The sequence below is a fragment of the Kitasatospora sp. NPDC004614 genome (assembly GCF_042873675.1).
In the GTDB taxonomy this organism is placed as follows: Bacteria; Actinomycetota; Actinomycetes; order Streptomycetales; family Streptomycetaceae; genus Kitasatospora.
Genome location: NZ_JBIALR010000003.1, coordinates 1 through 57,671 on the forward strand (window position 1 = coordinate 1; position 57,671 = coordinate 57,671).

General features: G+C 72.3%; 52 protein-coding genes and 1 riboswitch (1 of these 53 running past the window's edge). Of the genes, 17 read left to right on the plus strand and 35 right to left on the minus strand.

The annotated features are described in order from the left end of the window. Positions 1-185: 185 nt before the first annotated feature. Together ACFYST_RS09445 and ACFYST_RS09450 are read right to left on the minus strand one after the other, a co-directional pair. Positions 186-1,130, minus strand: a complete 945-nt coding sequence (locus tag ACFYST_RS09445) for a hypothetical protein (RefSeq protein ID WP_387861122.1) — start codon at positions 1,128-1,130, stop codon at positions 186-188. Beyond that, a complete protein-coding gene (locus ACFYST_RS09450; RefSeq protein ID WP_387645929.1) occupies positions 1,127-1,474 on the minus strand; it encodes a PadR family transcriptional regulator in 348 nt (115 codons plus the stop codon). The genes ACFYST_RS09445 and ACFYST_RS09450 overlap by 4 nt, the downstream gene beginning before the upstream one ends. A 317-nt stretch (positions 1,475-1,791) precedes the next feature. Between ACFYST_RS09450 and ACFYST_RS09455 the strand changes: the two genes are divergently transcribed. Next, complete coding sequence (locus ACFYST_RS09455) at positions 1,792-2,766, plus strand: serine protein kinase RIO (RefSeq protein WP_387645932.1); 975 nt, start codon at positions 1,792-1,794, stop codon at positions 2,764-2,766. Positions 2,767-2,770: 4 nt separating this feature from the next. Here the strand turns inward: ACFYST_RS09455 and ACFYST_RS09460 are convergent, their stop codons facing one another. Continuing rightward, entirely contained in the window at positions 2,771-3,643 is an 873-nt protein-coding gene (locus ACFYST_RS09460) for an MBL fold metallo-hydrolase (RefSeq protein ID WP_387861123.1), read from the minus strand. A 199-nt stretch (positions 3,644-3,842) separates the two neighbouring features. Here ACFYST_RS09460 and ACFYST_RS09465 point away from each other — a divergent pair, with 199 nt between their 5' ends. Genes ACFYST_RS09465 through ACFYST_RS09475 form a run of 3 tightly spaced genes read left to right on the plus strand, consistent with a single transcriptional unit; the run spans position 3,843 to position 6,698 of the window. After that, positions 3,843-5,675, plus strand: a complete 1,833-nt coding sequence (locus tag ACFYST_RS09465) for a protein kinase (protein ID WP_387861125.1) — start codon at positions 3,843-3,845, stop codon at positions 5,673-5,675. A 58-nt stretch (positions 5,676-5,733) separates the two neighbouring features. Beyond that, positions 5,734-6,288, plus strand: coding sequence for a hypothetical protein (locus ACFYST_RS09470; RefSeq protein WP_387861126.1), 555 nt, complete (start codon positions 5,734-5,736; stop codon positions 6,286-6,288). 32 nt (positions 6,289-6,320) lie between these two features. Next, entirely contained in the window at positions 6,321-6,698 is a 378-nt protein-coding gene (locus ACFYST_RS09475) for a DUF6924 domain-containing protein (protein ID WP_387861560.1), read from the plus strand. Between the two features lie 7 nt (positions 6,699-6,705). Here ACFYST_RS09475 and ACFYST_RS09480 read toward each other — a convergent pair whose 3' ends face one another. The 6 genes from ACFYST_RS09480 to ACFYST_RS09505 all read right to left on the minus strand — a co-directional run bounded on the left by ACFYST_RS09480 (position 6,706) and on the right by ACFYST_RS09505 (position 13,562). After that, positions 6,706-7,560, minus strand: coding sequence for an ABC transporter permease (locus tag ACFYST_RS09480; RefSeq protein ID WP_387645939.1), 855 nt, complete (start codon positions 7,558-7,560; stop codon positions 6,706-6,708). Further along, positions 7,557-10,286: an alpha/beta fold hydrolase gene (locus tag ACFYST_RS09485; RefSeq protein ID WP_387861128.1), complete on the minus strand. Its 2,730-nt coding sequence runs from the start codon at positions 10,284-10,286 to the stop codon at positions 7,557-7,559. Before ACFYST_RS09485 ends, ACFYST_RS09480 begins: the two co-directional genes overlap by 4 nt. 485 nt (positions 10,287-10,771) lie before the next feature. After that, positions 10,772-11,233: a GNAT family N-acetyltransferase gene (locus tag ACFYST_RS09490; RefSeq protein WP_387861129.1), complete on the minus strand. Its 462-nt coding sequence runs from the start codon at positions 11,231-11,233 to the stop codon at positions 10,772-10,774. A 1-nt stretch (position 11,234) separates the two neighbouring features. Beyond that, positions 11,235-12,173 (minus strand): RluA family pseudouridine synthase, encoded by a 939-nt coding sequence (locus ACFYST_RS09495; protein ID WP_387861130.1) that lies wholly within the window; start codon positions 12,171-12,173, stop codon positions 11,235-11,237. A 73-nt stretch (positions 12,174-12,246) separates the two neighbouring features. Beyond that, positions 12,247-12,936: a signal peptidase II gene (gene lspA / locus ACFYST_RS09500; RefSeq protein WP_387861561.1), complete on the minus strand. Its 690-nt coding sequence runs from the start codon at positions 12,934-12,936 to the stop codon at positions 12,247-12,249. Between the two features lie 125 nt (positions 12,937-13,061). After that, on the minus strand, positions 13,062-13,562 hold the full coding sequence (locus ACFYST_RS09505) for a TraR/DksA family transcriptional regulator (protein ID WP_387643818.1): 501 nt from the start codon (positions 13,560-13,562) through the stop codon (positions 13,062-13,064). Between the two features lie 586 nt (positions 13,563-14,148). Between ACFYST_RS09505 and ileS the strand changes: the two genes are divergently transcribed. Continuing rightward, positions 14,149-17,280, plus strand: coding sequence for an isoleucine--tRNA ligase (gene ileS, locus ACFYST_RS09510; RefSeq protein WP_387861132.1), 3,132 nt, complete (start codon positions 14,149-14,151; stop codon positions 17,278-17,280). Between the two features lie 339 nt (positions 17,281-17,619). On the opposite strand, the gene ACFYST_RS09515 is transcribed toward ileS, so the two are convergent. From ACFYST_RS09515 to rsmH, 16 genes are all read right to left on the minus strand, one after another. After that, entirely contained in the window at positions 17,620-18,957 is a 1,338-nt protein-coding gene (locus tag ACFYST_RS09515) for a DivIVA domain-containing protein (protein WP_387643813.1), read from the minus strand. Positions 18,958-19,003: 46 nt separating this feature from the next. Next, complete coding sequence (locus ACFYST_RS09520; RefSeq protein WP_033216891.1) at positions 19,004-19,294, minus strand: YggT family protein; 291 nt, start codon at positions 19,292-19,294, stop codon at positions 19,004-19,006. A 77-nt stretch (positions 19,295-19,371) separates the two neighbouring features. Next, entirely contained in the window at positions 19,372-19,989 is a 618-nt protein-coding gene (locus ACFYST_RS09525) for a cell division protein SepF (protein ID WP_387643811.1), read from the minus strand. A gap of 192 nt (positions 19,990-20,181) precedes the next feature. Continuing rightward, entirely contained in the window at positions 20,182-20,970 is a 789-nt protein-coding gene (locus tag ACFYST_RS09530) for a YggS family pyridoxal phosphate-dependent enzyme (RefSeq protein ID WP_387861133.1), read from the minus strand. Further along, entirely contained in the window at positions 20,967-21,701 is a 735-nt protein-coding gene (gene pgeF, locus ACFYST_RS09535; RefSeq protein WP_387643805.1) for a peptidoglycan editing factor PgeF, read from the minus strand. The genes ACFYST_RS09530 and pgeF overlap by 4 nt, the downstream gene beginning before the upstream one ends. After that, positions 21,698-22,915 (minus strand): cell division protein FtsZ, encoded by a 1,218-nt coding sequence (ftsZ, locus tag ACFYST_RS09540; protein ID WP_387643802.1) that lies wholly within the window; start codon positions 22,913-22,915, stop codon positions 21,698-21,700. Before ftsZ ends, pgeF begins: the two co-directional genes overlap by 4 nt. 333 nt (positions 22,916-23,248) lie before the next feature. Continuing rightward, complete coding sequence (locus ACFYST_RS09545; protein WP_387861134.1) at positions 23,249-24,022, minus strand: cell division protein FtsQ/DivIB; 774 nt, start codon at positions 24,020-24,022, stop codon at positions 23,249-23,251. Further along, the gene (murG, locus tag ACFYST_RS09550) at positions 24,015-25,121 is read right to left on the minus strand and encodes an undecaprenyldiphospho-muramoylpentapeptide beta-N-acetylglucosaminyltransferase (protein ID WP_387643796.1); all 1,107 of its coding nucleotides are present in this window, start codon (positions 25,119-25,121) and stop codon (positions 24,015-24,017) included. The genes ACFYST_RS09545 and murG overlap by 8 nt, the downstream gene beginning before the upstream one ends. 6 nt (positions 25,122-25,127) lie before the next feature. Continuing rightward, complete coding sequence (ftsW, locus tag ACFYST_RS09555) at positions 25,128-26,504, minus strand: putative lipid II flippase FtsW (protein ID WP_387643793.1); 1,377 nt, start codon at positions 26,502-26,504, stop codon at positions 25,128-25,130. Between the two features lie 74 nt (positions 26,505-26,578). Continuing rightward, a complete protein-coding gene (murD, locus tag ACFYST_RS09560) occupies positions 26,579-28,015 on the minus strand; it encodes a UDP-N-acetylmuramoyl-L-alanine--D-glutamate ligase (RefSeq protein WP_387861136.1) in 1,437 nt (478 codons plus the stop codon). Further along, positions 28,000-29,061: a phospho-N-acetylmuramoyl-pentapeptide-transferase gene (gene mraY / locus ACFYST_RS09565; RefSeq protein ID WP_387643787.1), complete on the minus strand. Its 1,062-nt coding sequence runs from the start codon at positions 29,059-29,061 to the stop codon at positions 28,000-28,002. Before mraY ends, murD begins: the two co-directional genes overlap by 16 nt. Next, positions 29,058-30,461 (minus strand): UDP-N-acetylmuramoyl-tripeptide--D-alanyl-D-alanine ligase, encoded by a 1,404-nt coding sequence (gene murF, locus ACFYST_RS09570; protein ID WP_387861138.1) that lies wholly within the window; start codon positions 30,459-30,461, stop codon positions 29,058-29,060. The genes mraY and murF overlap by 4 nt, the downstream gene beginning before the upstream one ends. Next, positions 30,458-32,110, minus strand: coding sequence for a UDP-N-acetylmuramoyl-L-alanyl-D-glutamate--2,6-diaminopimelate ligase (locus ACFYST_RS09575; protein ID WP_387861140.1), 1,653 nt, complete (start codon positions 32,108-32,110; stop codon positions 30,458-30,460). Before ACFYST_RS09575 ends, murF begins: the two co-directional genes overlap by 4 nt. A 1-nt stretch (position 32,111) precedes the next feature. Then, positions 32,112-34,247, minus strand: coding sequence for a peptidoglycan D,D-transpeptidase FtsI family protein (locus ACFYST_RS09580; RefSeq protein WP_387643780.1), 2,136 nt, complete (start codon positions 34,245-34,247; stop codon positions 32,112-32,114). Next, positions 34,244-34,696, minus strand: a complete 453-nt coding sequence (locus ACFYST_RS09585) for a septum formation initiator family protein (protein ID WP_387861142.1) — start codon at positions 34,694-34,696, stop codon at positions 34,244-34,246. Before ACFYST_RS09585 ends, ACFYST_RS09580 begins: the two co-directional genes overlap by 4 nt. Before the next feature lie 126 nt (positions 34,697-34,822). After that, complete coding sequence (gene rsmH, locus ACFYST_RS09590) at positions 34,823-35,791, minus strand: 16S rRNA (cytosine(1402)-N(4))-methyltransferase RsmH (RefSeq protein ID WP_387643775.1); 969 nt, start codon at positions 35,789-35,791, stop codon at positions 34,823-34,825. 482 nt (positions 35,792-36,273) lie between these two features. On the opposite strand from rsmH, the gene ACFYST_RS09595 reads away from it, so the two are divergent. The 4 genes from ACFYST_RS09595 to ACFYST_RS09610 all read left to right on the plus strand — a co-directional run bounded on the left by ACFYST_RS09595 (position 36,274) and on the right by ACFYST_RS09610 (position 41,713). Further along, positions 36,274-36,789, plus strand: a complete 516-nt coding sequence (locus ACFYST_RS09595; RefSeq protein ID WP_387643772.1) for a beta-class carbonic anhydrase — start codon at positions 36,274-36,276, stop codon at positions 36,787-36,789. A gap of 169 nt (positions 36,790-36,958) precedes the next feature. Then, positions 36,959-37,969, plus strand: a complete 1,011-nt coding sequence (locus ACFYST_RS09600; protein ID WP_387861563.1) for an AAA family ATPase — start codon at positions 36,959-36,961, stop codon at positions 37,967-37,969. A gap of 1 nt (position 37,970) precedes the next feature. Continuing rightward, positions 37,971-39,290 (plus strand): DUF58 domain-containing protein, encoded by a 1,320-nt coding sequence (locus tag ACFYST_RS09605; protein WP_387643766.1) that lies wholly within the window; start codon positions 37,971-37,973, stop codon positions 39,288-39,290. Further along, complete coding sequence (locus ACFYST_RS09610) at positions 39,287-41,713, plus strand: transglutaminaseTgpA domain-containing protein (RefSeq protein WP_387861144.1); 2,427 nt, start codon at positions 39,287-39,289, stop codon at positions 41,711-41,713. Before ACFYST_RS09605 ends, ACFYST_RS09610 begins: the two co-directional genes overlap by 4 nt. Before the next feature lie 82 nt (positions 41,714-41,795). On the opposite strand, the gene ACFYST_RS09615 is transcribed toward ACFYST_RS09610, so the two are convergent. The 3 genes from ACFYST_RS09615 to ACFYST_RS09625 form a co-directional block, all read right to left on the minus strand. Next, a complete protein-coding gene (locus ACFYST_RS09615; RefSeq protein WP_387643760.1) occupies positions 41,796-42,173 on the minus strand; it encodes a DUF3040 domain-containing protein in 378 nt (125 codons plus the stop codon). A gap of 240 nt (positions 42,174-42,413) precedes the next feature. After that, on the minus strand, positions 42,414-43,166 hold the full coding sequence (locus ACFYST_RS09620; protein ID WP_387643758.1) for a methyltransferase domain-containing protein: 753 nt from the start codon (positions 43,164-43,166) through the stop codon (positions 42,414-42,416). A 94-nt stretch (positions 43,167-43,260) separates the two neighbouring features. Next, positions 43,261-43,761: an SAV_6107 family HEPN domain-containing protein gene (locus tag ACFYST_RS09625; protein ID WP_387861146.1), complete on the minus strand. Its 501-nt coding sequence runs from the start codon at positions 43,759-43,761 to the stop codon at positions 43,261-43,263. 444 nt (positions 43,762-44,205) lie between these two features. Between ACFYST_RS09625 and ACFYST_RS09630 the strand changes: the two genes are divergently transcribed. Beyond that, the gene (locus tag ACFYST_RS09630; protein WP_387861148.1) at positions 44,206-44,916 is read left to right on the plus strand and encodes a DUF4126 domain-containing protein; all 711 of its coding nucleotides are present in this window, start codon (positions 44,206-44,208) and stop codon (positions 44,914-44,916) included. 75 nt (positions 44,917-44,991) lie between these two features. Beyond that, the gene (locus ACFYST_RS09635; RefSeq protein ID WP_387861150.1) at positions 44,992-46,383 is read left to right on the plus strand and encodes a phytoene desaturase family protein; all 1,392 of its coding nucleotides are present in this window, start codon (positions 44,992-44,994) and stop codon (positions 46,381-46,383) included. A gap of 7 nt (positions 46,384-46,390) precedes the next feature. On the opposite strand, the gene ACFYST_RS09640 is transcribed toward ACFYST_RS09635, so the two are convergent. Further along, positions 46,391-47,110, minus strand: a complete 720-nt coding sequence (locus ACFYST_RS09640; protein WP_387643747.1) for a hypothetical protein — start codon at positions 47,108-47,110, stop codon at positions 46,391-46,393. Between the two features lie 96 nt (positions 47,111-47,206). After that, positions 47,207-48,121, minus strand: coding sequence for a methylenetetrahydrofolate reductase [NAD(P)H] (gene metF / locus ACFYST_RS09645; protein ID WP_387643745.1), 915 nt, complete (start codon positions 48,119-48,121; stop codon positions 47,207-47,209). A 172-nt stretch (positions 48,122-48,293) separates the two neighbouring features. On the opposite strand from metF, the gene ACFYST_RS09650 reads away from it, so the two are divergent. Then, the gene (locus tag ACFYST_RS09650; protein ID WP_387643743.1) at positions 48,294-49,400 is read left to right on the plus strand and encodes a polyprenyl synthetase family protein; all 1,107 of its coding nucleotides are present in this window, start codon (positions 48,294-48,296) and stop codon (positions 49,398-49,400) included. Here the strand turns inward: ACFYST_RS09650 and ACFYST_RS09655 are convergent, their stop codons facing one another. The 4 genes from ACFYST_RS09655 to ACFYST_RS09670 form a co-directional block, all read right to left on the minus strand. Beyond that, positions 49,401-49,865 (minus strand): VanZ family protein, encoded by a 465-nt coding sequence (locus tag ACFYST_RS09655; protein ID WP_387861152.1) that lies wholly within the window; start codon positions 49,863-49,865, stop codon positions 49,401-49,403. Positions 49,866-50,171: 306 nt separating this feature from the next. Next, positions 50,172-50,807, minus strand: coding sequence for a thiamine phosphate synthase (thiE, locus tag ACFYST_RS09660; protein WP_387861154.1), 636 nt, complete (start codon positions 50,805-50,807; stop codon positions 50,172-50,174). Then, positions 50,804-51,169: an Rv2175c family DNA-binding protein gene (locus tag ACFYST_RS09665; RefSeq protein WP_387643735.1), complete on the minus strand. Its 366-nt coding sequence runs from the start codon at positions 51,167-51,169 to the stop codon at positions 50,804-50,806. Before ACFYST_RS09665 ends, thiE begins: the two co-directional genes overlap by 4 nt. A gap of 21 nt (positions 51,170-51,190) precedes the next feature. Beyond that, complete coding sequence (locus ACFYST_RS09670) at positions 51,191-52,396, minus strand: NAD(P)/FAD-dependent oxidoreductase (RefSeq protein WP_387861155.1); 1,206 nt, start codon at positions 52,394-52,396, stop codon at positions 51,191-51,193. A 48-nt stretch (positions 52,397-52,444) separates the two neighbouring features. Then, positions 52,445-52,557: riboswitch (TPP riboswitch) on the plus strand. Between ACFYST_RS09670 and thiO the strand changes: the two genes are divergently transcribed. The 4 genes from thiO (at position 52,552) to pknB (ending at position 56,559) form a co-directional block, all read left to right on the plus strand. Continuing rightward, a complete protein-coding gene (gene thiO / locus ACFYST_RS09675; RefSeq protein ID WP_387861156.1) occupies positions 52,552-53,697 on the plus strand; it encodes a glycine oxidase ThiO in 1,146 nt (381 codons plus the stop codon). (Overlaps the previous riboswitch by 6 nt.) After that, positions 53,694-53,903 (plus strand): sulfur carrier protein ThiS, encoded by a 210-nt coding sequence (thiS, locus tag ACFYST_RS09680; protein ID WP_387643727.1) that lies wholly within the window; start codon positions 53,694-53,696, stop codon positions 53,901-53,903. Before thiO ends, thiS begins: the two co-directional genes overlap by 4 nt. Before the next feature lies 1 nt (position 53,904). Next, on the plus strand, positions 53,905-54,696 hold the full coding sequence (locus ACFYST_RS09685; RefSeq protein WP_387643724.1) for a thiazole synthase: 792 nt from the start codon (positions 53,905-53,907) through the stop codon (positions 54,694-54,696). A gap of 132 nt (positions 54,697-54,828) precedes the next feature. Next, entirely contained in the window at positions 54,829-56,559 is a 1,731-nt protein-coding gene (gene pknB / locus ACFYST_RS09690; protein ID WP_387861565.1) for a Stk1 family PASTA domain-containing Ser/Thr kinase, read from the plus strand. An 18-nt stretch (positions 56,560-56,577) separates the two neighbouring features. Here pknB and ACFYST_RS09695 read toward each other — a convergent pair whose 3' ends face one another. Next, positions 56,578-57,207 (minus strand): sulfite oxidase-like oxidoreductase, encoded by a 630-nt coding sequence (locus ACFYST_RS09695; RefSeq protein ID WP_387861158.1) that lies wholly within the window; start codon positions 57,205-57,207, stop codon positions 56,578-56,580. Between the two features lie 313 nt (positions 57,208-57,520). On the opposite strand from ACFYST_RS09695, the gene bfr reads away from it, so the two are divergent. Then, positions 57,521-57,671: the beginning of a bacterioferritin gene (gene bfr / locus ACFYST_RS09700; RefSeq protein ID WP_387643719.1), read on the plus strand. It continues 329 nt past the right edge of the window; only the first 151 of its 480 coding nucleotides appear in the window; the start codon lies at positions 57,521-57,523; its stop codon lies off the right edge, out of view.

Below are 57,671 nucleotides of genomic sequence, written 5' to 3' on the forward strand. Positions count from 1 at the left end.
GGAGCGGCGTCCGGTGCGTGCTATCGGCGTGCCGGACGGAAGCCCTCGTACTGGATGTACTTGGGTTTTCGACCGGTGCGGCGAGAGTGCGTGCCGGGCGTCGCGACGGGGCGAAGGTTGCCCGACGCGGCACTAGGCCCCGCCGCCCTGGTCTCCAGGGACGGACGGGGCCTCTCAACTGCCGCTCAGGCCAAGGGATCCGGCGCCCCCGCCACGCCGGCCAGGCGGTTGCGGCGCCGGAGGCCGACGACAGTGGCGGCGGCCAGGAACACGAGGACCACGACAGTGTCGCGGAGCAGGTCGCGCGGCTCGGCGGGGGCGTTGCGGTAGAGCGGCGGGGGCACCATCGCCCCCCAGGGCAGGGCGGCCAGCGCCACGCCGGCAGCCCGCAGCCGGTCGGTGGCGGGGTCGGCGAGGTACAGCAGGTATGCGACGGCCAGGGCGACCGCCGGCCAGGCGGTGGACGTGTCGATCGGGGTCTGCATGATCGGCGGGAACAGGACGCTGGAGGAGTCCTTGCCCCAGGAGCCGAGCCACAGGACGGCAATGCCACTCATCGGCAGGGCGACGGCCGTCGCGGCGGCCACGACCCGATGACGGCCGCGCCGCGAAAGGTCCACCGCGTCCGGCGGGGCGAGAAGCACCAACGCGCCCACGACGGCCCAGACCCCGAGCAGGCTGGTGGCCCCGATGGACTCCGCGTCCTCACCGAACTGCGCTGCGACGACGGCGAGCAGGACGAGGACCCGGGCGGGGGCCCAACGGCCGAGCGCGGCACACAGCAGGGCGAGGACCCAGGGTGCGGCGTGAGCGACGTCCAGCGCGACCGGTGGCTGGTACGGCCCGCGCTCGAACAGCAGGGTCAGGAGCTGGACCGCACCCAGCGCCGCCCCACCGGCCACCAGGAACGGCGCCGCACCGGCGAGCACCCTGCCCGCCGGGTCGCGCGAGCTGAGCCGGGTGCGCAGCCGCAACGCGTGCGCGGCCAGGACGGCCCACTCGCGCACGGCGGTGCGGCGGTCGGCGCCCTGGACCGACTCGGCGAAGACGGCGACGATCTCCTCACCGTGCGCGGCCCGGTACCCGGCGGGGTAGAGGCGGCGCAGCAGCCCGACGAACAGGCGGCTCATGCCGTCCCCCCGCTCAGCCGCAACCCGCCGAGGGCGAGCCGCCGTTCGGCCTCGTCGGCCCCGGCGCGCAGCCGCCGCATCTCCCCGGTCAGGGTGTGCCGGCCCTGGTCGGTCAGGGCGAAGCTGCGGCGCAGCCGCCCGTTCACGACCTCCTCGCCCTCGACCTGGATGAGCCCTTGCTGGAGCAGCCGGTCCAGCGCCGTGTACAGGGTGCCGGTGAGCATCTTGGTCCGGCCGCCGGTGATCGCCAGGACTTCCTGGAGGATCGCGTATCCGTGCCGGGGTTCGTCGGCGAGCGCGGTGAGCACGAGCCTTGTCGGCTCGGGCAGTTGACGGTCTGTCATGCGGCCACCATAGGTCAACCATTTAGATATGTCGATGGTTTAGCTATTGCGCCCCAGCACGCCCGACCCCCGCCCTCCCCGGCCCTCGAAAAAACCATTTGCATCCACCGGCCCGCTGACTAAAGTGGTCCAAGTCCGCCCGCAAGCACTCATGCGCGGGTGGTGAGACGAGTGAGGAGGTGTGGCCAGGATGGTTGCCGCCGTGACGCGGCGCGCTTTCGCCTGCGCGCCATACGCCCCCTCCCCCCGTCTTCTCCCCACCGGCTGACAGCGCGTCACTCCGCGCCCCGGTGGGCCACTCCTCAGGAGCCACCGCAGTGCGCGAGCGCTTTGCCGACAGCGATTCCTTCTCCCGTATCCGCCCCAAGGGCACTTCCCGTCGCGGCCGCAAGGCCGACCGCTTCGACGACGCCGAGCCCGAGTACCTGTACTTCCCCTCCGAGGACTACGCCGAGTTCGACGGCTCCGAGGACGAGAACGAGAACCCCCCGGCCACCGACGGCCCCGCCGTGGGCGACCGCTGGTCCACCTGGGACCAGTCCACCCCCACCGAGAAGGGCCCGCAGCCCCGTCCCGACTGGGTGATCACCGAACTCGCGGCCGTCGACACCGAGTTCGGCATCGTGAAGACCGGCAAGGAGGCCGACGTCTTCCTGCTGGAGCGCAGCGTTCCGGGCACCGAGCGCCGCACCCTGATGGCGGCCAAGCGCTACCGCGATTCCCAGCACCGCATGTTCCACCGCGACTCGGGCTACCTGGAGGGCCGCCAGCACAAGGAGTCCCGGGTCAGCCGGGCGATGGCCAAGCGCACCGCCTTCGGCAAGGAGGCGATCGCCGGCCAGTGGGCGGCGGCCGAGTTCACGGCGCTGTGCCGCCTGTGGTCGGCGGGTGTCGCCGTGCCGTACCCGGTGCAGATCACCGGCACCGAGATCCTGATGGAGTTCGTCGGCGACGAGGCCGGCACGGCCGCCCCGCGGCTGGCCCAGCTGCGCGCCGAGGAGGCCGACATCGACGACCTCTGGGAGCAGCTGGGCCGCAGCCTCTCACTGCTGGCGTACGACGGCTACGCGCACGGCGACCTCTCGGCGTACAACATCCTGGTCCACCAGGGCCGCCTGGTGATCATCGACGTCCCGCAGATCGTGGACGTGGTGGCGAACCCGCGCGGCCTGTCCTTCCTGGAGCGGGACGTCCGCAATGTCGGCGCCTGGTTCATCTCCCGCGGCCTGCCGCCCGAGCGGGTGGAGGCCCTGGTGCAGTCGCTCGCGGACGACGCCCGCCTCCGCCGCTGACAACCTACTCGCTCGGCCAGAGGATGAACCGCGGCAGCGTGATCCGCCGCGGTTCTCCGCCGCACGCGGCATTCGCGCCGAGCGCCCCGCGGATCTCGTACAGGTGCGCCACGGTGAGCTCCAGCGGCGCCTCGTACGGCTGGTAGGTGTACCGGATCGGGTAGTCGAGGCCGGGCTCGACCGACATCTCGATGTGGCAGCCGAGCACGTGGGTGACGGGCCGCCGTTCGGCCAGCTCGATCATCCGGTCGATGCTGTGGCTGAACGCGGCCCAGTCCTGGATGTACAGGCGGCCGGGATACACGGTGTCGCCGGTGAGCAGGAATCCGCTCCACGGGTCGTAGAAGGTGACCGAGGCGGCGTGGTGCCCGGGAGTGGCCAGGCACTCCAGCACCCGCCCGCCGAGGTCGATCCGGGCGACTGCCTCCGGGTCGGCGTCGAAACCGAACCACGGCCAGGCGCTGTCCTTCCCGGCCGGCACCAGCTCCGTCCCCGGCCGGTCGGCGAACTGCCCGTCCCCGGCGACGTGGTCGCCGTGCGCGTGGGTGTGCACCACCAGCAGCCGGTAGTCCTCCCGGGGGTTGCGCGCCAGCCAGCCGTCGATCAGCTCGTCCACGGTCCGCCGCAGCGGCAGGTACTCGGCCTCGGCGGTGGCCCCGGTGTCGATCAGCACGGCCCGCTCGTTGCCGAACAGCAGGTACAGGAACGGCGCTTCGTAGTTGACGGCCATGTTCTGCCGCAGGATCACGGTGTGCTCGTCGTACGCGTACACCTGCAGGTCGGGGTCGGTGTTGTGCTTGGCCGACGGCGACCCGTGGTTCCAGCTGACGTCCAGCGGCCGCGTCTCGGGCCGTCCGGTGGTGAAGTCGATCGTCACTGCGGCATTCCTCCGTATCTTTCTTCCACGGCCCGTCACTTGACCGCACATCAGTAACAACGCTCCGCTCGAACAGACGTGCCCCGGCGGCGTGTAGAGTCGCCGCGCGAAGAGGGGCCGGGCCGACTTCCCATCGGACGTCCGGGCGGCCAGACTCTCTTGTTGACGGGTCGTACACCATGCTCGGGGGAAACGGGACATGTGGGGTCGGGGGACGGTGCTCGGGGGCCGCTACGCCCTCACCGAGCGGCTCGGCAGTGGTGCCATGGGCGAGGTCTGGCGCGCGGACGACCAGGTGCTGGGCCGCCAGGTCGCGGTGAAGATCGTGCTTCCGGCGCTGATGGAGGACGAGGTCTTCGCGGCCCGCTTCCGCCGCGAGGCGACAGTGCTGGCGTCGATGAACCACCGCGGCGTGGTGCACATCCACGACTACGGCGAGGACGCCACCGACCCGTCCGCGAAGATCGCGTACATCGTGATGGAACTGCTGACCGGCAAGCCGCTCGACCAGGCAAAGGGACGCGGCAGCTTCCCGCCGGACCGGGCGCTGGACATCGCCGCACAGATGCTGGACGCCCTGCACGCCGCGCACCAGCAGGGCATCGTGCACCGCGACATCAAGCCGTCCAACCTGATGATCGACCAGGACGGCCGGATCACCGTCACCGACTTCGGCATCGCCCGCACGCTCGCCGACACCCGGATCACCACCGCCCACGCGGTGATCGGCACCGCCCTGTACATGGCCCCGGAACGCGCCGAGGGCAAGGACGCCTCGGCCACCTCCGACCTGTACTCGGTCGGCGTGGTGCTGTACGAACTGCTCGCCGGGAAGCCGCCGTTCACCGGCGAGACCCCGCTCGAAGTGGTGCTCAAGCACGTCCGCGAACCGGCGCCGGAGCTGCCGGAGACGGTGCCCGCGCCGGTCCGCGCGGTGGTCGCGAAGTCCCTCGCCAAGGAACCCGGCGCCCGCTACCCGGACGCCGCCGCGATGGCCCTCGCCGCCCGCCAGGCGATGTCCACCCCGGCCGGCCTGGGCGCCGTCCTGGCCCTCGCCGGCCCGGACGAGGCCCCGCCCGCCGTCGCCGCCCCGGACACCACCACCGCGCCCCACCGCCCCGAACGCGCCGGCCGCCGCCGAATGGCCACCCTGGTCCTGCCGCTGGTGCTGGTCACCGGCGCCGGGGTGACCGCCCAGCAGCTCGAACTGCTGCCCTGGCAGCACCGCCCGGAGATCAGCGCCAACTCCCCCACCGGCCAAGCAACTTCCAACCCGACCGGCTCACCCTCCGGCCCCGCCCAGAACAGCCCGGAGCAGCAGCCCCAGCCCTCCGCCCCACCGTCCACCGACCCGTCCGGCAACCCCGCCCAGCCCGGCGGCGGCGCCCCCGACCAGGGCAACTCCGGCTCCAACAACGGCGGTTCCTCGAACAACAACAACGGCGGCACCCCCAACACCGGCGGCGGCTCGAACAACGGCACCGGCTCCAACACCGGCAGCGGTTCCAACAACGGCGGTGGCTCCAACAACGGCGGTGGCGGCGGTGGCGGCGGTTCCACCCCGGCCCAGCCCGCCCCCAACACCTCCAAGCCCGCCACCAACGGCCCGGCCTCCGGCTGCGGCGGCAGCGGCTGGGGCCGCCTGGTCAACGTCGGCACCGGCCAGGCCGCCGGCCTCGGCTCGGACGCCCTGACAGCCGGCGTTCCGGTGGTGTCCGGCCGCAACACCTCCTACGGCTGGATCAAGAGCACCGACGGCTCCGGCACCACCACCTTCGCCGCCTGCAAGAGCGACAGCGGCATCAAGCTCGGCGGCCGCTACGCCGGCAGCCCCAACATCGCCGAACTGGCCGGCTCCAGCTCCTACGGCGACATGACCAACTGGTCCGTCACCGACCCCGGCTCCGGCACCTTCCAGCTCAAGTTCGGCTACGGCGTACAGAGTTGCCTCACCGACAGCGGAACCGGCAGCACCCTCACCATCACCAACTGCTCGCCCGGCGACAGGTCCCAACTCTTCCGCTTCTCCTGACCCCCGACTCCGCCACACCACAACGGAGTTGTCACACCCCTCGGGAAGAGTGCCGGACATGGCCGAACAGTACGTCACCGCCTTCGCGGTGGACGCCGCGCTGCTGCTGCGCCTGCCCGGCTCGGGCGGGCCGGGGCTGCCGGGCGTCCCGCGCTCCGCGGCCCTCACCGAGCTGCTCTCCGGCCGCCTGCGTGCCGACGCGGACTCCCGCTACACCGCCCTGCTGCCCACCCTCGCGGGCACCCTCGGCACCCCACTCGGCGAGGCCGTCCTCACCGGCCGCCACTGGGACGAACTCACCGACGTCTTCCGCACCCTGCGCCTGCCCGCCCTCACTACCCTCTGGTCCCGCCGCTGGCCCTGGCCCGACGGCGCCACCGACGACTGGCCCTGGCCCTACCCCACCCTCACCCCGCAGGCCGCCCTCCCCGCCGTCCTGGCCGACCTCACCGCCCTCAGCCCCGACACCCTCCCCGCGCACTCCACCGCCAACCTCGACGACGAGGACCTCGAAGAGGCCGCCTGGTTCCTCACCCAACACCTCCCCACCTGGGCCTCGCACGCCCACACCCAGTCCCTCGACCTCCTTCTCCTGCGCGACGGCGCCCGGTGAACCCCCGGCTCCCCACCTGGAGCGAGACCTTGGTGGTGCGCACCGACTTCGCCGGCCCCGCGGCCTGGCAACGCCTGTGCGAGGCGATCGCCACTCCGACCGAGGAGGGCTTCCTCCCCTGCATGGCCCCGGTCGACGACCCCGCCCACAGCGGCCTGGCCATCGGCGACCTGACGGCCTGCCTGCCGCCGCACTACCGCCACCCGCTGCTCGTCGTCGCCGACCGGCGCACCCTCACCGACCCCGAACTCCCGCTGCTCGCCGCCTACTTGCGCGACCCGGCGGCCCCGACCGTCCGGGTGGCCGCCGCCGCCCTGTGGGGCATCGAGAACAACCTGTCAATCTCCAACATGGACTTCGTCGACTTCACCCGCTCCACCAGCCCCGACGGAGTCTTCCGCGGCTTCTGACTTCCCGTCACGACACCACGTCCTTCGTCGCGAACCCCCGGAACGCCAGCGCCAGCAGCACCACCGAGTACGACAGCGACAGCACCACGCCCTGCACCATCCCGCCCCACTCCAGCTGCGGCTGCAACGCGTCCGCCCACGCGTACTGCCAGTGCGCGGGGAACCACTCCCGCAGCGAGCCGAGCGCGGTGACGGCGTCCAGCACGCCGGTGATGATCGACGCGAACACCGCACCGCCCACCGCCCCCAGCGGAGCGTCCGTCGCGGTGGAGATCCAGAACGCCAGCGCGCCGACCACGATCTCGGCGAGGAACACGTACAGCACGGCGAGCGCCAGCCGCGGCAGCGCCTCGGTCGCGGACAGCGTCACCCCGGTCGGGAGCTTCAGGTCGCCCCACCCGTACGCGGCGGTCCCGACCACCAGGCCGACAGCCGGCAGCAGCACCACCGCCGCGGCCGAGAACACCATCGCCACGATGAACTTCCGCGCCAGCAGCCGGGCCCGCGGCACCGGCGCCGCCAGCAGGTAGCGCAGCGAGGACCAACTCGCCTCGGACGCCACGGTGTCACCGCAGAACAGCGCCACGGGGATCACCAGCAGGAACCCGGTGCCCATGAACAGCAGCGTGGTCGCGAAGTTCACGCCGGACGCGTTGGCCAGCTCGATGAACGTGGTGCGGTTCTCCCGCCCGGGCGGCCCCCCGATCTGAAAAGCCGCCAGCACGATGAACGGCAGCACCGCCAGGACCCCGCCGATCACCAGGGTGCGCCGCCGCCGCAACTGCCGCATCGCCTCGACCCGCAACGGCAGCGTCCGCCCCGGCCGGTACCCGGGGGCCGCCGTATCCATCACCGCACTCATGCCGCTCCTCCGATAAGGGACAGGAAGGCGTCCTCCAGCCGTCGCTGCGGACCGATGCCCGTCACCGGCACACCCAGGCGCACCAGTTCGGCGGTCAGCCGGCTCACCGGCAGACCGTCCAGCCGGACCAGCAACCCGCCGTCCGCCGCCTGCACCGACTCCACCCCGTCCAACGCGGCCAGCTTCTCGGCGACCGCAGCCGCCTCCCCGTACCCCTCCTCAACACTCACCAGCAACTGCTCGCCCGCACCGGTGATCTCCGAGGTCGGCCCGGCCGCCACCAGCCGGCCGCGCTCCATCACCACCAGGTGCGTGCAGGACTGCTCGACCTCGGCGAGCAGGTGACTGGAGACGATGACCGTCCGCCCGGCGGCGGCGTACCGGACCATCACCTCCCGCATCTCACGGATCTGCGGCGGGTCGAGACCATTGGTCGGCTCGTCCAGAATCAGCAGGTCAGGCAGACCCAACATGGCCTGCGCGATCGCCAGCCGCTGCCGCATGCCCTGCGAATACGTCCGCACCGCACGCTCCAGCGCCTCGCCGAGACCGGCGATCTCCAGCGCCTCCGCGAAGTGCGCGTCCTCGACGGGCCGCCCGGTCGCCGCCCAGTACGACTCCAGGTTGGCCCGCCCACTCAGGTGCGGCAGGAAACCCGCACCCTCGACGAACGCGCCGACCCGGGACAGCACCGGAGCACCCGGCCGGATCGCGTGCCCGAACACCCGGATCTCACCCTCATCGGGACGGATCAGACCCATCAGCATCCGCAGCGTGGTGGTCTTGCCCGCACCGTTCGGCCCGAGCAGACCGAGCACCTGCCCGGCCTCCACCCGGAACGACAACTCCCGTACCGCGTAACGGTCCACCGACCCCTTGTACTTCTTCGACAGCCCGGTGATCTGCAACGGCACCCCGGCCAGCGCCGGATCCGGCGCGGGCGCCGCCCCCCGCCGCCGACGCGCGAACACCAGCAGCGCACCGATCGCCAACGCCACCAACGGCAGCACCCACGTCCGGTCCGGCACCGGCGCGGCCTCGGTCCGCAACTGATCCACCGTCGGCACGCTCAACGGCCCGGCCGCCGACAGCGTGTACGTGGCGGCCTGCGCGGGCGAGGCGTACGCCAGGTCGGTGGACGCCAGCACCAGCCGCAACCGGTGCCCGGCCGGGAACTCGTGGTCCACGGCCGGCAGCGTCACCTGCACCGTCCGCCCACCCGCCGCATCCGCCCCGGTCACCCGCAGCGGGGCGACCAACTGCTGCGGCAACGACTGCTTCCCGTCCGGCGCGACGTCGTACACCTTCGCGAACAGCACCGCCTCCGGCACGTCCGCCGCCACCTGCACCGCCACCGTCGGCGCACCCGTCAGGTGCAACGCCCCATCCAGCGGCGCGGACTCGAACGACGCGAACTGACCGGGGAAATCGATCGACAGATCCGCCCCCACTGCGGACAGCTGGGACAACGCCCCGATCCCCGGCAACGTCGAAATGTTCGGCGGCGCGCCACCCGGCGGGTTCGCCACCTTCTGCTCCCGGCCCGTCAACTCCACACTGCGCTGCGCCGTCCCACCCAACCCGGGGTAGACATCGGCGTCCGCGCCGCGCAGCACCGCCTGAAAGCCCGTCGAATCGACGCCACCGGTACGCGTCACCCGAAACGCGGGCCCGGTCGACCCACCGCTCCCCTTCAACCAGTGATCGAACCAAGCCGTCACCCGAGCATCCGAGCGCGTGCTGCTCTCCTGCCCGCCGTCATGCCCCGCACCGAACCAGTCCACCGCCACCGGCGCCCCGTTCGCGGCCACCGCCTTCGCGATCCGGTCACCCTGGTCCAGCGGGAACAGCGAATCCTGCTGCCCCTGGATCACCAGCGTCGGCACCTTGATCCGATCCGCCACCGACGACGGACTCGACCGCTCCAACACCCGCACCGCGTCCGCATCCGGCCGCCCGGCCGCCGCCACCCGGTTGTACATCGCACACAACTCGTCCCGGAACCGCCCGCACCCCACCGGCCCCTGCACCTGTTGCTTCGGCCCGCCCTCACCCAGCCCCGACGCCGAGCCGGTCGTAAAGAAAATCCCCGCCCACAGCTTCTTGAAGACCCCGTCGGCAGCCGAACTCCCCTGCGCCGCCTGCGGAAACAGCGCATCCGCCAGATTCCACCAGGTGATCTGCGGCGCAATCGCATCAATCCGCTTGTCGTAACCGGCCGCCAACAGCGACACCGCCCCGCCGTACGACGCCCCCGTCACCCCGACCCGCGGATCCCCCTCCCCGTCCAACTGCACCTCGGGCCGCTGCGCCAACCAGTCCACCAGCCGCGACACATCCGCGACCTCACGCTCCGGATCGTTCAGCCCGATCTGCCCCGACGACTCCCCGAACCCCCGCGCCGACCACGTCAACACCGCATACCCGGCCCGAGCCAACTCCTCGGCCCGCGCCCGCTCCCCGTCCTTCGACCCACCAAACCCATGCGCCAACAAAATCGCCGGCCGCCGCCCCGCCCCACCCGACGTAAAGAACGACGTATCAATCCGAACGGCCCCACCCCCGTCCGGCACCTCCAAAAACCGATCCTCCCGATGCACCCCCACCGGAGCCCCCGCCCCCGCAACCGCCACCCCACCCCCCACCAGCAGAGCAACCCCCACCCCACCGGCCACCAACCCCCGCCGACGCATCCCCCACCTACGCCAAACCCCAACAAACCCCATAACCAGCGATCCTAACCACGCCCCAAGTAGGACCCCCGTTAACCCACCCCCACTCCACCCCCACCCCGCCCCTCCCCCCTGACAACCGCCCCTTCCCCGCAACCAAGTCACAGCCGGACAACCACCCCGCCCCCACACCACGCCCCTCACCCCTCCCCCACCGCCCCCACCACCCCCACCCACACCCCTCTCCCTCCCCCCTCCGCAGACGAGTCACGGGTGGGTGAGCGGGCGAACAACCCCAACCACCCCCCACCCGCACTACGCCCCCACCCACGCCCCTCTCCCTCCCCCCTACGCAGACGAGTCACGGCCGGGCGGGCGGGCAAAGAACCCCAACCACCCCCACCCGCACAGCACCCCTCGCACCCCGGCCCACCCCACCCCCGCCACCCCAAATGCGCCAAAAACAACGAGGGACCGCGGTCCACCCTCGACCGCAGCCCCTCATCACCTACCGAACCTACCGACCTACGACCTACGACCTACAGCACCCGCGTCATCGTCCGATGCGGAATCCCGGCATCGTCGTACTCGGGCCCCTCAGCCGCATACCCGAGCCGCTCGTAGAAGCCCAGCGCCTGCACCTGCGCGTGAAGCTCGAGCTCCTTCGCGCCGCGCTCCCGCCCCAACTCCTCAACGGCCCGCACCAGCCCAGCCCCCAAGCCGGTACCCCGAGCAGCCTGCACCACAGCAAGCCGCCCGAGCAGCACCCGGTCCTGGATCCCGCCGGTAAGGCCCAGCGCCTCCGCGCCGCAGATCAGCCGCGCAGTGCCCAGCGCAGCGCCGTCCTCCCCGACCGCCAGCACATGCACCGACGTCGCGTCGTATTCGTCGTACTCCAGCTCGGCAGGAATCTCCTGCTCCTCGACGAACACCGCCCGCCGCACCGCCCAAACCGCCGCGAGGTCGTCCTCCCCGACCGCGACCCGGATGACGACGGCCATCTCAGCTCTCCGCCGCGATGACGTCCAGCGCGTGCTGCAGGTCGTCGGGGTAGGCGGAGGTGAACTCGACCCAGCGCCCGTCCTCGGGGTGTTCGAAGCCGAGCGAGACGGCGTGCAGCCACTGCCGGGTCAGGCCGAGCCGCTTGGCGAGCGTCGGGTCCGCACCGTAGGTGAGGTCGCCGACGCAGGGGTGGCGCAGCGCGGACATGTGGACCCGGATCTGGTGGGTGCGGCCGGTCTCCAGCTTGATGTCGAGCAGGGAGGCGGCCCGGTACGCCTCGATCAGGTCGTAGTGCGTGACCGACGGCTTGCCGTCGCGGGTGACCGCCCACTTCCAGTCACTGCTGGGGTGCCGGCCGATCGGCGCGTCCACCGTGCCCGACATCGGGTCGGGGTGGCCCTGGACGAGCGCGTTGTACTTCTTCTCGGTGACCCGGTCGTGGAACTGCCGCTTCAGGTCGGTGTAGGCGCGCTCGGACTTGGCGACCACCATGATCCCGGAGGTGCCGACGTCGAGGCGGTGCACGACGCCCTGGCGCTCGGCGGCGCCGGAGGTGGAGATCCGGTAGCCGGCGGCGGCCAGGCCGCCGATGACGGTGGGGCCGGTCCAGCCGGGGCTGGGGTGCGCGGCGACGCCGACGGGCTTGTCGATGACGACGACATGATCATCATCATGAATGATCCGCATGCCTTCGACGGCCTCGGCGACGATCTGCACCGGCGCGGCGGGAACGGGGATCTCGACCTCCAGCCAGGATCCGGCGGTGACCCGGTCCGACTTCCCGGCGACCGCGCCATCCAGGGTGACCTTGCCCTCGGCGGCGAGCTCGGCGGCCTTGGTGCGGGAGAACCCGAACATCCGGGCCAGGGCGGCGTCCAGCCGCTCGCCCTCCAGGCCGTCGGGTACGGGGAGGCTACGGGTCTGCGCTGCGATACTCACCCACCCGAGTATGCCCGACCCGCACGGGCCCCTCTCCCGCCAGTGGGGCCCTCAACGCCCCGCAAGCCCGAAGTCAGGCCTTGGACTCCCCGTCCCCGCCCTCGCCCTCGGACTTCTCCGAGGGCGGCGCCCCGTGCGTGGTCCCGTCCGGGTTGGAGCCGCGGAACGACAGCAGCACCACCAGGATCCCGCCGCACACGATCGCCGAGTCCGCGAGGTTGAAGACCGCGAAGTGCTGGACCGAGATGAAGTCGACCACGTGGCCGCGGAACACCGACGGCGAGCGGAACAGCCGGTCGGTGAGGTTGCCGAACGCCCCGCCGAGCAGCAGGCCGAGGGCGATCGCCCAGGGCAGGCTGTACAGGCGGCGGGCGATCCGCCAGATCACCACGATGACGCCGGTGGCGATGGCGGTGAACAGCACGGTCAGCGCCTCGCCCATGCCGAACGCGGCGCCGCCGTTGCGGATCACCTGGAGGGTCATCCAGTCGCCGATCACCCGGATCGGCGCGGTGCGGTCCTCCAGGTTGGCGACGACCAGCAGCTTGGAGCCGAGGTCGATCAGATAAACGAGCAGCGCGACGACCAACAGCACGCTGATCCGACGCCGGCGAACCACCGCACGTGCCCCGTCGGCGGCAGTCGCGCCACCCTCGCCCCGGCGCTCCTCGGGCGCGGCGGAGCTCACCCGGTCACCCGCCCCGGTGGCAGAGGTGGGGACGGCGTCGTCCTGGGTCTGGTGGGAATCTGGCGTACTGATGATCCGCTCCGCTGCCGTGGGAAAAGCCGGTCGTCGTTACGGGGACGAGAGTACGACACCCGTAGGCCCGTTGGCCGCCCTGTACGACAATGTGCAGCGTGCGGGGCGGCCTAGGGTCGCGACGACGGTCAGCGGCGCTCCTGCTTCGCCTTGCAGCTGACGCAGAGGGTGGCGCGCGGGAAGGCCTGCAGTCGGGCCTTGCCGACCGGCTGGCCGCAGGACTCGCACAGGCCGAAGCCGGTGCCTTCGAGGCGGCCCAGCGCGCGTTCGGTCTGGGCGAGGCTGTCGCGCGCGTTGTTGGCGAGCGAGAGCTCGCTCTCCCGGTTGATGTTCTTGGTGCCGGCGTCGACCTGGTCGTCGCCCGCGCCGTCGTTGGAGTCCCGCATCAGGCCGGCGATGGCGGCCTCGGAGGCCTCGATCTCGGAGCGCAGCCGCAGCAGGTCGGCCGCCAGTTCGTCGTGCAGTTCGGCGACTTCGGCGGCCGTCCACGGCTCCTCCCCGGGCCGGACCGGCAGCTCGGCCGGGTCCACCGCCTCGGCGCCGCGCGCGCCGGAGCCGGCCGGTGCGTGGGTGCGGCTGCTGGCTGCGGTGTGTCCGGTGGTGCCGGTCTTTCGCCGCGCAGTACTCACGGTCCCCTCCCCTGGGTCGCTCGCCACGGCCTTGCGCGACCTCGCGGTCACGGTTCCTGTCGCCTTCTCAGCCATGGCTTTCGACCTCATTCACGAATGATCAGATGCGTCGGTTCCCGACGATCTTGCCGGTCCCGGAACGATAAACCTCATCGAATCGCCCCACAACGGGACATACCGAAGCGTTTCTGCGATCCCACTCGCCCAGCCTCCGCCTGTCCCGACGCTGCACAAGTTGTGCCCAGATCGCCTCCGGCTAACCACCCGGGACCCGGCTCACGGGTGCGCGAAACGGCTTGCGGGGGCCGATACACTGGGCCGTGCAAGGCGCAGATGGGACGAGTACCGACGTACGCAGCCATGAGCGACCCGGGGACGGTGCGAGCCCGGGGGCGTGCACGGCGGGAAGATCACCCCGGAGCCGCCGGAAGAACGGCCCAGTTCACAGGGCCTACTAGACCCGGCAGCAAACCCAAAGAGAGGGCCGCAGCGCGCGCGGTCAAGGAGGGTGGTACCGCGGGGCGGCTCGCCGTCTCGTCCCTCCGTCGGAGCCAGTCCACGCATCCGCCGGAGGTAGACGCACCCCATGTCGCCCACCTACAACACCGTGCCCGCGCAGGTCGACCTGCCTGTGCTCGAACACCAGATCCTTTCCTTCTGGCGTGACCAGAAGGTCTTCCAGCGCAGCCTGGAGCAGTCCGAGGGCCGCCCCGAGTGGGTGTTCTACGAGGGCCCGCCCACCGCCAACGGCATGCCGGGCGCCCACCACATCGAGGCCCGCGTCTTCAAGGACGTCTTCCCGCGCTACCGCACCATGAAGGGCTACCACGTGGCCCGCAAGGCCGGCTGGGACTGCCACGGCCTGCCGGTGGAGCTCGCGGTGGAGAAGGAGCTGGGCTTCTCCGGCAAGCCGGACATCGAGAAGTACGGCATCGCCGAGTTCAACGCCAAGTGCCGCGAGTCGGTCACCCAGTACACCGACGCGTTCGCCGAGCTCACCGAGCGGATGGGCTACTGGGTCGACATGGACCAGGCCTACCGCACCATGGACCCGTCCTACATCGAGTCGGTCTGGTGGTCGCTCCAGCAGATCTTCGACAAGGGCCTGCTGGTCCAGGACCACCGCGTCGCCCCGTGGTGCCCGCGCTGCGGCACCGGCCTCTCGGACCACGAGCTGGCCCAGGGCTACGAGACCGTGGTCGACCCGTCGGTGTTCGTGCGCTTCCCGCTCACCTCCGGCCCGCTGGCCGGCAACGCCGCCCTGCTGGTGTGGACCACCACCCCGTGGACCCTGGTCTCCAACACCGCCGCAGCCGTCCACCCGGAGGTGACCTACGTGGTCGCCACCGACGGCAACGAGCGCCTGGTGGTCGCCGAGCCGCTGGTCGCCAAGGCCCTCGGCGAAGGCTGGGAGACCACCGGCGAGTCCTTCACCGGTGCCGAGATGGAGCGCTGGGCCTACCAGCGCCCGTTCGAGCTGGTCGAGATCCCGGACGCCCACTACGTGCTGACGGCCGACTACGTCACCACCGAGGACGGCACCGGCATCGTCCACCAGTCGCCCGCCTTCGGCGCCGACGACCTCGCGACCTGCCGCCGCTACGGCCTGCCCGTGGTCAACCCGGTGGAGACCGACGGCACCTTCGCCGCGGACGTCCCGCTGGTCGGCGGCGTGTTCTTCAAGAAGGCCGACGAGACCCTGGTCGCCGACCTGAAGGCCCGCGACCTCCTGTTCCGTCACCTCCCGTACGAGCACAGCTACCCGCACTGCTGGCGCTGCCACACCGCGCTGCTGTACTACGCGCAGCCGTCCTGGTACATCCGGACCACCGCCGTCAAGGACGCGATGATCCGTGAGAACGAGGCCACCAACTGGTACCCGGAGACGGTCAAGCACGGCCGCTTCGGCGACTGGCTGAACAACAACATCGACTGGGCGCTGTCCCGCAACCGCTACTGGGGCACCCCGCTGCCGATCTGGCGCTGCGCGGACGACCACCTGACCTGTGTCGGCTCGCTCGCCCAGCTCTCCGAGCTGACCGGCACCGACCAGTCGGCCCTCGACCCGCACCGCCCGTTCATCGACGAGGTCACCTTCCCCTGCCCGCAGTGCTCCACCACCGCGGTCCGGGTGCCCGAGGTGATCGACGCCTGGTACGACTCGGGTTCCATGCCGTTCGCGCAGTACGGCTACCCGTACCGCAACAAGGAGCTGTTCGAGCAGCGCTACCCGGCGCAGTTCATCTCCGAGGCGATCGACCAGACCCGCGGCTGGTTCTACACGCTGATGGCCGTCGGCACCCTGGTGTTCGACAAGAACAGCTACGAGAACGTCGTCTGCCTGGGCCACATCCTGGCCGAGGACGGCCGGAAGATGTCCAAGCACCTGGGCAACATCCTCCAGCCGATCCCGCTGATGGACCAGCACGGCGCCGACGCGATCCGCTGGTTCATGGCCGCCGGCGGCTCCCCCTGGTCGGCCCGCCGGGTCGGCCACGGAACGATCCAGGAGGTGGTCCGCAAGACCCTCCTCACCTACTGGAACACCGTCGCCTTCCAGGCCCTGTACGCCCGCACCGCCGGCTGGGCCCCCTCGGCCAACGACCCGTCCGCCGCCGAGCGCCCGCAGCTCGACCGCTGGGTGCTGTCCGAACTGCACACCCTGGTGCGCGAGGTGGACGCCTCCTACGAGGCGTACGACACCCAGCGGGCCGGCAAGCTGCTGTCCGGCTTCGTCGACGACCTCTCCAACTGGTACGTCCGCCGCGGCCGCCGCCGCTTCTGGCAGGGCGACGCCGCCGCGCTCGCCACCCTGCACGAGGCGCTGGAGACCGTCACCCGCCTGATGGCCCCGCTGACCCCGTTCATCACCGAGCGGGTCTGGCAGGACCTGGTCGTCCCGGTCACCCCGGATGCCCCGCTCTCCGTCCACCTCAGCAGCTGGCCGGTCGCCGACGAGACGCTCATCGACACCGAGCTCTCCAAGCACATGGCACTGGTCCGCCGCCTGGTCGAACTCGGCCGCGCCACCCGCGCCGAGAGCGGCGTCAAGACGCGTCAGCCGCTGTCCCGCGCGCTGATCGCCGCCCAGGGCTGGGAGGAACTCCCCGCCGACCTGCGCGCCCAGATCGCCGAAGAGCTCAACGTCTCCGTCCTGGAGTCCCTCGCTGCGGTCGGCGGCTCCCTCGTCGACACCTCCGCCAAGGCCAACTTCCGTGCCCTCGGCAAGCGTTTCGGCAAGGGCGTCCAGGACGTCGCCAAGGCCGTCGCCGCGGCCGACGCCGCCCGCCTCGCCGCGGAGCTGCGCGCCACTGGCGAGACCTCGGTCGAACTGAACGGCGAGACGGTGGCCCTCTCCCCCGACGAGGTCATCATCACCGAGACCCCGCGCGAGGGTTGGGCCGTCGCCAACGAGTCCGGCGCGACCGTCGCCCTCGACCTGGCGATCACCCCCGAGCTCAAGCGCCTCGGCGTGGTCCGCGACGCGATCCGCCAGATCCAGGAGGCCCGCAAGAACTCCGGCCTGGACGTCGCCGACCGCATCCACCTCCAGCTCGCCACCACCGACGAGGACACCCTCGCCGCGCTGACCGAGCACCAGTCCCTGGTCGCCGCCGAGGTCCTGGCCGAGTCCCTCGGCCTCACCATCACCGACCCCGACGCCCCCCGCTTCTCCGACGAGAGCCTCTCGCTGGAGTTCACGCTGCGACGGGCCTAACGGTCAGGGGCGCGTGGAACTGCGCGAAGCGGAAGGCCCCAACCGCAAGATCGCGACGCGAGCAATGACTTGCACGTGATCGCGACCTTGCGGACGGGCCTGCGCTCGGCGCGCAGTTCCGCCCCTCGGCTTCGCCTGGGGGTACCCCCAGCGCCCCTTCTCACACCCACCCGCTCGCGCGAGCAACCTCGCACGAACCGCAAGATCCGCCCGAGGACCGAACTCCCGTCCCCGGGCGGATCTCTGTGCGCCCGACCCACCGACTCCACGCGCAAACGCGAAGGGCGCCCCCGGCCGTCGTGGCCAAGGGCGCCCTTTCGATTACGCGTTGCGGGACCGCTAGTTGTCGCCGTCCTCGTCGATCAGGAACCCTCGCATCGGAGCGGGAGCCTGCTGCATCGGCTGCGGAGGCTGCGGCCGCACGGCCGCCATCGGCTGGGTCATGCCCGCCGGCGCCATCGCCCCGTTGGAGCTCGCGGAGGCGCCACCGAACGACGGGGTGCCGGCCGAGCTGCCGAAGGAGCTGCCACCGAAGGACTGGTTGCCGCCGAAGGACGGGGTGGACCCGAACGACGGTGCCGAGGAGGACATCGCGCCGGCACCGGCGGGCGCCATCGACGACGCGGCCGGCGGCAGCGACGCGGTGGCGGGGATCCGCGGCGGGGCGAGCGAGTCGTCCGCCTGCGACTCCAGCTGACGCAGCTGGGTCTCCAGGTAGGACTTCAGTCGCGTGCGGTACTCGCGCTCGAAGGCACGCAGGTCCTCGACCTTGCGCTCCAGCGTGGCGCGGGCGGACTCCAGCGAGCCCATCGCGACGCGGTGCTTCTCCTGCGCGTCCCGCTCCAGCGCGTCAGCCTTGGCACGGGCGTCGCGCTCCAGACCCTCGGCGCGGCTGCGGGCCTCGCCGACAATCTTGTTGGCCTCGGAACGGGCCTCGGAGATGGCCTGGTCGGCAGTCTGCTGGGCGAGCGCGAGCACCCGGGCGGCGCTGTCGCCACCGGGACCCTGCTGCTGCTGCATCGGGTTGCCCATCGGGCCACCCATCGGCTGCAGCTGCTGGCCACCCATCGGCTGGAGCTGCTGCCCACCGAGCTGCTGCCCGCCGAGCTGCTGCCCGCCCATGGTCTGACCCATCTGCTGCTGCATCGGGTTGCCCATCGGCTGCAGCATCTGACCGCCCATCGGCTGGACCAGCTGCTGCTGGCCGCCCATGGTCTGGCCCATCTGCTGCTGCTGCATCGGGTTGCCCATCGGACCGCCCATCGGGCCGCCCTGACCGGCAGGCAGCTGCGGCGCGCCGGACGGCAGGCCGAGCGGCTGGTTGCCCATCCCCTGCTGGGGGCCGGCGAGCTGCTGCGGGCCACCGAGCTGCTGCGGACCGGGGCCCTGCTGCTGGCCGGGCACCGGGGGGCCGGATATGGCGGCGGGCACGGGAGCGCCGGGGCGTCCGCCGTCCTGCGGAGCCTGCTGCTCCTTGCGCATGTTCGCCTGGTTCTGCGCGGCAGCACGGGTGGCGGCCGCCAGCTTGGCGCGCAGGTCCTCGTTCTCGCGCAGCAGGCGGGTCAGCTCGGCTTCGACCTCGTCGAGGAAGGCATCGACCTCGTCCTCGTCATAGCCTTCGCGCAGCCGGACGGTCGTGAACTGCTTGTTCCGAACGTCCTCGGGGGTCAATGGCATCTCTTCACCTCAACGTGATCGTCGGACCGGCATCCTGTCGCATCGTTCAGAACGACAGGCGCTGCACGAGCGAGATCAGGACATACACAATGATCATCAGTACGAAGAAGGACAGGTCGAGCGCCACGCCCCCGAGACGCAACGGCGGGATGAATCGCCGAAGAAGCTTGAGTGGCGGATCCGTGACAGTGTACGTGGCCTCCAGCACCACGACCATGGCCTTCCCAGGACGCCACGATCGAGCGAACTGGAACACCCAGTCCATCACCAGCCTGAAGAGCAGGATCAACAGGAACACGGTCAGCACCCAATAGAGCACCGAACCGAAGATCCCCATCACTTCTCCCTCTCCCTGACCGGCAGTCCGTCAGTGACGCACTGTCAAACTGATCCACACAGAAAGTCGTGGCCGGGTCAGCTCTGGTTGAAGAACCCACCCTCGGCGATCCGAGCCTTGTCCTCCGCCGTGACATCGACGTTAGCAGGCGACAGGAGGAACACCTTCTGTGTCACGCGCTCGATACTGCCGTGCAGACCGAAGACCAGTCCAGCCGCGAAGTCTACGAGCCGCTTGGCATCCGTGTCGTCCATCTCGGTCAAATTCATGATCACGGGCGTGCCGCCACGGAACTGCTCCCCGATCGTACGGGCCTCGTTGTAGGTCCGGGGGTGCAGCGTGGTGATGCGGTAGGGCTCTCGTTCGTTGACGACCTTGGGCATGATCACCGGGGTGCTCTTCTCCAGGTTGCGGTGGCGCTCGGATGTGATGGACGACACGGGAGCCATGCGCGGCTGCTCCTGACGGATCGGCACCGCGGCGGGCACCGGCTGGGGCGCGATCTGGGCCACGGGCGCCGGCTGCGCGGCGGCCGCCGCGGCGGGGGCCGCGGCCCGCAGGTCCTCGGTGCGACCGGTGCGGATCGGCTCCGGGTCCGTGTCGTAGTCGTCGTCGGGGTCGTACCCCTGGCTGTCGTAGGTCTCGTCCTCGACCAGGCCGAGATAGACCGCCATTTTGCGCATCGCGCCGGCCATGCTGCTGTCTCCTCCGCTCATGCGCCCACCGTTCACCTGCGGACGCCGTGATGGTCACGGCCGGTCAGGCCGACGGTCCGTCAGACCGCGGAGGTGTGCGCTCGGATGCGATCCACGGTTGCCCAGCAGACTGATCATCTGCTAGGTTCTGTCCTATTTTGTCCTGCAGTCTGATCTACTTACTCGGTGACGTTACCCGAGCGGTGACCGCACTCCGAGTACCGCCGTACCGACGCGTACATGTGTCGCTCCGGCGGCGATCGCCTGCTCCAAATCTCCGCTCATCCCTGCCGAAACCATCGTGGCAGTCGGATGCTCGGCGCGTACGGCGCTTGCGATTTCCGCAAGGCGCGCGAAGGAGCGCGCGGGGTCGCCCGCCAAGGGGCCCGCGAGCGGTGCGACCGTCATCACACCGTCCATTCGCAGCCCGGGCGTGTCGGCGATCTTCCCGGCCAGCGCGAGCACGTCGGCGGGCGCCACGCCCGCACGGTGCTCGCCCTCGCCCGACTCCTTGTCAAGAGCGACCTGCACCAGGCAGCCCAGCGGCGGCCGTTCGACGTTGCGGACGGCCGCGGCGAGCGAGTCGACCAGACGGTCCCGGTCCACCGAATGCACCAGATCGGCGTAACGGACCACCGAACGGGCCTTGTTGGTCTGCAGCTGGCCGACGAAGTGCCAGGTCAACGGGAGGTTGACGCAGCGTTCGGCCTTCGGGGCGGCGTCCTGGTCGCGGTTCTCCGCAACGTCGGTGACGCCGAGTCCGGCGAGCAGCGCGGTGTCCTCGGCAGGGTAGGTCTTGGTCACCACGATCAGGGTGACCTCCTCGCGCGGGCGCCCGGCCGCGGCACAGGCGTCGGCGATCCGCCGCTCGACCACGTCGAGGTTGGCACCGAGTTGGTCGAAGCGGTCGCGCTGAGCGTCCGTCAGGGCGGCCGCGAAGTCGGCGCCACCGGGGAACGGACCGAAGATGTCGTTCGTCATGAGAGTGCAGGCCCCAGCCAGACGTAGCTTGCGAGTCGGCCGGTCCGCTGCTCCCGACGGTAGGAGTAGTGGTCCGGGGATTCCATGGTGCAGACAGAAGATCGCACCACATCGCGCACGCCCGCCTCGGCGAGTTGGGCGGCGACGCCGGCCGGCACGTCCAGGGCGGGAGTGCCCCAGGAGGTTTCCGACCGGGCGGCCGGGACGAGCGCGGCCACCTCGGCGCGCATCGCCTCCGGCACTTCGTAGCAACGGCCACACACGGCGGGGCCGGTGGCGGCGAGGATCCGCTCGGGGCGGGCCCCGAGTTCACGCATCGCGGCGACCACCGCGGGGACGACCCCCGCCGCCAGGCCCGGTCGCCCGGCGTGCGCCGCGCCGGTCACGCCGGCCTCGGGGTCGGCCAGCAGCACCGGCACGCAGTCGGCGGTGAGCACCGCGAGGGCCAGCGGACGGTCGGTGACCACCGCGTCCACCGTCGGGGCGTACCCGGCGGGCTGGCGGTCCGTCACCACCGCGACGTCGGCGCCGTGCACCTGGTTCATCCAGACCACATCGGCCGGATCCAGTCCCAGTTCGCGGGCTGCGAAGAAACGGTTCTGCACTACGGCTTCGGGCGAGTCGCCCACCGCACCGCCGAGGTTGAGCTCCCCGTACGGCGCGGTGCTCACCCCGCCCCACCGGGTGGTGGAGGCGAAGTGAGCACCGTTGCGAAAGGCCGCTTGGATCACTTCAGGAAGTCCGGCACGTCGAGCTCCTCGGCGGGGCTCTCGACGTACGGCTGGCGCACCGGCTGCACCTGCGGCGGCACCGGCGCGGCGGTGGTCACCGGCACCGGGGCCTCGGACGGACGGGTCGGCTCGTCGGAGCGGGTGACCGAACCGATCGAACCGTAGGACGGGCGGGTGGCCGGACGCTCCGGGGCGGCCGGGGAGCTGCTGCTCGACGCTGAGCTGGAGGCCGACTTGACCACCGGCTCGCGGACGATGGCCGGCGGCTGCCCGCCGTCGAAGCCTGCCGCGATCACGGTGACCCGGACCTCGTCGCCGAGCGCGTCGTCGATGACCGCACCGAAGATGATGTTCGCCTCGGGGTGGGCGGCCTCGCTGACCAGCTGGGCCGCCTCGTTGATCTCGAACAGGCCGAGGTCGGAGCCGCCGGAGATGGACAGCAGCACACCGCGGGCGCCGTCGATCGAGGCCTCCAGCAGCGGCGAGGAGATCGCCATCACGGCGGCGGCCTTGGCACGGTCCTCGCCGCGCGCCGAGCCGATCCCCATCAGCGCCGAACCGGCGTCCGACATCACCGACTTGACGTCGGCAAAGTCCAGGTTGATCAGACCCGGGGTGGTGATCAGGTCGGTGATGCCCTGGACACCGGAGAGCAGCACCTGGTCGGCGGAGCGGAACGCGTCCAGCACCGAGACCTGGCGGTCGGAGATCGACAGCAGCCGGTCGTTGGGGATCACGATCAGGGTGTCGACCTGCTCGCGCAGCGAGGCGATGCCGTCCTCGGCCTGGTTGGCGCGACGGCGGCCCTCGAAGGTGAACGGGCGGGTGACCACACCGATGGTCAGCGCGCCGAGCGAGCGGGCGATGTTGGCCACCACGGGCGCGCCGCCGGTGCCGGTGCCGCCGCCCTCGCCGGCCGTCACGAAGACCATGTCGGCCCCCTTGAGGACCTCCTCGATCTCCTCGCGGTGGTCCTCCGCGGCCTTCCGGCCGACCTCCGGGTTGGCGCCGGCGCCGAGGCCGCGGGTGAGCTCACGGCCGACGTCGAGCTTCACGTCGGCGTCGCTCATCAGGAGGGCCTGCGCATCGGTGTTGATCGCGATGAACTCGACGCCCTTGAGCCCGACCTCGATCATCCGGTTGATGGCGTTGACGCCTCCGCCACCGATGCCGACGACCTTGATGACCGCGAGGTAATTCTGGGGTGCTGCCACGTCGGGGCCTCTCGCCTCGAATTTCCGGGTCGGCTCCCCTGGATACGAAGGCCGACGGATGTCGATGGGTGGGAAGCACGTGGTTCCAACCCGAACCCTAAACTTGAGGTTGAGGGTTATCGCTGTGCCGGTGTCAGTTCGTTGTCAAGCACAGCTCGTTGACACAGGACAGTAGGTCGCAACCAACGCGTGTTCCAACGAACACGCCGAGCTTCCCTTTTTCTTTTGAGCCTATGTGATCATCGACCCCCCGGTGAAACCGGGGTGACCACCAAGGGTCGGACCGGAGCCTCGGCTCCGTCAATACCTCCCCCGGGCAATGAACTTACCGGATCAGCCGGACACCGCCGGAGCATCCGGCGCACTCACGTCGTAATTCGACGCCTTCCGGCCGAGCAGGGCCGTCAACACCCGTGCCTTGCGGGCGGTGTCCTCCGCGCTGCCCCAGCGAACCGTTGCGCCGGAGGCGAGTTGGAGGCGGATGTCGTCGTACGAATAGACCGTGAGCGAACCGGCCTGCTTCGCCACCTCCGACGGGAGGCCGGCGGCCACCGTGATCGCCGAACGGACCAGCGTGGGGCGGTCGATGACGGCCAGTGCGTCGTTGGCCGGCTGGCCGAGTTCGAGCGCCACCAGCGGTACGCCGCTCGGCGGCTGCGGCTCGGTGGCGAATTCCACACCCAGCGCGTCGACCTGGACGAACCGGCCGTCCTCGGCACGGATCGCCGCCACCGGTTGACGTTCCGTCACCTTCACCCGCAGCGTGTGCGGCCAGCCGCGCCACACCTCGACCCGGGCCACCCGGGGCACCTTGCCCACCAGTTGCTCGGCCCGGCCCAGGTCCACCCGGGCCAGCGGGCCGCGGGCGGTGGAGCCGAGCGCCCGCTCCACCTCGTCCTGGCTCAACTTACCGGAGTCCAGGCCCTGGACGGCCACCCGGCGGACCTCCAGCGCGGAGGAGAAGAACACCGTCCAGCCGAGCGCGCCGAGCACCAGGGCGCCGAGCACCGCCAGCACCAGCACGCCCCTGCGGGACAGTCGGAGCCGGGGCGGACGGGCCTCGTCGCCGTCCTCCCCGAACTCCTCCTCGTAGTCCTCGTCAGCCACGGCGGCGGCCGCCGCGGCCGGCCTCGATCGCCTCGTACACCATCTGCACCAGCAGGTCGTCGGCGTCCCGGCGGCCGAACTCGGCGGCGGAGCGCGACATCTCCCACAGCTTCGCCGGGTCGGTGAGCACCGGCAGCACGTTCTTCAGGACCCAGTCCGTGGTCAGGTCGGCGTCGTCCACCAGCAGGCCACCGCCGGCCTTCACCATCGGCTGGGCGTTCAGCCGCTGCTCGCCGTTGCCGATCGGCAACGGCACGAACGCGGCCGGCAGGCCGACCGCGGCCAGCTCGGCCACCGTCATCGCGCCGGCCCGGCAGAGCATCATGTCGGCCGCCGCGTACGCCAGGTCCATCCGGTCCACGTACGGCACCGCGCGGTACGGCGGCATGCCCGGGATGTCGTCGATGGTCGGCAGCTCGTTCTTCGGGCCGACCGCGTGCAGGATCTGCACGCCGTACTGCTGGAGCCGGGGCGCGATCGCCTGCACCGTCTCGTTCAGCCGGCGGGCGCCCTGCGAGCCGCCGGACACCAGCAGGGTGGGCAGGCGCTGGTCCAGGCCGAAGTAGTGCCGGGCCTCCGCGCGCACCGTGCCGCGGTCCAGGGTGGCGATGGTGCGGCGCAGCGGGATGCCGATGTAGCGGGAGTCGCGCAGCTTGGAGTCCGGGGTGGAGACCGCCACGAAGTCGCTGTAGCGGGCGCCGATCTTGTTGGCCAGGCCCGGACGGGCGTTCGCCTCGTGCACCACGATCGGCACCCCGGCGCGCTTGGCGGCCAGGTAGGCGGGCATCGCCACGTAGCCGCCGAAGCCGACCACCGCGTCGGCGTTGACCCGCTCGATGACCTCCTGGGCGGCCCGCACGGTGCCGCGCAGCCGGCCCGGGACGGTGATCAGCTCGGGGGTGGGCTTACGGGGCAGCGGCACCGCCGGGATCAGCGCCAGCTCGTAGCCGCGCTCCGGGACCAGCCGGGTCTCCAGGCCGCGCTCGGTGCCGAGGGCGGTGATTCCGACGGACGGGTCGTGCCTGCGCAGCGCGTCCGCGAGCGCCATGGCCGGCTCGATGTGGCCGGCGGTCCCGCCGCCGGCGAGTACGACATGCACCGAAATTCACCGCTCCCTGCGCGTTGGCCCGGGGACCTTCCGCGCTGTGGTTTTCCTACCTGGCACCACCCGGTCCAGGACGGACCCGAACCGGGAGTTGGCCCCTTTACGCCATCGGCGGGGCCGGGCAGCCAGCGCTGCCTTCGCCGCCGGGGTGCTGCGCGCGAAGCACAGCAGCAGCCCGATGGCGCACATGGCCGACAGCATCGCGGAACCACCGTACGAGAACAGCGGCAGCGGGACGCCCGCGATGGGCAGGAGTCCCAGCGCCGACCCCAGGTTGACCACGGCCTGAGCCATGATCCACGTGGTGGCGGCGCCCGCCGCGTACCGGACGAACGGGTCCGTGGTGCTGAGAGCCACACGGATACCCGCGTAGCCTAGTGCCGCGAAGAGCGCGAGCACGGACAGCGTCCCCACCAGGCCGAGCTCCTCGCCGGTCGCCGCGAAGATGAAGTCGGTGTGCGCCTCCGGGAGTTGCCCCCATTTCTCGACGCCCGCACCCAGTCCGGATCCGAACGGCCCGCCGGCGGCCAGCGCGTACAGTCCGTGCAGTGCCTGGAAGCAGTCCAGGTTGGGGTCCGGCTTGGTGACGCCGACGCAGGCCAGCCGGCCCAGGCGGTGCGGCACCGTGATGATCAGCGCGGTGCACGCGACCACCGCGATGCCCAGGGTGGCCGCGAACAGCCGCAGCGGCGCGCCGACCATCCAGAGCAGGCCGAACAGCATCGCGACCAGCACCATCGTGGTGCCCATGTCGCCGCCCAGCATGATCAGCATCATCAGCACGACGGTGCCGGGCACCAGCGGGACCAGCAGGTGCTTCCACTGGTTGAGCATGTGGGTGCGCTGCTTGCGGGCCAGCAGGTCGGCCGCCCACAGCAGCAGCGCGAGCTTGGCGAACTCGGACGGCTGGATCTGGAAGAAGCCCAGGCTGATCCAGTTCCGGTTGCCGTTGATCCGCACCCCGATGCCCGGGATCGCCACCAGCACCAGCGCGGCCACCACCCCGAACAGCAGCGGGTACACGGCGGTGCGCAGCACCTTCACCGGCGCCCGGGTGAGCGCGACGGCGATCGCCCCGCCCAGCAGCACGGCGATCAGCTGCTTGCGGAAGAAGAACGTCATCGGCAGCCCGAAGTCCACCACCACGCTCTGCGAGGCGGAGAACACCATCACCAGCCCGAGCACCACCAGCAGCGCCGCCGAACCCAGGATCAGGTAGTAGGGCGTCAACGGACGGGCCATCAAGTACCCGAACCGCTCACGCGCTGCGCGCACCCGCGCGACGGGTCCTGCGGACTTGAAGGTGGTCGTGGTCGCCGAGACCAGTCGCAGACGCGGCTGCTTCTCGCTGGGCGGCACGTCCGTCTCCTTCATCATTTCGGGGCCACTGGACAGGGGCGCGTGGGGGCACCTCCCGGCCCGCTAGGGCTGAGAGGTGCCCCCACACGTCCCTAGATGCTTCGAACCGCCGCCGCGAACATGTCCCCGCGCTCACCGTAGTTGGTGAACATGTCCATCGACGCGCAGGCGGGTGCGAGCAGGACGGTGTCGCCCTTCTGCGCGGCGGCGGCCGCCACGCGGACGATCTCGGCCATCGCCTCGGCGCCAGTCTTCCCGGGCGCGGGTTCGAACACCGGGACTTCCGGGGCGTGTCGCGCCAGCGCCTCGCGGATCAGCTGCCGGTCCTGGCCGATCAGCACGGCGGCCCGCAGCCGGGGGGCCGCGTCGGCGACCAGCTGGTCGAACGTCGCGCCCTTGGCGAGGCCGCCGGCGATCCACACCACGGGGCGGTAGGCGGCCAGCGAGGCGGCCGTCGCGTGGGTGTTGGTGGCCTTGGAGTCGTCCACGTAGGTCACGCCGTCGACCTCGGCGACGTGCGCGATGCGGTGGGCGTCGGGCCGGAAGGCGCGCAGCCCGTCGCGGACGGCCTTGGCGTCCACGCCGTACGCCCGGGCGAGCGCGGCGGCGGCGAGCGCGTTGGCGATGTTGTGCGGCGCCGGCGGGTGGATGTCGGCGACGGCGCCGATCTCCGCGGCGGCCCGGTCCCGGTCGGCGACGAAGGCGCGGTCGACCAGCAGGCCGTCCACGACGCCGAGGTTGGAGATGCTGGGGGCGTCGAGGCCGAAGCCGATCGCGCGGCAGCCCTCCTCGACGTCGGCCTCGCGGACCAGTGCCTCGGTGGCGGGGTCGGCGAGGTTGTAGACGCAGGCGACCTGGTTGCCCTGGTAGATCCGGCCCTTGTCGGCGGCGTAGGCCTCCATCGAGCCGTGCCAGTCGAGGTGGTCGGGGGCCAGGTTGAGCACCGCGCCGGAGTGGACGCGCAGCGAGGGCGCCCAGTGCAGCTGGTAGCTGGAGAGTTCGACGGCGAGGACGTCGTAGGGCTCCTCGGCGAGGACCGCGTCCAGCACCGAGACGCCCACGTTGCCGACGGCGGCGGTGCGCTTGCCGGCGGCGGTGAGGATGGACGCCAGCATCTGGACGGTGGTGGTCTTGCCGTTGGTGCCGGTGACGGCCAGCCAGGGGGCCGGCTCGCCGGTGGCGGGGTGTGGGGTGCGCAGCCGCCAGGCGAGTTCGACGTCGCCCCAGACCGGGACGCCGGCCTGCTCGGCGGCGCCGAACAGCGGGCTGTCGGGGGCCCAGCCCGGCGAGGTGACGATCAGCCGGGTGCCCTCGGGCAGGGTGGTGCCGTCGCCGAGGCGGACGGCGATGCCCTGTTCGGTGAGGGCGGCGGCCTTGGCGTCCAGCGCGGGGCCGGTGCCGCCGTCCACGACGGTGACGTGCGCGCCGAGCCCGTGCAGGACTCGGGCGGCGCTGACCCCGGAGAGGCCGAGTCCCGCGACGACGACCGGCAGGCCGGCCCACTCCGGGTTGATCATCCGGTCACCCATCCCGCGTAGAAGAGTCCGAGTCCGACGGCGACGCACAGGCCCTGGATGATCCAGAACCGGACCACGATCAGGACTTCGCTCCAGCCCTTGAGTTCGAAGTGGTGCTGGAGTGGCGCCATCTTGAAAACGCGCTTGCCGGTCATCCGGAACGAGCCGACCTGGATGATCACCGAAAGGGTGATGATCACGAACAGGCCGCCGAGGACGGCGAGCAGCAGCTCGGTGCGGGAGACGATGGCCAGACCGGCCAGGGCGCCGCCGAGGGCGAGCGAGCCGGTGTCACCCATGAAGATCTTCGCGGGCGAGGTGTTCCACCACAGGAAGCCGAAGCAGGAACCCATCAGGGCGGCGGCGACCACGGCGAGGTCCAGCGGGTCGCGGACCTCGAAGCAGGACGCGGTGGCCTTGATCGCGTAGGCGCAGTTCTGGGTGTGCTCCCACAGGCCGATGAAGGTGTAGGCGCCGAAGACCATCACCGAGGCGCCGGTGGCGAGGCCGTCCAGACCGTCCGTCAGGTTCACGCCGTTCGACATCGCGGCGATCATGAAGTAGGCGAAGAGGACGAACAGCACCGGGCCGACGGCCCACTTGAAGTCCTGCGCGAACGACAGGTGCGTGGACGCCGGGGTCAGGCCGCGGCTGTCGCTGAACTGGAGCGCCAGGATGGCGAAGGCGAGCGCCACGAAGGACTGGCCGAGCAGCTTCGCCTTGGCCCGCAGGCCCAGCGAACGGCGCTTGACCACCTTGATGTAGTCGTCCAGGAAGCCGACCAGGCCCAGGCCGGTGGTCAGGAACAGCACCAGCAGGCCGGAGGCAGTGGGCGACTCGCCCGTTATCGCCTTAGTCGCGAAGTAGGCGATCAGGGTGGCCAGGATGAAGGCAATGCCGCCCATGGTGGGCGTGCCCTTCTTGCTGTGGTGCGCCTTGGGGCCGTCGTCACGGATGTACTGGCCGTACCCGTGCTTGGCGAGCAGCTTGATCAGGGCGGGGGTGCCGAGCAGCGTCAGCACCAGGCCGATCAGGCCGGAGAAGAGGATCTGCTTCACTTCGCGGCACCGTCCGCGAGCAGTGCCTCGGCGACCTTCTCGAGGCCGACCGAACGGGATGCCTTCACCAGGACCACGTCCCCCGGCCGCACCTGACTGCGCAGCAGCTCGATCGCCGCGTCCGCGTCGGACACCAGCACCGACTCCTCACCCCACGAACCTTCGTTTCTCGCGCCCAGTTCCATCCGGGCCGCCTCGCGTCCGCCGACCGCCACCAGCTTGGTGATGTCGAGCCGGACGGCGAGCCGTCCGATGGCGTCGTGCTCGTCGAAGCTGTCCTCGCCGAGCTCCCGCATCTCACCGAGCACCGCCCAGGTGCGGCGGCGCTCCGGGCCCTTGCCCGCCATCGTCGCCAGTGCCCGCAGCGCGGCCCGCATGGACTCCGGGTTCGCATTGTAGGCGTCGTTGACGACGGTCAGGCCATCGGCCCGGTCGACCACCTCCATGCGCCAACGGGACAGCGCACCGGCTTCGCCGAGTGCCTCGGCGACGCGGTCGACGGGCATCCCGAGCTCCACCGCCACCGCAGCGGCGGCGAGGGCGTTCGAGACGTGGTGCTCACCGTACAGGCGCAGCTGCACGGGTGCGGAACCGGCCGGGGTGCTGAGCGTGAACTGTGGCCGCCCGGTGGCGTCCAGGCGAACATCGGTGGCACGGATGTGTGCGTCCGAGGATTCGCCGAACAGCACGACGCGGGCCTTGGTGCGGCTGCTCATGGCACGCACCAGCGGGTCGTCGGCGTTCAGCACGGCGACGCCGTCGGCCGACAGCGCCTCCACCATCTCGCCCTTGGCCTCGGCGATGCCCTGCTTGGAGCCGAACTCGCCGACGTGCGCGGTGCCGATGTTCAGCACCAGGCCGACGGTGGGCGGGGTGATGCCGGTCAGGTACTCGATGTCGCCCTTGTGTCGGGCGCCCATCTCCATCACCAGGTGACGGGTGGTCGGAGTGATCCGCAGGGCCGTCAGCGGGTGGCCGATCTCGTTGTTGGCGTTGCCGGTGGCGTACACCGTCTCACCGGCAACGGACAGCACCTGGGCGATCAGGTCCTTGGTGGAGGTCTTGCCGGAGGATCCGGTAAGGCCCACCAGCGCGGCCTGCGGGGCGCGGGCGACCACGGCGCGGGCGAGCCGGCCGAGCGCGACGACCACGTCGTCGACCAGGATCGCGGGCACGCCGACCGGGCGGGTGGCGAGCACCGCGACCGCGCCGTCGGCGACCGCCTTGGCGGCGAAGTCGTGGCCGTCGACGCGTTCGCCGAGCACGCACACGAACAGGCCGCCGGGCTCGATCTTCCGGTTGTCGGTGACCACCGCGCCGGTGATCAGCGCGTCCGGGTCGGCCGCGTCCAGGGTGCCGTCGACCGCCTTCGCGGCCTCGGCCAGGGAAAGTGCGATCACCGGTCTGCCTCCATCAACTGCTCCATCGCGACCCGCAGTACCTCGCGGTCGTCGAACGGGCGGACCTCGCCCTTCACGTACTGCCCGAGCTCGTGGCCCTTGCCCGCCACCAGGACGGTGTCCCCGGCGTGCGCCCGGGCGACGGCCAGCGCGATCGCCTCGGCGCGGTCGGGGACGGCGAGCACCTCGGCGCGCTCGTCCTCGGGCACCTCGGCGGCGCCGCTCAGCATGGTGGCGAGGATCGCCAGCGCGTCCTCGGAACGCGGGTTGTCGCTGGTGAGGACGGCGGTGTCGGCGAGCCGGGCGGCGATCGCCCCCATCGGGGCGCGCTTGTACGGGTCGCGGTCGCCGCCGCAGCCGACGACGACGTGCAGCCGGCCCTTGGTGACCTCGCGCAGCGAGGCGAGCACGGCGCTGAGCGCGTCCGGCTTGTGCGCGTAGTCGACCACGGCGACGTACGCCTGCCCGGCGTCGACCTTCTCCAGCCGGCCGGGCACGCCCGGGACCTGGGCCACCCCGGCGACCGCGGCGTCCAGCTCGATGCCGGCGGTGACCAGCGCGGTGATCGCGCCGAGCGCGTTGGAGACGTTGAACGGGCCGGGGAGCGGCACCGAGGCCTCGGCGCGGGCGCCGTCCGGGCCGAGCACGGTGAAGGTGGAGCCGGCCGGGCCGAGCTGGACGTCGACGGCGCGCCAGTCGGCTGCCGGGTCGCCCGCGGCGGAGAACGTCACCATCGGGATCCGGGCCTCGCCGGCCAGCCGGCGGCCGTAGGAGTCGTCGCGGTTGGCGACGCCGAGCCGGGCCTTGCCGGGCTCGAACAGCCGGGCCTTGGCCCGGTAGTAGTCCTCCATGTCGGGGTGGAAGTCGAGGTGTTCCGGCGTCAGGTTGTTGAACAGCGCGACGTCGTAGGCCACGCCGTCGGTGCGGCCGTACACCAGCGCGTGGCTGGAGACCTCCATGACCACCGAGTCGGCGCCGGACTCGTTCATCACGGCGAGCACCGCGTGCAGGTCGGTGGCCTCGGGGGTGGTGCGCTCGGACTTGATCCGCTCGGTGCCGACCCGCATCTCGACGGTGCCGATCACGCCGGGCAGCCGGCCGGCCCCGCGCAGGCCGCCCTCGACCAGGTACGAGGTGGTGGTCTTGCCGTTGGTGCCGGTCAGGCCGATCATCAGCATCCGCTCGGCGGCGGCCCCGTAGACCGCCGCGGCGAGCTCGCCCATCACCGCTCGCGGGCTGTCCACCACCAGCAGCGGCACGCCCGCGCCGGCGGCCAGCTCCGCGCCGGCGGCGTCGGTGAGCACCGCGACCGCGCCGGACGCCACCGCACCGGCGGCGAACGCCGCACCGTGGTGGTTGGCGCCGGGGAAGGCGACGTACACGTCGCCCGGACGCACCGCCCGGGAGTCGTGGGTGATGCCGGTGACGGCGGGCCCGTCAACGGTCGGCAGCCCGAGCAACCGGGCCGCCTCGGCGAGGGGCAGCGCCGCGGCGCGGCTCGGACGAGGGGGACTCGCGGAGATTTGATCGGATTTCGGCACGGCCGGAAGGCTATCGGCCCCATGCCCCCCTGGGCCAAACCGGGCCCCGGTCGTGACGCTGCTCACATCGCGCTCGGCGCGCCGCGAAGTGTCGGGGGTGTCGCTCATCTCAGGGCTTCCAGTCGACGGGCAGGTTCGGCGCCTCGCTGCCGCTCGGCGGAACCTGGAGGGTCTTGAGGGTGAACTCCATCACCTGCTTGAACACGGGCCCGCACAGCTGCCCGCCGAAGTGCCCGTTGACCGGGTGCTGGATGACGCAGGAAACCGTCACCCGGGGCTGGTCGGCGGGCGCGAAGCCGATGAAGGAGGCGGTGTACCCGGAGTACTTGCCGGTCTTCGGGTCCACCCGGTCGGCGGTGCCGGTCTTTCCGGCCACCCGGTAGCCCGGGATCTGCGCCTTGTTGCCGGTGCCCTGCTCGTCGGTGACGACGGACTCCAGCATCTCGGTCAGCGTCTTCGCGGTCGCTTCCGTCACCACCCGGCTCTGCGCCCCGGCCGGCGCGGGCGTGAACCGCCCGTCCGGGCCGGTGGTGCCGGCCAGCAGACTGGGCGCGACCCGTACGCCGCCGTTGGCGATGGTGGAGAACACCGAGGTGGCCTGCAGGGCGTTCACCGAGAGGCCCTGGCCGAACGGGATGGTGTACTGCTGCGAGCCGTTCCAGTCCTCCGGCTTGGCCAGGATGCCGCGGGTCTCCCCGGGGAATCCCAGCCCGGTGGGCTTGCCGATGCCGAACTTGTCGAGGTACCCGGCGAGCACCTTGTTGGACTCGGCTTGGGTGGCGCCCAGGTGTTCGGCGGCCTCGATGGTGCCGATGTTGGACGACTTGGCGAGCACGCCGGCCAGCGTCAGGTACCAGGTCTCGTGGTCGATGTCGTCGTGGAACACCCGGTCGGAGCGCTGCAGGGTGTTCGGCACGGTGACGTGGGTGTCCCAGTTCGCCGAGCCGGTGTCCAGCACCGCGGCCATGGTCATCAGCTTCGCGGTGGAGCCCGGCTCGTAGGCGTCCTGCAGGGCCGGGTTGCCGAGCTGGTCGGCGCGGGCCGAGGACAGGTCGTTCGGGTTGAAGCCCGGGGATGACGCCATCGCCAGCACCTGACCGGTCTTCACGTCCTGGACGATCACATAGCCCTTCTCCGCACCGGAGTTGGACACCTGGTCGGTGATGGCACGCTGCGCCGCCCACTGGATGTCCGGGTTCACCGTCAGCCGCAGGTCGTTGCCGGGCACCGCGTCCTGCCGGCTGCCGCCGGCGGTGGCGACCCGGCGGCCCCCGGCCGAGGCGTAGGTGGAGTAGCCGTCCTCGCCGGCCAGCTGTTGCTGGTACTGGAGTTCCAGGCCGCCGGTGCCGGTGCCCTCGGCGTTGACGAAGCCGACCAGGTTGGCGGCCAGGCCGTTCGCCGGGTAGCTGCGCTTGGTCGACTGCTCCCAGAACACCCCGGCCAGCGGGTTCACGCAGGCGTTGTCGAGGAACTGCCGGCCGCCCTTCTCGGCGGGCTTGCCGAGCAGTTCGCGCTGGCCCCGGCAGTTGGCCGTGTCGGTCTGCCTGGCCAGCGAGGACTTCAGGTCGGCGATCTGCGCCTTGGCCTGCGGGGTCTGACGGGAGGTCAGCAGGGCGTACTGGCTCTTCGGGTTCTTCGCGTTCGGGTGCAGCGAGCCCGCCAGCTTCTCCTTCGACACGCCGAGGATCGGCGCGAGCAGCCCCGCGGCCTGCTCCGGGGCGTCCGGAAGGTGGGTCGCCTCGGGGGTGAACATGGTCGGGTCGGCGGTGATGTCGTACGCGTCCACGGTGGTGGCCAGCACGGTGCCGTCGGCGGCGGTGATCGAGCCGCGCTCGGCGGGCAGCTTCACCCGCACGTACTTGTTGGCGCCCGCGCCGGCCGCCAGCGCGTCGGAGTCCAGCAGCTGGAGCTGCACCAGCCGGCCCGCGAAGATCGCGAACACCAGGCCCAGACTGACCGTCACCAGCCGCAGCCGGCGCTTCGGATCGGCCAGCTTGATGGCCCGCGGGGCGGACGCCGGGCGGCGGCCCGGGGCGGGGCGGCGGACGTCGGGGCGCGGCCGGGGCCGGGCGGCGGGCCGGCGCTCCCCGTCGGACGGCCGCGGGCGGGCCGGACGGGCCGGGCGCGGCGGGGCGCCGTCGGCGGAACGGCGCGGCTCGCCGACCCGGCGGCGGGGCGCGGCGGGGCGGCCGCCGGCCGGCGGGGTGCGGCGCGGGCGGTCGGCGTCGCCTGGCGGACGGCTCACCGCTGGGCCCCGGCCGGGGCACTGGCGGGCGGCGCGGGGGCCAGCTCGATGCCCGGGTCGCCGGAGCTCGGCGCCGCCGAGGGCGACGGCGAGCCGGAGGCGCCGCCGGGGCGCTGCCAGGGATCGGAACTGCTGCGCGGCACCGGCGGGCTGTCCTCGGCGGCCTTGGGCTTGCCGGTGACGCTGCCGTCGGCGCCGAGGAAGACCGGGGCGCCGCCGGGGACCATGCCGAGCTCGCGGGCGCGCTGCTCCAGCGCGTCGGGCGCGGACTGGGCGGCGATCTCCTGCTGGAGGGACTGCTGCTGGTCGGTGGCCTCGGTGGTCTGCTTCTTCAGCCGGGACATCGTGAACGAGCCCTCGTTGAGGGCGGTGTTGAGCATCAGCAGGCCGAGCAGCCCGGCCGACAGCAGAGTCACCACCAGCACCGCGAACGGGGCGCGCCCCCGCATCGAGCGCGCCCCGGGCCGGACGGTGATCCGTGCCCTGCCCCCCTGCCCGGGGACGCGCCCCCGGGTCCGCTCGCCGGCCACCGGCACCGCTCCACTCCCCTTCGTTCCGCTGCTCCCGGCGGCTGGCTACCTCCGGGTCTCCCTGATCCTCTCCGCCACGCGCAGCCGAACGGGTGCGGCGCGCCGGTTCTCCTCGATCTCCTCCTCGGTCGCCAGTTCGGCTCCTCGGGTGAGCAACTTCAGCCAGGGCTGGAGCTCCTCGGGGATCACCGGCAGGCCCGGCGGGGCGGTCGAGGTGGCCCCGGCCTGGAGGTATTGCTTGACCAGACGGTCCTCCAAGGACTGGTAGGACATCACGACGATCCGACCGCCCATCGCGAGGGCGTCCAGTGCGCCGGGAATGGCCCGGTCCAGCACCTCCAGTTCGCCGTTGACCTCGATCCGCAGCGCCTGGAAGGTCCGCTTGGCCGGGTTGCCGCCGGTCCGCCGGGTGGCGGCCGGAATGGCATTCCGCACCAACTCCACCAGACGAGCACTGGTGGTGAACGGTTCCTTCTCGCGTTCCCGCAGCACCGCGGAGGCGATCTTCCCGGCGAACCGCTCCTCGCCGTACACCTTCAGGATCCGGGCCAGGTCGCCGTGGCTGTAGGTGTTGAGGACCTCGGCGGCGGAGATGCCGCGGGTCTGGTCCATCCGCATGTCCAGCGGCGCGTCCTGGGCGTAGGCGAAGCCGCGGTCGGCCTCGTCCAGCTGCATCGAGGACACGCCGAGGTCGAACAGCACGCCCTGCACAGCGGGGATGCCGAGGTCGGCCAGCACCTGCGGGATCTCGTCGTAGACCGCGTGCACCAGGGTGGCGCGCTCGCCGAAGCGGGCCAGCCGCTCGCCGGACAGCTTCAGTGCCTGCGGGTCGCGGTCCACGGCGACCAGCCGGACCTCGGGGAAGCGGGTCAGCAGTGCCTCGCTGTGGCCGCCCAGGCCCAGGGTGGCGTCCACCACCACGGCGCCGGGCGCGGAGATCGCCGGGGCGAGCGCGTCCAGGCAGCGCTCCAGCATCACCGGAATGTGCCGGGGGTTGGGGCTGTCGGTACTCATACGGGGGCGGGGCCCTTCCTCAGGTGCAGGTGTGGCCCCGCCATTCTCGCCTACCGGCCCGCCGGTTCCGCACGCCACCCGTGGTCCCCGCCCGCTCGCTCGGGGGAAGGAGCGACCGCCCGGCGCCGGGGAAGGTGCGCCAGGTGGGCACGGAGCGGGAGGAGGCCGCGGGCTGCGTACGGGCCGGTGGGCCCGGTGCGGAGAGCGGCCGGGCGCCCGGTTGCCGGGTGCCTTCCGCCGTGCTCCACTGCGCCGCCAGACTATCGCCCACGCCTCGCCAGTCAACGCTCCGCGACGGCGCACCACCCGCCCGGCCGTATCGGTTTGCGCAGGTCGGGCCCGTACTGAGGGCCCCCGACCGGACGGGGCGCGGAACGCTCCGGGTGCGCCGGTCGAACCGGGTCGAAGCCGTCCGAAGAGGGCTGGTAAAGGCTTTCGCAGGTGGGCCCCGCCGCCCGCGCGACCCCACTACCGTCGTCGCCATGGCACCTGCTCCCGGCACCGACCGGCCGTCCGAGACCGACCGCTTCGTGGCAGCCAACCGCTCCTACGCCGAGACCTTCCGGGACGGCGGCATGGACGCCCGTCCGGTGCGCAAGGTCGCCGTGGTGGCGTGCATGGACGCCCGGCTCGACCTGTTCGCCGCACTCGGCCTGGAACTCGGTGACGCCCACATCATCCGCAACGCGGGTGGCGTGGTCACCGACGACACCATCCGTTCCCTGACCATCAGCCAGCGCGCCCTGGGCACCCGCACGGTGGTGCTGATCCACCACACCGGCTGCGGACTGCTCGGCCTGACCGAGGACTTCCGGCACGAACTCGAGCGCGAGGTCGGCCAGCGCCCACAGTGGGCGGTGGAGGCCTTCAGCGATCTGGACGGCGACGTCCGCCAGTCCATGCAGCGGGTACGGACCTCGCCGTTCCTGCCGCACCGCGACGACGTGCGCGGATTCGTCTTCGACGTGCACACCGGGCTGCTCCGCGAAATCCGCTGAAACCGTTCGGCCCGCACCCTCGTCCCAAACCGGGACAGCCTTCGCGAGTCGCCCGGCCGGGTGACTTCTGGCCGGGGGACAGGGAAGAATGCGCCAAGTATTCGGGGTGGGCGGAGGTCGAACCAGCCGCCCGGTGACTGCTGCACATGGGAGCGTACGGGTGACGACCATCAACGGGCAGGGCTCGGAGCAGCCGACGGCGGACCGGCACGAGCGCCGGGAGCCTGCCGGGCTGGCGGAGTTGACGGCGGTGGTCGACCGGGTCCGGGCGTCCGTCGAGAGCGTGATCGAGGGCAAGCCCGAGGCGGTCCGGATCGCGCTGACCGTGCTGCTCGCCGAGGGCCACCTGCTGCTGGAGGACGTGCCCGGCGTCGGCAAGACCATGCTCGCCAAGGCGCTGGCCCGCTCGGTGGACTGCACGGTCCGCCGGATCCAGTTCACCCCGGACCTGCTGCCGTCCGACGTCACCGGCACCAACGTCTTCGACCAGTACCAGCGGGACTTCGAGTTCCGGCCCGGCGCGATCTTCGCGCAGATCGTGGTCGGCGACGAGATCAACCGGGCCTCGCCGAAGACCCAGTCGGCGCTGCTGGAGTCGATGGAGGAGCGTCAGGTCACCATCGACGGCACCTCCTACGAGCTGCCCTCGCCGTTCATGGTGATCGCCACCCAGAACCCGGTCGAGATGGAGGGCACCTACGCCCTGCCGGAGGCCCAGCGCGACCGCTTCATGGCCCGCATCTCGATCGGCTACCCGAGCCCCGAGGCCGAGTACGCGATGCTCGACCTGCACTCGGCCGCCAATCCGCTGGACAAGCTGCAGCCGGTCGCGCACGCCTCCGACCTGCTCAAGCTGATCAACGTGGTCAAGGGCGTGTACGTCTCCGACCCGGTCCGCCGGTACGCCGTCGACCTGGTCGCCGCCACCCGCAACACCCCCGAGCTGCGGCTCGGCGCCTCCCCCCGGGCCACCCTGCACCTGGTCCGCGCGGCCCGCGCGCACGCCGCCCTGGACGGCCGCGACTACGTGCTGCCGGACGACATCCAGGCGCTGGCCGTGCCGGTGCTGGCGCACCGTCTGCTGCCCACCTCGGAGACCCAGCTGAGCCGCCGCACCGTGGAGAACGTGGTGCTCGACCTGGTGTCCCGACTGCCGCTCCCGCGTCCGCAGGGCCGCTGAGGTGGCGGGCCCCACCCGGCCCTCCGGGCTGCGCGCCGCCCTGAGCGGGCTCACCACCCGCGGGCGTTCCTTCCTGGCCGCGGGCCTGACCGCCGCGCTCTGCGCGTACCTGTTCGGGCAGAGCGCGCTGTTCCAGGTCGGCGTGCTGCTCGCGATGCTGCCGCTGGCCTCCGCGCTGCTGCTGGTGCGCACCCGTTACCGGGTCGCCTCCGGCCGCCGGCTCAGCCCGCAGCGTGCGGCGGCCGGGCAGGAGGCCCGGGTGCACCTGCGGCTGGACAACATCTCCCGGGTGCCCACCGGCCTGCTGCTGCTGGAGGACAAGGTCCCGTACGTGCTGGGGCCCCGTCCGCGCTTCGTGCTGGACCGGGTCGAGCCGCGCGGCTTCCGCGAGGTGTCCTACCGGGTCCGCTCCGACCTGCGCGGCCGCTACCCGCTCGGCCCGCTGCAGCTGCGGCTGTCCGACCCGTTCGGGATGTGCGAGCTGACCCGCGCGTTCAGCGCCGCCGATGTGCTCACCGTGGTCCCGCAGGTCCAGGACCTGCCGCCGGTGCGGCTGCCCGGTGAGTCCGCCGGGCAGGGCGAGTCCAACACGCACACGCTGGCGCTGGCCGGCGACGACGACGTGATCCCGCGCGAGTACCGGCACGGCGACGACCTGCGCCGGGTGCACTGGAAGTCCACCGCCCGCTACGGCGAGCTGATGGTCCGCCGGGAGGAGCAGCCGCTCAGGGCCCGCGCCACCGTGCTGCTGGACACCCGGGAGATCGCGCACCGCGGCTCCGGCCCGGCCTCCTCGTTCGAATGGGCGGTGTCCTGCGCGGCCTCGGTCACCGTCGACCTGGTGCAGCGCGGCTACCAGACCCGGCTGCTCACCGACACCGGCCGGGCCCACCCGCAGCAGGGCGCCTCCGCCACCACCGCCGCCGAGAGCGTCGGCGTGCTGCTGGACGCCCTCGCCGTGGTCGAGCACTCCGACGGCACCGGCCTGGCCCGCGCCGAGGAGGTGCTGCGGCTGGGCGGCGAGGGCCTGCTGGTGGCGATCGTCGGCGACCTCGACGACGAGCAGATCGAGCGCCTGTCCCGGCTGCGCCGCCGCGTGGGCGGCGCGGTCGCCCTGCTGCTGGACACCGGCACCTGGGCGGGCCTGCGGCACCTCTTCCCGGACGCATCCGACGAGCAGACCGACTCGGCGGTCGGCCGGCTGCGCGCGGCCGGCTGGACCGTCCTCCCGGTGCGGGCCGGCGACTCGCTGCCCGCGCTGTGGCGGGCCGCCGACCGCACCCAGAACTCCGTTCCCTACCGAGACGAGGTCGGCGCGTGACCACCCGGGCCAAGTTGACGCTCTGCGCTGCCTTGGCGACCGCCCTGGCGGCGCTGTCCCTGTCCCCGCTGTTCAAGGACTCCTTCGCACTGGCCCCGCACGGCCTGCTGATGATCGTCGCCGCGGCCGCCGTCGGCTCCGGCCTGCGCGCCCTGCCGCTGCCCCGGGCCCTGGTGCTGCCGCTCCAGCTGCTCGCGGTGCTGTACGTGCTGATGCTGTCCACCGTGCAGTCCGCGATGAGCTTCGGCGTGCTGCCCGGCCCGGGCGCGCTGGACGCCGTCTCCACGCTGCTGGCCTCCGGCGGAAGCGACATCCAGGAGTACGCGATCCCCGCCCCGACCACCGACGGCCTGCGGCTGGTCGTGGTCGGCTCGGTCACCCTGGTCGCCGTCCTGGTCGACGCCCTGGCCGTCACCTACCGCCGGGCCGCCGCCGCGGGCCTGCCGCTGCTGGCCCTGTACTCGGTGGGCTGCGGCCTGGCCGACTCGCCCGGCGGCATGTGGCTGTGGTTCCTGTTCGCCGCGGCCGGCTACCTGGTCCTGCTGTACACCGAGGGTCAGGACCGGCTCACCCGCTGGGGCCGGGTCTTCCACGGCACCGGCCGCTCCGCCGTGGCGATGTCCAACGGCGGCCGCCGGGTCGGTCTGATCGCGCTGGCCGCCGCCGTCCTGCTGCCGGCCCTCGCGCCCGCGACCGGCGCCGGGCTGTTCAGCGGCTTCGGCGGCCAGGGCAACGGCAACGGGAGCGGCACCGGGGCGGGCGACGAACGCTCGCTCAACCTGGTGGTCGCCCTCACCGCCAACCTGCGCGCCAACGACGACACCGAACTGCTGCGCTTCTCCACCAACGCCACCGACGCCGACCAGCTCTACCTGCGGGTCGCCGCGCTCAGCGAGTTCGACGGCGCGGAGTGGAAGGCCGGCGAGCAGTCCGCCGAGCCGCTGCCGACCACGCTGCCCCAGCCCGAGGGCCAGGGCCCCGGCATCTCCAACACCACGGTCAACACCAACATCAAGATCTCCGACCGGCTCGGCACCACCTGGCTGCCGATGCCGTACCCGGTGTCCTGGATGGAACTGCCGTCCACCAGCAACTGGCGCTTCGACAAGACCTCCCGCACCGTGGCCGCCGTCAACGGCCAGAAGACCAACGGTCTGTCGTACAAGGTCGGCTCGTACAGCGTCGCCGCCGACGCCACCCAACTGCGCGCGGCCGCCCCGCCGCCCGAGGACATCACCCGGCGCTACCTGGGGCTGCCGAACAACCTGCCCTCCGTGGTCGGCGAGACCGCCAAGAAGATCACCCAGGGCGCCGACAACCCGTACGACAAGGCCGTCGCCCTCCAGCAGTACTTCACCAAGGGCGACTTCACCTACAACACCAAGATCGAACCGCGTACCGGGCCGGACGCCATCGCCAAGTTCCTCCAGGACAAGGAGGGCTTCTGCGTGCACTTCGCCGCCACCATGGCCGCGATGTCCCGCGAGCTCGGCATCCCCTCCCGGGTCGCCATCGGCTTCACCCCCGGCACCGGCGACGCCTCCAACCGGATCGTACGCAGCTCCAACTACCACGCGTGGCCCGAGCTGTACTTCTCCGGCCTCGGCTGGATGCGCTTCGAGCCCACCCCCGGCCGGGGCACCGTCCCGCTGTACTCGCTCCCGAAGACCTCCAACTCGGCCCAGCCCAGCACCCAGCCCAGCGCCTCCGCGTCCGCCGACCAGCCCTCCGCCGGGCCGTCCGCGTCCAGCTCCTGCGGCACGCAGCAGCAGCACCGGATCGGCGACTGCGCCGACGAGGCCGTGCTTGCCGAGCACCGGACCACCAGCACCCCGTGGTGGCAGACCTGGCCCGCCCTGCTCGCCGCGGCCGGCCTGCTCCTGCTGCTCGTCCTGGCGGCCACGCCCATGGTGCTGCGGCGACGGCTCCGCAAGCGCCGCCTCGGCGTCGGACGGCACGCGCCCGGCGCCGACGGGCCCCGGCTCAGCGACGAGCAGGTGCTCGCCGCCTGGGCCGAACTCGTCGACTCCGCCTGGGACCTGGGCCTGCCCCCGGACGAGGCACGCACTCCCCGGAACGCCGCCCGCCGGCTCGCCGAGGACGCCCACCTCGCCCCCGCCGCCGCCGAGGCCGCCGGCCGGGTCGCGCTCGCCACCGAACGCGTCATGTACGCCCGCGAGTCCGACCCGTCCCCGCAACTCGGCAGCGATGTCCACACCGTCCGTACGGGCCTGCTCACCCAGGCCACCCGCCGCCGGCGGCTGCGCGCCCTGCTGCTGCCCGCCTCCACCGTCCGTTTCTGGTGGCGCACCCAGGACCGCGTGGCCGCCCTCCGCGAACGCACCGCCGAACGCACGGCCAGGGTCCGCGCAGCGGTCCGCGACCGGCTGCCCCGGCCGTTCCGGCGGGCGCCGAAGGACTGACCGCCCCGGCAGTGCAAAAAGAGATCCGCCCGAGGAGGAAAACTCCCTCCTCGGGCGGATCTCTGTATTGGTTCCGGTTGCGCTACAGCCCGCTCTGCTCATCGCGGCGCCGCTGCCAGCGCTGTTCCATTCGGTCCACGACACCGGTCTTCCGGCGAGGCGCTGCCGCCTGCCGTGGACCGTGTCCGGCCGGGCCTCGACGCCACGCGGTGACCGCGAGGACCGCACAGCCCAGCATTACCAGGAACCCGACCACGCTGACCCAGATGACCTGCGCGACCAGGCCGCCCATGAGCAGCGCGATGCCCGCCACGAACCCCGCCGCGGCCAGGTAGACCCGCCGACGGGTGTAGGTGCGCAGGCCGGTTCCCTCAAGCGCTGACGCGAACTTGGGATCTTCGGCGTACAGCGCTCGCTCCATCTGCTCGAGCAGTCGCTGCTCGTGCTCCGAGAGCGGCACGGAGTCCTCCTACTCGTCGGTCGCGGGGCGACCGGTCCGCCACCCCTGGCTCGGGCCTGTGTGGTCCATATGCCCCACCGGTCTGGCCGTCATGCTTACCGGCTTTACCCAGATCATACGGTCCACCGGCCCTGTTCGGCGTGGTCAATCAGGCGTGGGTCGGGCCACTGCGACGCAGGGCCCGCACCTCTGCAACGAGCGGACCCGCAACTTGGTGCCCCGGTACGCGTCTCCGGGCGGTCAGACCGCTTCGGCGAGCAGGTGGAGCTGAGTGGCGACAGCGTGGAAGGCGGGCTGCTCGGCGGCGGCCAGCTCCAGCTTGAGCAGGGCGTCGAACGCGCCGGGCTCGGTGTCGACCAGGACGCCGGGGACCAGGTCGGCGAAGACCCGGACACCGTGCACCGAGGTGACCTTCAGGCCGGCGTCGGTGGCGAGGGTGCCGAGCTGGTCGCCGGTGAAGCGGCGGGGCATCGGGTCTCCGGCACCCCAGCGGCCGTCGGGGGCGTCCAGCACGGCGCGGGCGTCGGCGAACTGGCCGGCCACCGCGCGGGCCAGCACGGCACCGTTGCGGTTGGCGGCGAGCAGGCTGACCAGACCGCCCTTGCCGAGCGTGCCGACCAGGTTGCCGAGCGCCTCGGCCGGGTCGTCGACGACCTCCAGCACGCCGTGGCAGAGCACCGCGTCGACCGAGCCGGCCGGAACCAGCTCGGGCAGCGTCTGGGTGTCTCCCTGAACGGCGCGCACCAGGTCGGTGACCCCGGCCTCGGCGGCCCGCCGTTCCAGGGCGAACAGCGCGTCGGGGCTGGGGTCGACCACGGTGACCCGGTGGCCCAGCCGGGCCACCGGCACGGCGAAGTTGCCGGTGCCGCCGCCGGTGTCGACGACCTCCAGGACCGGCCGTCCGAGCTCGGCGGAGCGCCGCTCCAGCGCCGACCGCAGCACCTCCCACACCACGGCGGTACGCAGCGCACTGCGGGGACGAGTCGGATACAAGGCGGCACCCCTCATAGGCAGGACTTCCACGGCGGGAACGCCCTCACCCTATCCGGCCGGAGAGGGCGCCTCCGGTACGGCGCCGGTGCCGGGCTCAGGGGTGCACGGCCAGGATCCGCTCCACGATGCGCAGGTAGAGGGCGGTGTTGCGGATCAGGTCGTCCGCGTCGCGCTCCCCGGCGGCACCGGCGATGCCGGCCTCGGCGGCGGCGCGGCGACGGGCGCCGGCAGCGAAGTAGGCGGCCCACTCGGTGAGTTCGGGAGCGACCTCGGACAGCAGCTCCCAGGCCGGACGGATCGCGTGCCGGCGGCGCGGGCTGCGCTCCGGACGGCCGCGGACCGCGAGCACGGCGGCGGTGGCGCGCAGCGCGGCGAGATGGGCGGTGGCGTAGCGCTCCAGCGGATCCTGCCGGCCGCGGGCGTGCACCAGGGTGCGGTGCGCGTGCCGGAGCAGTTCGAGCGCGGCCGGCGAGGCGGGAACCCGCCGCAGCACCGGGTGGACGTCGGCTCCGCGCGCGGCGGGCAGGGTGGGCTGGTCGACGGTGGGTTGATCGACGGCAGGGCGGGCGACAGGCTCAGGACGGCTGATGGTCATGGGTCTCCCCCGTTCACTCCGGACCTTGCCCGGGCCGGTCGGCCCGGTCATGCATCCATCGTGAACGGGGGGTCTGACAACTCCGGACCGTTCGTGCCCGGCCGGTCGTCCCCACGGCCGCTCCCCCGGTCGAAGCCGGGCTCCGCCGCCCCGTGTCGGCGGTGCCCGGCCCCGTCGGGCGGCCGTTTGGTCGCGCCCAGGGCCTGTGGTGCGGGCCAGCTGTCCCCCGTTGACGGTGGCCTGCCCCGGGCGCTTCGGGCGGCTCACCCGGCGGCGGCCTTCCCGTTGCCCACTACTGTGCCGTCGCGGCGTCACAGCGGGAACCCGCCCGAGTACTCAACCGGTGATCTGAGTACGCGTACTCAGACACCCCCGGCGGTCGGCGGGGGCGGGTACGGTGGGCCGGATTTCCGCCCGAGAGCCGGGCGGGCGAAGGGGGCCGTGGTGGGAGCCGTTCCGCTGATCTTCACCAGTGGCTGGGCGAGCGGGATCAACGCCTACGCCGTGGTGCTGCTGCTGGGCCTGTTCGGCCGCTTCGGCGGCGCCGAGACGGTACCGCCGGTGCTGGAACGCACCGACGTGCTGATCGCCGCCGCCGCGCTCTTCCTCTGCGAGGCCGTGCTGGACAAGATCCCCTACGTCGACAGCGTCTGGGACGTCCTGCACACCTTCGTCCGCCCCGTCGCCGGCGCCACCGTCGGCGCCCTGATGGCGGCCCACGACCCCGGCTCCCTCGGCGAAGTCGCCGCCGGCGCGATCGGCGGAACGACGGCCCTGCTCAGCCACGGCGTCAAGGCGGGCCTGCGAATGGCCGTGAACACCTCCCCGGAACCCGCCACCAACATCCTGGTCAGCCTCGCCGAAGACCTCTCCGTGGCGGGCCTGGTGACCCTCGCGGTCTTCCACCCCTGGCTCGCCGCCTCGGCGGCGGCGGTCCTGCTGCTGCTCGGCGTGCTGCTGGTGTGGTTCGCGGTGTCCCGGATCCGACGCTTCTGGCTGCGCCGCAAGGAGCGCCGGCAGGCGAAGGCAAGGGTGCGAAACCAGGGAGAGCGCAACGAGGGGCCGCGTGGGGGCACCTCCCAGCCCGCCAGGGCTGGGGGAGAACTGCGCGAGGCGGAAGGCACCCGGCAGCAAGATCGCGACCCCGCACAGTGACCTGAACGTGGACGCGCCCTCGCAGGCGGGCACTCCCCGGCAGCGCCACGTGAAGGCCGCATAAGATCTCCTGCCATGGCTCGCATTCTCGTCGTCGGCGCAGGTATGGGCGGTCTGGCCGCCGCGTCCAGGCTGGCCACTCTCGGGCACCGGGTGACGGTGCTGGAGGCGGCCGGGACGTACGGCGGGCAGGTGGGGGCGTACCGGCGGGAGGGGTTCGGGTTCGACACCGGGCCGGGTCTGCTCGCGCTGCCCGCCGTGTACCGGGACCTCGCGCTGAAGACCGGCAGGGAGCCGCTGGAGCAGCTGGTCGGGTTGCGGCCGGTGGATCCGGAGAGCCGGCACCTGTTCGCGGACGGCACCGAGCTGGTGCTGCCGAACGCGTCCCGGGGCGGGGTCGGCGAGGCCCTGGACGGGGCTTTCGGCGCGGGCGCGGGTGCGCGGTGGAACGACATGGTCAACCGGGGCCGCACGGTGTGGGAGGCCACCCGCCGTCCGCTGCTGGAGGAGCCCCGTCCGGCGGTCGACCCGGCCGATCCGTACCCGGTGCCGCCGCGCCGCGGGCTGTCCCGGCTGCTGCCGCGCGGGCGCCACACGCTGGCCGATGTCACCGCCCAGGAGTTGGCGGGTGCGCCCGGCCCGTCGGCGCTGCTCGCCGAGTACGCGTTGCGGTACGGCCTGAACCCGTTGACCGCGCCCGCCTCCGCGACCGTCCTGCCGTACATGGAGCAGTCGTTCGGCGTCTGGTACGTGGACGGCGGTCTGCGGGCGCTCGCCGACGCGGTGTTCGAGCGCTGCGAGAAGCGCGGGGTCGAGTTCCGTTTCGGCACGCCCGTACGGGAGTTGGAGCGTTCGGGCGGCCGGGTCACCGGTGTCCGCACCGACGACGGGACGCTGGCCGCCGACCTGGTGCTGTCGGCCGTTCCCGGGCTGGGTGTCGCCGCGCCCGCCGAGCCCGCGCCCGGCCGTTTCACGGTGCTGCTCGCGCTGAACGGTGCCCGCCCGGCCGGCACCGCGCACCGCACCGTGCTGCACGGCGCGGACGTCGCCGCCGAGGCCCGCGCGGTCTTCGCCGACCGCACCCTGCCCGAGCGTCCCACCGTCCAACTGCTGCGCCCGGACGACCCGTTGCTGGTGCCCGGGCCCGACTCCGAGGCGGCCGTGCTGACCGTCACCGTTCCGGCCGGGATGGAGTTGACCGACGCTCAGCAGGACGCCTACGCCGACGAGTTGCTGGCCCGGCTGGCCGCCGCGGGCGTCGACCTGCGTGCGCGGCTGCGCTGGCGGGAGACCCGGCTGACCGCCTCCGTCCCGGCACCCGCGCTGGCCGGCGGGCGGCTCGGCCAGGCCAACGAGGCGGGCGAGCCCGGCCTGTACCTGATCGGCGGGTACGCCCATCCCGGCGGCGGGCTGGCCCGGGTCGGGATGTCCGCCTCGATCACGGCCGGGCTGGTCGGCCCGGCCTGACGGCCGCTCAGTACTGCTGCTGGTAGCCCCAGTTGTGCTGCTGCTCGCCCGGCTGCTGCGGGATGTACGGCTGCTGCTGGTACTGCTCCGGCTGGTACTGCTGCTGTTGCGGGTACTGGTAGACCGGCTGGCCGTACTCGTCGTAGCCGATCAGCTGCGGCTGCTGGGCGTACGGGTCCTGGTAGGCCTGCTGCTGGTGGCCGAACTGCGGCTCCGGCTGCTGGTAGTAGTACTGCTGCTGGTCGGGCTGCTGCTGGTAGGCGACCGGTTCGTCGGTGTAGATGCCCGCGTCGATCTCCTGGAACTCCTCGTACGCGTACGGCTGTTCGTCCACCGGCTCGTCCTCGACCGGGCCGACCTCGCCGACCTTCGGGGCCGCCGCGGCCACCACCGCCGCGGCGGTCGCCCCGCCGGTGGCCGCGGCCAGCAGCGGGACCTTGGCCAGCGGGCCGGGGAGGGTGCCGTCCGCGCGGCGCAGCGACCAGCCCACCGGGCGGCCGCGCTTGACCGAGAGGGTGACCATCGCCTGCCCGGCCGCGAAGGCCGCGGCGCCCGCGACTATCACCGGAACGGAGGACTGCGTCATCCCCGCGACCACCCCGAGGAAGCCCACCAGGGCCAGCGCCCGCCAGTGCAGCGCGGCCCGGTTCTGCAGCAGCAGTTCGGCCGTCAGCCAGACCGCGACCAGCGCCAACGCGCCATAGAGGAACAGGTTTCCGATGCCCATCCCCGCAACCTCCAGACGCCACCATCACCGCGCGATTGCGGGCGACTGTACCGCCTCCGGGCAAACACCACAGCATCCCGTCCACCCGGACGGCGGTCAGTGCTTGTGGAGGCCCAGGTTCTGGTAGATCTCCAGCGTCGAGGTGCTGTGGTTGAGGGTGATGAAGTGCAGGCCGGGGGCGCCTTCCGCGAGGAGTCTCTCGGCCATGACGGTGGCGTGTTCGAGGCCGACGGCGCGGACTTCGGCCGGGTTGTCGGCGGCGGCCTCCAGGCGGCGGCGGAAGTCGGGCGGGAAGTCGGAGCCGGACAGCTGGGGGAAGCGGACCAGCTGGCGGATGTTGGTGACCGGCATGATCTCCGGGATGATCGGCGTCTCGCAGCCGGCCGCGGCGACCCGGTCGCGCAGCCGCAGGTAGTCCTCGACCTCGAAGAACATCTGGGTGATCGCGTAGTCCGCGCCGGCCCGGCACTTGGCGACGAAGTGCTTGATGTCCTCGTCCCACTCGCTGGAGCGCGGGTGCATCTGCGGGAACGCGGCCACGCCGACGCAGAAGTCGCCGATGCCCTTGATGAGTTCGACCAGTTCGTAGGCGTAGCTGACGCCGTCGGGGTGACGGACCCACTCGCCCATCGGGTCGCCGGGCGGGTCGCCGCGGACGGCGAGCACGTTGCGCACGCCCTCGTCGGCGTACTGGCCGATGATGTTGCGCAGTTCGGCCACCGAATGGTCGACGGCGGTGAGGTGCGCGACGGGGGTCAGGGTGGTTTCGGTGGCGATCCGGCCGACCAGGTTGACGGTGCGGCCTCGGGAGGATCCGCCGGCGCCGTAGGTCATGCAGACGAAGTTCGGGTCGAGCGCCTCGACGCGGCGGATCGCGTCCCAGAGTTTGCGCTCGCCCTCTTCGTTGCGGGGCGGCATGAACTCGAAGGAGAAGGAGCGGTCGCCTGCCGCCAGCAGGTCGCGCACGGTCTGGGCGCGGTCGCTTCTGGTGGAGGGAATCCCGAGTGCCATGAAGGCAGGTTAGCCTTCGGCGGCGCGGCCCGGACAAACCGAGTCCAGGGGTTGAGACAGTAATCGAGATTCCCCGGGCGCGTCCCGGCGGTCCGGCCCGGGCGTCGGCGGACGAGTGCACCCAGGCGGGGGCGTTAGTCTGACTGTCAGACCAATCTATCCGGAGTTCCAGGTGCCCTCCTCCATCCGTCTTCCCCGCAACCCCGTCGATGCGGAGGACGTGCGCGACCGCGTCAACGCCGCGCTCAGCGCGTTCATGGCCGAACGGACCGCCCTGCTCTCCGGCATCTCCGACCAGCTCGGTCCGGTCGCCGGCGCGCTGCGCGAGTTCCTGCTCGACGGCGGCAAGCGGCTGCGCCCGGCGTTCTGCTACTGGGGCTGGCGCGCGGCCGGCGGCTGCGCCGAGGAACCCGGCATCGAACGCGCCGCGGCCGCCCTGGAACTGCTCCAGGCCAGCGCCCTGGTGCACGACGACCTGATGGACCGCAGCGACACCCGCCGCGGCCTGCCGTCCGTGCACCGCCGCTTCGAGGGCATGCACCGGGCCAACGGCTGGCGCGGCGACCGCGAACAGTACGGCGCGTCCGCCGCGGTACTGCTCGGCGACCTGCTGCTGATCTGGTGCGACGAGCTGTTCCAGCGCTCGGGCCTGCCCGCCCCTGCAGTGTCCGCCGCCAAGCCCGCGTTCGACCTGATGCGCACCGAGGTCATGCTCGGCCAGTACCTCGACGTACTGGAGCCGGTGGCCGGCGACTCCACCGACGCCGACGCGCTGGACCGGGCGCGGACGGTACTCCACTACAAGTCCGCGAAGTACACCATCGAGCGCCCGCTGCAGGTCGGCGCACTGCTGGCCGGCGCCGGCCCCGACCTGGTCGAGGCGCTCGGCAACTTCGGCCTGCCGCTCGGCGAGGCCTTCCAGCTGCGCGACGACCTGCTCGGCGTGTTCGGCGACCCGGCGGTCACCGGCAAGCCGGCCGGCGACGACCTGCGCGAGGGCAAGCGCACCCTGCTCGTCGCCCACGCGATGCGCGGCCTCTCGGAGGTCGACGCCAAGACCCTGGACACCCGGCTCGGCGCGCCCGACCTCACCCCGGACGAGGTGGCCGAGCTGCGCGAGCTGATCTCCGCCAGCGGCGCCCCGGCGATCGTCGAGGCCCGCATCGACCAGCTGCTCACCGAGGCACTGACCGCCCTGCACAACGCGCCGATCGCCGACGGCCCGACCCGCGAGGTGCTCCAGGCCCTGGCGGACGCGGCGACGGTGCGCAAGTACTGATCAGCGGTCCCGCCACCGCCGGGAGGCGAGTGCGGCCAGCCCGGCGCCGGCGGCGTTCAGCAGGACGTCGTCCACCGAGGAGACCCGGTCCAGCCACAGCACGTACTGGGCCGTCTCCACCAGCACCGAGCAGGCCGCACCCAGCGCCAGCACCCGCGGCACCGTGAGCGATCGGAACCGGATCGGCGCGAAGAAGCCGAGCGCCGCGAACACCAGCAGGTTGCCGCCGATCTGCACCGTCGCGGTCACCGGCGTGCCCTGGGAGAGGACCTCGTACAGGTCCCGAAACGGCACCAGGCTTACCCGTCGGGGCGCGACACCCGCCCCCGGGCCCGGCAGCAGGATCATCCAAACCCACGGCACCGTCCCGTGCACCATGGCAACCTCGGCGAAGGCGGCTCGGCGCCGGGAGAGCACCCGCACCAGCACGGCCGACAGCGGCAACGCGGCCAACGACCAGAACACCGCCGCATTGACCGTCCCGAGCCACGGCTGCCACCCGGCACGGTGATGCAACGGCCGCTGCGCGACGAAAGCCACTGCCGTGGCGAGAACGGCGACCGGGGCGAGAAACCAGCGAGAGCGCAACCAGGGGCGCTGGGGGTACCCCCAGCGAAGCGAGGGGGCGGAACTGCGCGCAGCGGAAGGCACCCCACCGCAAGATCGCGACGCAGGACAATGACCTGCACTTGATCGCGACCTTGCGGACGTGGCCTGCGCTTGTCGCGCAGTTCCCCGCGCCCCCAGTTTCGCGCCCCCCTCCCTGCCCACCTACCGCAGCCTGGCAGCCAGTTGTGCCGCCGCCGCGCCCGGGTCCTCCGCGGCGGTGAGGGCGCGGACGACCACGATGCGGGTGGCGCCGGCGGCCAGGACCTGGTCGAGGTTGTCCTGGTCGATGCCGCCGATCGCGAACCACGGCCGGACAGGCCTCACGGCAGCCGCGTGGCGGACCAGGTCGAGGCCGGGGGCGTGGCGGCCGGGCTTGGTGGGGGTGGGCCAGACCGGGCCGGTGCAGAAGTAGTCGACGCCGGGCTCGGTGATCGCCGCGTCCACCTCGGCCTCGGAGTGGCAGGAGCGCCCGATCAGCACGTCCTCGCCGAGGATGGCGCGGGCCACGGCCACCGGCAGGTCGTCCTGCCCGAGGTGCAGCACGTCGGGGCGGGCGCCGAAGGCGACGTCGGCACGGTCGTTGACGGCCAGCAGTTTGCCGTGGCGCTTGGCCGCGTCCGCGAAGACCTCGAGGTACTCGAGTTCCTGGCGGGCCTCCAGGTTCTTGTCCCGGAGCTGGACGATGTCGACGCCACCGGCCAGCACGGCGTCCAGGAAGTCGGCCAGGTCGCCCTGCTCGCGCCGGGCGTCGGTGCAGAGGTAGAGCCTGGCGTCGGCGAGCTGCTGCCGGGGCGTCACAGTGCCATGGCCTGGGCGCGGCGCTTGACCTCGGTGCCGCGGTTCTCGCGCAGGGCCTGGATCGGGCTGCCGGGGAGGGACGGGTCCTCGGTGAACATCCACTCGAGGATCTCCTCGTCGGAGAAGCCGCAGTCGCGGAGCACCGTGAGGGTGCCGACCAGGTGCTTGACCGGGCCGTCGTCCTCGATGAAGTCGGCGGGCACCTGGAGGGAGTTGTTCGCGCCGCGGCGGACGGCCAGCAGGGTGCGGTTCTTCACCATGTCGCGGACCTCGGTGATCACCACGCCCCACCGCTCCGAGATGTCGGGCAGGTACAGCCACGCGGGGACCAGGGCGTCAATCTTGGGATCAATCTTGCTCACGGCACCCAGCCTACCCACCCGCTACCCGGCGGCGGCCTTCAGCTGGACGGCCGGGTCGGCGGCGAGCGCCGGATCGAGCACCGTGCCGCGTTCGATCAGGCGGCGGCCCTGCGCGAGGTCGCGCGGCCGGTCCACGGCGAGCAGCGCGACCAGCTTGCCGTCGCGCAGCCAGAGCACCGTCCAGTCGCGCTCGGACGGGGAGCCGCGCCACAGCAGGTGGTCGGCACCGGCGTGCCGGCCCGCGTACTGCACCATGCGGTCGAACTGCTCGGACCAGAAGTACGGGACGGGGTCGTAGGGCGCGTCCAGGGTGCCGAGCACCGAGGCGGCGACGGCGCCGCCGGAGTGCAGGGCGTGGTCCCAGTGCTGGACGGCGAGCCGGGTGCCGAACCGGGCGGACGGGTAGGAGACGCAGTCGCCGACCGCCCAGACGCCGGGCAACGCGGTGCGCAGCCGGTCGTCCACCGGGACGGTGCCGTCGGGGTCGAGGGCGAGCGGGCTGTCGGCGAGCCAGCCGGTGGCGGGGCGGGCGCCGATGCCGACCACCACCTCGTCGGCGGGCAGGTGGGTGCCGTCGGCGAGCAGCACCCCGCCGTCGGCGGCCCCGGCAACGCCGACGCCGCAGCGCAGTTCGACGCCGGCGGCGGCGTACCAGTCGGTCATCAGGGTGCCGAGTTCGGCGGGCAGCGCCCCGGCCAGCGGGGTGGCGGCGGCCTCGACGACGGTGACGTGGCAGCCCAGGGCGCGGGCGACGGTGGCGGTCTCGGCGCCGATCCAGCCCGCGCCGACCAGCACGATCCGCTTGTCGGGGGTGAGCGCGGCCCGCAGCGCGTGCGCGTCGTCGACGGTGCGCAAGGTGCGGGCGTCGGGCAGACCGGGCAGCGTGCGCGGGTCGGCGCCGGTGGCGATCACCAGGGCGCCGTACGGGAGTTCGCCGCGGTCGGTGTGCAGCACGCCGGCGTTCAGGCCGGTGGCGCGGTGGCCGGTGCGCAGTTCGACGCCGAGGTCGCTCCAGTCGATCTCGAAGGCGGTGGCGTCGGTCTTGCCGAGCAGCACGTCCTTGGACAGCGGCGGCCGGTCGTACGGGAGGTGGAGTTCCTCGCCGACCAGGGTGATCGCGCCCTGCCAGCCACCCTGTCGCAGGTTCAGGGCGGCCTGTGCGCCCGCCATGCCCGCCCCGACCACGACGACCCGGTCCGTTGCCCTCAGTTCAGCCACGGCGTCCACCCTAACCGGCCTGATGTCGGCCGGGGCACCGGCGTTAAAGTGGAGGGACTGAACTATCACGGGAGCCCGGCGCACCGGGCTGAGAGGCGGGCTGTGGCGGCCCGCGACCGTCCGAACCTGATCCGGGTCATGCCGGCGAAGGGAGAAGAAGCGCTGTGGCACATTCCGACGTGCTGGTGATCGGCGGGGGCATCATCGGCCTCGGCGTCGCCTGGCGTACCGCGCAGCGCGGGCTGAGCGTCGCGGTGGTGGACCCGTCGCCGGGCGGCGGCGCGGCCCAGGTCGCCGCGGGCATGCTCGCTCCGGTCACCGAACTCCAGTACGGCGAGGAGCCGTTGCTGCGCCTGGGCATGGCGTCCAACGAGCGCTACGGGGCGTTCGCCGCCGAGCTGACCGAGCTGACCGGCCTGGACACCGGCTACCGCCGCACCGGCACGCTGGCCGTCGCGCTGGACTCCGACGACCGCGAGGAACTGCGCGAACTGCACGCCTTCCACGGCCGGCTGGGCCTGGAGTCGGCGTGGCTGACCGGCCGGGAGTGCCGCCGGCTGGAGCCGATGCTGGCCCCGGGCATACGCGGCGGCCTGCACGTCGCCGAGGACCACCAGGTGGACGGCCGCCGCCTCGCCGCCGCGCTGGTCGCGGCCTGCAAGCTGCTCGGCGTCGCCTTCCACCGCACCCAGGCCGCCGAACTGGTGACGGACGGCGAACGGGCGCTCGGCGTCCGCCTGTTGAGCGGCGAGCAGCTGACGGCCGGACGGACGGTGCTGGCGGCCGGCTCCCGCAGCCACCTGCTGCCGGGCCTGCCGGACGGGGTGCTGCCGGCCATCCGCCCGGTCAAGGGGCAGGTGCTGCGGCTGCGCGTCCCGAAGCTGTACGCGCCGTTCCTGTCCCGCAATGTGCGCGCCGTGGTGCGCGGCCAGCACCTGTACCTGGTGCCGCGCGCCGACGGCGAGTTGGTGATCGGCGCGACCACCGAGGAGATGGGCCACGACACCACCGTCACCGCGGGCGGCGTGTACGAGCTGCTCCGGGATGCGCACGAACTCGTCCCCGGCATCACCGAGTTGCCGCTGGTGGAGACGGGCGCGGGGCTGCGGCCCGGTTCCCCCGACAACGCGCCGCTGCTCGGCCCGACCGCGCTGCCCGGCCTGGTCGCCGCCACCGGGCACTACCGCAACGGCGTGCTGCTCACCCCCGTCACCGCCGACCTGCTCGCCGACTACCTGGCCACCGGCGAACTCCACCCGCTGGCCGCGGACTTCACCCCCGACCGCTTCCGCACCGAGGTGCCCGCATGAACACCGTCGCCCTGACCGTCAACGGCGAACCCCGCACGCTGCCCGCCGCCACCACGCTGGACGTGCTGGTCGCCGAGGTGTCCGCCGCCAACACCGGCGTCGCCGCCGCCGTCAACGAGGCCGTGGTGCCGCGCAGTTCGTGGCCCGCCACGGCGCTCGGCGACGGCGACCGGGTGGAGATCCTCACCGCCGTGCAGGGAGGCTGAGATGGCCGACGACCTGCTGACCATCGGCGACACCACCTTCACCTCCCGCCTGATCATGGGCACCGGCGGCGCCCCCAGCCTGGATGTGCTGGAGCAGGCGCTGCGGGTCTCCGGCACCGAACTGACCACGGTGGCGATGCGCCGGGTCAACACCGCCACCCAGGGCTCGGTGCTGGAGGTGCTGGCCCGCAACGGCATCCGGATCCTCCCGAACACGGCCGGCTGCTACACCGCGGGCGAGGCCGTGCTCACCGCCCGCCTGGCCCGCGAGGCGCTCGGCACCGACTGGGTGAAGCTCGAGGTGATCGCCGACGAGCGCACCCTGCTGCCCGACCCGATCGAACTCCTGGACGCCGCCGAGACCTTGGTCGACGACGGCTTCACCGTGCTGCCGTACACCAACGACGACCCGGTGCTGGCCCGCAAGCTGGAGGACGTCGGCTGCGCGGCGATCATGCCGCTGGGCTCGCCGATCGGCTCCGGCCTGGGCATCCGCAACCCGCACAACTTCCAGCTGATCGTGGAGTCCGCGAACGTCCCGGTCGTCCTCGACGCGGGCGCCGGCACCGCCAGCGACGTCGCCCTGGCGATGGAACTCGGCTGCTCCGCCGTCATGCTGGCCTCCGCCGTGACCCGCGCCCAGGAGCCCGTCCTGATGGCCGACGCGATGCGCCGCGCCGTCGAGGCCGGCCGCCTCGCCCACCGGGCCGGCCGGATCCCGCGCCGCTACTACGCCGAGGCCTCCTCCCCCACCACCGGCCTGGCCGACACCCGGGAGCGCCCCGCGTTCTGACGGCGCGCCCGAACCGCCGGGCACCCCCGCGCGTCCCCCTCCGGGAGGAGGCTTCCATGGGACGAGCCGGGCACCGCGGCGACCGGCTTGCCGGACCGTACCCGGTTCGGCCCCTAGACTCCTCGGGTGGACATGACCATAGGTGACCCTCTGCTCGGCGTGCTGCTCGACGGGCGCTACCGGGTCGAGCAGCGGATCGCCGTCGGCGGCATGTCGACCGTCTACCGCGGCACCGACACCCGGCTCGACCGGGCCGTCGCGCTGAAGGTGATGCATCCTTCGCTGGCGGGCGACGCCGACTTCACGGCGCGGTTCATCCGTGAGGCGAAGGCGGTGGCCCGGCTCGCGCACCCCAATGTGGTCAACGTGCTGGACCAGGGCGCGGATCCGCGCGCGGTGTTCATGGCGATGGAGTACGTCCCCGGCCACACCCTTCGCGACCTGCTGCGCGATCGCGGCGCGCTCTCGGTGCGGGCCGCGCTGGACGTCCTGGAGCCGGTGCTGGCGGCGCTCGGCGCGGCGCACCGGGCGGGCCTGGTGCACCGGGACGTGAAGCCGGAGAACGTGCTGATCACCGACAACGGCATGGTGAAGGTCGCGGACTTCGGCCTGGTCCGGATCATGGGCGCCGCCGACTCGAACACCACCGCCGCCACCGAGGCGGGCCAACTGCTCGGCACCGTCTCGTACCTGGCCCCGGAGCAGATCCGCCAGGACGCGGCCACCGACCAGCGGGTGGACGTCTACGCGGCGGGCATCCTGCTGTACGAGATGCTGACCGGCACCAAGCCGCACACCGGCGAGAACGCCGCCCAGGTGATGTACCGCCACCTGCACGAGGACGCCCCGGCGCCGTCCCGCACCGCCCCCGCCGTGGGCCCGGAGCTGGACGCGCTGGTCGCCGCCGCCACCGCCCGCGACCCGCAGGCCCGGCCGTGGGACGCGGTGGAGCTGCTGGCGGCCGTGCAACGGGTGCGCCGGGCCCTGCCGGACGGGCAGTTGGACGCGGAGCCGCCGGCCTCGCACCGGCCCACCCCGCAGTTCGGCCCGGGCGAGGCGACCGCGGTGATCAGCGCCCCGCCCGGCCTGGAGCGCACCAGCGTGCTGGACGTCCCGCCGGACCTGCTGCCGCCGATCCGCCCGGTGAACGAGGACCCGCCGCCGCGCCGCCGCCGCAGCGCGCCCCGGCGCAGCCGCACCCCGCTGATCTGGTCGGCGGTGGTGCTCGTGGTGGTGCTGCTGGTCGGCGGCGTGACGTACACGCTGTCCAGCGCGGTGTACGCGACGGTGCCGAGCGTGCTGGGGCAGAGCCGGCAGCAGGCCGTCACGGTGCTGGACAAGCAGGGCCTGCACGGCACGTTCAGCGAGCAGTTCAGCGAGTCGGTGCAGGCCGGCCAGGTGATCTCCACCGACCCGGGGGTGGGCGCCAAGGTCCGCAAGAGCGACGCGGTGAAGGTGGTCGTCTCGCGCGGCCCGGAGCGGGTGCCGGTGCCGGAGGTGGCGAACCGTCCGCTGGCCGAGGCGTCCAAGGCGCTGTCCGGCGCCAGGCTGACGGCGGGCACCACCACCGAGCAGTTCAGCGACTCGGTGCCGAAGGGCGCGGTGATCTCCACCGACCCGGCGCCCGGCACGGCGCTGTCCCCGAACTCGCCGGTGGCGCTGACGGTCTCCAAGGGCATGCACCTGGTGCCGAACGTCTCCGGGATGAGCAAGGACGACGCGGCGAAGGCCCTGCAGGACGCGGGCTTCACCGCTCAGGTCTCCGGTCTGCTGCCGTTCGGCAAGGTGACGGAGCAGTCCCCGGCGGCGGGGACGCCGCGCCCGCAGGGGTCGACGGTGACCATCACCATCAGCCTCTTCTGAGCCTCGCCCCGCCGGGGTTCAGCGCAGCGGGCCGTCGCCGTCCTGCTCCTGGTAGGAGTAGCGCTGCTCCTGCCAGGGGTCGGCCCGGTTGTGGTAGCCGCGTTCCTCCCAGAAGCCGCGGCGGTCGGCGCGCATGTACTCGACGGCGCGCACCCACTTGGGGCCCTTCCAGGCGTACAGGTGCGGCACCACCAGGCGGACCGGGAAGCCGTGTTCGAGGGTGAGCGGCTGCCCGTCGTGGTGGGTGGCGAAGACCGTCGCCGGATCCGCGAAGTCGGCGAGCCGCAGGTTGGCGCTGTAGCCGAACTCGGCCCACACCATGACGTGGGTGACGCCCGGGTCGGGCGGGACCAGGTCGAGCACTGTCCGGGCGGCGACGCCGCACCACTCGTTGTCGAGCATGGAGAACTTGGTGACGCAGTGGAAGTCGCCGCGGACGGTCACCTTGGGCAGCGCGTGGAAGGCGGCGAAGTCCCACCTGGCCTTCTCCGCGCCGGCGGTCGCCCCGAACACCTGGAAGTCCCAGCTGTCCGGTTTGAATCTGGGCACCGGACCGTAGTGCAGAACGGGCCAGCCGCGCTGCCGGCGCTGGCCGGGCGGAAGCCTCGGGTCAGACGGCGGCGGCTGTTCCGATTGGTGCTGACCCATGGCTCCATGGTGACAGACGGCGCCCGGCGAACCGTGCGCGCCCCCGCCGCGCGCCCCTTCCGGAACGCATTCCGGCGGAGGGGGGCAACACGAGGCAAATCCGCCCGGGCCTCCGTTCAGGCGTTCGGGCCAGATACCTCCGTACGGCCCAATCCGTGCGACGTTCGCGCAGGTCAGCGAATTTCCGCACCGGCAGAAACGCCGATTCCCGGCCGCCCGGTAAGCGTGAACTTACTGGAAGTGAACCCGACCGGCTGCCACGATGCGGGCAAACCGGCACCGGCCGGAATTGACCACGTCAGGAAGGCAGGCCATGCAGGGAGATCCCGAGGTCGTCGAGTTCCTCAACGAGCAGCTGACCGCCGAACTCACCGCGATCAACCAGTACTTCCTGCACGCCAAGATGCAGGAGAACAACGGCTGGACCAAGCTCGCCAAGTACACCCGGCACGAGTCCTTCGACG

What these genes read in the sequence shown, in the direction of transcription:
- ACFYST_RS09445 (WP_387861122.1), bottom strand. Translation starts at nt 1,130, where the DNA reads ATGAGCCGCCTGTTCGTCGGGCTGCTGCGCCGCCTCTACCCCGCCGGG.
- ACFYST_RS09450 (WP_387645929.1), bottom strand. Translation starts at nt 1,474, where the DNA reads ATGACAGACCGTCAACTGCCCGAGCCGACAAGGCTCGTGCTCACCGCG.
- ACFYST_RS09465 (WP_387861125.1), top strand. Translation starts at nt 3,843, where the DNA reads ATGTGGGGTCGGGGGACGGTGCTCGGGGGCCGCTACGCCCTCACCGAG.
- ACFYST_RS09470 (WP_387861126.1), top strand. Translation starts at nt 5,734, where the DNA reads ATGGCCGAACAGTACGTCACCGCCTTCGCGGTGGACGCCGCGCTGCTG.
- ACFYST_RS09480 (WP_387645939.1), bottom strand. Translation starts at nt 7,560, where the DNA reads ATGAGTGCGGTGATGGATACGGCGGCCCCCGGGTACCGGCCGGGGCGG.
- ACFYST_RS09485 (WP_387861128.1), bottom strand. Translation starts at nt 10,286, where the DNA reads ATGGGGTTTGTTGGGGTTTGGCGTAGGTGGGGGATGCGTCGGCGGGGG.
- ACFYST_RS09490 (WP_387861129.1), bottom strand. Translation starts at nt 11,233, where the DNA reads ATGGCCGTCGTCATCCGGGTCGCGGTCGGGGAGGACGACCTCGCGGCG.
- ileS (WP_387861132.1), top strand. Translation starts at nt 14,149, where the DNA reads ATGTCGCCCACCTACAACACCGTGCCCGCGCAGGTCGACCTGCCTGTG.
- ACFYST_RS09515 (WP_387643813.1), bottom strand. Translation starts at nt 18,957, where the DNA reads ATGCCATTGACCCCCGAGGACGTTCGGAACAAGCAGTTCACGACCGTC.
- ACFYST_RS09520 (WP_033216891.1), bottom strand. Translation starts at nt 19,294, where the DNA reads ATGGGGATCTTCGGTTCGGTGCTCTATTGGGTGCTGACCGTGTTCCTG.
- ACFYST_RS09525 (WP_387643811.1), bottom strand. Translation starts at nt 19,989, where the DNA reads ATGGCCGGCGCGATGCGCAAAATGGCGGTCTATCTCGGCCTGGTCGAG.
- ACFYST_RS09530 (WP_387861133.1), bottom strand. Translation starts at nt 20,970, where the DNA reads ATGACGAACGACATCTTCGGTCCGTTCCCCGGTGGCGCCGACTTCGCG.
- ftsW (WP_387643793.1), bottom strand. Translation starts at nt 26,504, where the DNA reads ATGATGAAGGAGACGGACGTGCCGCCCAGCGAGAAGCAGCCGCGTCTG.
- murD (WP_387861136.1), bottom strand. Translation starts at nt 28,015, where the DNA reads ATGGGTGACCGGATGATCAACCCGGAGTGGGCCGGCCTGCCGGTCGTC.
- ACFYST_RS09575 (WP_387861140.1), bottom strand. Translation starts at nt 32,110, where the DNA reads ATGAGCGACACCCCCGACACTTCGCGGCGCGCCGAGCGCGATGTGAGC.
- ACFYST_RS09585 (WP_387861142.1), bottom strand. Translation starts at nt 34,696, where the DNA reads ATGCGGGGGCGCGCCCCGTTCGCGGTGCTGGTGGTGACTCTGCTGTCG.
- rsmH (WP_387643775.1), bottom strand. Translation starts at nt 35,791, where the DNA reads ATGAGTACCGACAGCCCCAACCCCCGGCACATTCCGGTGATGCTGGAG.
- ACFYST_RS09595 (WP_387643772.1), top strand. Translation starts at nt 36,274, where the DNA reads ATGGCACCTGCTCCCGGCACCGACCGGCCGTCCGAGACCGACCGCTTC.
- ACFYST_RS09625 (WP_387861146.1), bottom strand. Translation starts at nt 43,761, where the DNA reads ATGACCATCAGCCGTCCTGAGCCTGTCGCCCGCCCTGCCGTCGATCAA.
- ACFYST_RS09635 (WP_387861150.1), top strand. Translation starts at nt 44,992, where the DNA reads ATGGCTCGCATTCTCGTCGTCGGCGCAGGTATGGGCGGTCTGGCCGCC.
- ACFYST_RS09640 (WP_387643747.1), bottom strand. Translation starts at nt 47,110, where the DNA reads ATGGGCATCGGAAACCTGTTCCTCTATGGCGCGTTGGCGCTGGTCGCG.
- metF (WP_387643745.1), bottom strand. Translation starts at nt 48,121, where the DNA reads ATGGCACTCGGGATTCCCTCCACCAGAAGCGACCGCGCCCAGACCGTG.
- thiS (WP_387643727.1), top strand. Translation starts at nt 53,694, where the DNA reads ATGAACACCGTCGCCCTGACCGTCAACGGCGAACCCCGCACGCTGCCC.
- ACFYST_RS09685 (WP_387643724.1), top strand. Translation starts at nt 53,905, where the DNA reads ATGGCCGACGACCTGCTGACCATCGGCGACACCACCTTCACCTCCCGC.
- pknB (WP_387861565.1), top strand. Translation starts at nt 54,829, where the DNA reads ATGACCATAGGTGACCCTCTGCTCGGCGTGCTGCTCGACGGGCGCTAC.
- ACFYST_RS09695 (WP_387861158.1), bottom strand. Translation starts at nt 57,207, where the DNA reads ATGGGTCAGCACCAATCGGAACAGCCGCCGCCGTCTGACCCGAGGCTT.